We start from the raw sequence: 57,671 nt of genomic DNA on the forward strand, positions 1-57,671 counted from the left end.
GGTCGGCGCGCTTGCCTTCATCACCTCCTCGGGCATCCAGTACGGCCAGATTTCGGCGGCTATCGTGCTCTCGATCACGCCGACGCTGGCGCTCGCCCTCTACGCGCAGCGCTATCTCGTCGAAGGCCTGTCGCTTGGCGCGGTGAAAGGATAGACATGGCCAGCCTCGAACTCAAAAACATCGTCAAGCGCTACAAGAGCCAGACCGTCCTCGACAATCTGTCGCTGACGGTTGCCGACGGCGAGACCCTTGTCCTGTTCGGCCCGTCCGGCGCCGGCAAGACGGTGCTGCTGCGCCTCGTCGCCGGCGTCATCGATCCGGATGAGGGCAAAATCTTCATCGGCGGCGACGACATGACCGATGTGGACGCGGAATTCCGTGGCGTCGGGATGGCGTTCCAGAACTTCGCGCTGTTTCCGCATATGAATGCGTACGACAACATCGCAACGCCTTTGGAGGCCAAGCGGTCTTCGCCGGGGGCCATCAAGGCCGGCGTCGAAAGCGTCGCCAAGCTGTTGAAGATCGCCCATGTGCTCTCGCACAAGCCGCGCGCTCTCTCCAATGGCCAGAAGCAGCGCACGGCACTTGCCCGCGCTTTGGTCGGTTCGCCGCCGCTGCTGTTGCTCGACGACCCCTTGCGCAATGTCGATGCCAAGCTGCGTTTCGAGATGCGGCTCGAACTGCCGCGCCTGCTTGCCGACCGCGGCGCCACCGTCGTCTACGTCACCCAGGATTACAAGGAAGCCATGGCGCTCGGTGATCGCATCGCCGTCATGTCGCAAGGCGTCATCCGGCAGCTCGGCACGCCCGAGCAGATCTATCGCGAGCCGGCCAATATCGAGATCGCGCGGCTGTTTGGCGACCCCACCATCAACCTGCTCGACGTCAAGCCCGCGCGCGATACCAGGGGGATTTATGTCGGCCTGTCCAACGTCCAGGTCCATCTGGCCGGCGCTTACGACGCGGCGGTCGGCCGCGATTGCGTCATCGGTCTGCGGCCGGAAGCGCTGAGTTTTGTCGAAGAGGGTAGCCCGGGCGCCATCCCGGTGACGGTCGAGGCCGAGACGCCGCTCAACGAAAAGATCGTCACGCTGGTGCGTACCGTACGCGGCCGCGAGATCCTGGTCTCGCGCCCGGCCGGAACGCCGGGCCGCGGCGAGGGCAAGGCCCATATCGCCGTCGACGGCAAGAGCGCCTTGCTGTTCGACCACGCCAGCGGCGACCGCATCGGTTCGAAGAACGTCGTCGCCTTGCGCAACGGAGAAGCGGCATGAGCCAGAGCGCGCTCACCATAACCAGTGTCGACAAATTTTACGGTCCGATCGATCGCGGTGTGCACGCGGTCAAGAACCTGACGATGGAAATCGGCAAGGGCGAGATCGTCGCCCTGCTTGGCTCGTCCGGCTGCGGCAAGACGTCGACGCTGCGCATGATTGCCGGTTTCGAGGAGGTCTCGCGCGGCGCCATCTCTGTCGGTGGCCGACGGGTGCACACCTTGCCGCCGGTCAAGCGCAATGTGGCGATGGCCTTCGAAGGCTATTCGCTCTATCCGCCTCTGACCGTGCGCGAGAATATGGCCTTCGCGCTCAAGGCTGCCAGGCTGCCGAAGAACGAGGTCGACGCCAAGGTCGCCAGCATCGCCAAATTGCTCGAGATCGAGGACATATTGGAACGCTATCCAAGTTCGATTTCCGGCGGCCAGCAGCAACGCGCCAGCCTAGGCCGGGCACTGATCCGCGAGGCCGACCTGCATCTGCTGGATGAGCCGATGGGGCAGCTCGAACCGCAGCTTCGCGCCGTGCTGCGCGGCCGCATCAAGCACTTCATCAAGGAGCGCGGCCTGACCGCGATCCTGGTCACTCACGACCAGACCGAGGCCAATGCGCTTGCCGACCGCATCGCGGTGATGGAAGGCGGCGTGCTGCAGCAGTTCGACACGCCGGACCGGATCAAGGAACGGCCGGCGAACCTGTTCACCGGCACCTTTGTCGGCGAGCCGCCGATGAACGTCTTCGAGGCCTATGTCGCAACCGCCGCCGGCCGCATCAATCTCAAGCTGCCCGACGGCCTGTCGCTGGACTACGACAAGGAGGCCTTCAGCGCTCCCGTCCGCGATCAATTGCTCAGCCGCGAGCGGGTGGTGATCGGCATCAGGCCTTACGCGGTCCGACGCTCGAAGGAGGGCGTTCCCGCCAGGGTTTCGGCCAACCAATGGCTCGGCGACCAGACCCACATCGCCGCCGACTTCGCCGGTGGTTCGCTGGTCCTGGTCGAACATGACCGCACCCGCCTCGATCTGGGTGCGCCGATCAATGTCAGCATCGATCCGAAAAACCTGCATGTCTTCGACCAGGCGAGCGGCAAGGCGATCTCGCACGGCATGGAGCTTGCGTGATGCGCGACATCCTGATCGGCATCGATGCCGGAACCTCCGTCATCAAGTCCATCGCCTTCGACACGTCAGGCCGGCAGATTGCCGCCGCCGCGTTGCCCAACCTCTATGAGACGTTGCCGGGCGGCGGCGCCGAACAGGATCTGGCGCGCACATGGAGCGATGCCGCCACGACCTTACGCCAGCTCGCCGACAAGGTACCCAATCTCGCCAGCCGGACGGTGGCGATCGCGGTGACCGGGCAAGGCGACGGCACGTGGCTGATCGACGACAAGGGCGAGCCGGTCGCCAGGGGCTGGCTCTGGCTCGATGCGCGCGCCGCGGCCGTCGTCGAGGAGATCCGCGCCCGGCCCGAGGATCGGCTCCGCTTCGAGAAGACCGGCAGCGGGCTCGCCGCCTGCCAGCAGGGTTCGCAATTCGTCTTCATGAAGCGCACCATGCCCGAAATGCTCGGCAAGGCGGCAACCGCGTTCCATTGCAAGGACTGGCTCTATTTCAAGCTGACCGGTGAGCGCGCCACGGATCCGTCCGAGGGCACCTTCACCTTCGGCGATTTCCACACCCGCGACTACAGCGACGATGTGCTCGACGTGCTCGGCGTCACCGATCTCAGACATCTGCTGCCGCCGATCGTCGATGGCACCAGGCACAGCACCGCACTGTCGCAGGCAGCAGCCGACGCGACCGGCATGCTGGCAGGCACGCCGGTCGTGCTCGGCTATGTCGACGTCGTCTGCACCGCGCTCGGTGCTGGCCTGCTCGACCGTGAGCGCAAGCCCGGCTGCTCGATCATCGGCTCCACCGGCATGCATATGCGGCTGGCCGAAACCCCTGACGACGTGCAACTGAACGAAGCGGCGACCGGTTATACGATGGCGATGCCTGCGCCCGGCGTGTTCGCGCAGATGCAGTCCAACATGGCGGCGACGCTCAACATCGACTGGGTGCTCGGGCTTGCCTCGGGCATTCTCGCCTCGCAAGGCATTTCGCGCAGCAATGGCGAGATGATCGCGCTGGTCGATGCCTGGATCGCGGCCGCGCAGCCGGCGGCGCTGCTTTATCAGCCCTATGTATCGGAAGCCGGTGAGCGGGGGCCGTTCGTCGATGCCAATGCCAGGGCCGGCTTCGTCGGCATTTCCTCGCGGCACGGCTATGCCGACCTTGTCCGCGCCGTCTTCGAGGGCTTGGCGTTCGCGGCACGTGACTGCTACGCCGCCATGGGGCCGCTGCCGCGCGAAGTGCGCCTGACCGGCGGTGCGGCCAGAAGCCCGGCGCTGCGCAAGATCCTGGGTGCGGCGGTGGGGGCCGATATTCGCATCAGCGCGCGCGAGGAGGCGGGCGCCGCGGGCGCGGCAATGATAGCTGCTGTCTGCGTGGGTCTCTACCCGTCCATGGACGCGTGCGTCGGCGAATGGGTGACGCCGCTGCTTGGCGAGGCCGAGCCGAGCGACCGCAACCTCGCCGCGATCTACGACAAGATGACCCCGTCCTACATGTTGGCGCACCAGGCGTTGCGGCCTGTCTGGCGCGCGATGGCTTCAGTGCAGGCAAATTGAGAAGTCGAGTATGCGTAAGAAAATAGCGATTATTGGCGACAACTTCATGCTTCCGCAGGTGTTCCGCGCCGAAATCGAGAAAGTCTCGCGTGGCGACCTCGATATCAGAACATTGCAGACGGCCTGGCCCGATGAACCGATGGAATTCGGCGATCCAGCGATCGGCCTCGACAAGGTCAAGGAGTACTTCGGCCATCCCGACGAGGTCGTTGATTTCATCGGCGATGCCGAGATCCTCGTCACCCAGCTGGCGCCCCTGTCGGAGGCCATGATGCGGCGCTTGCCGACGCTTAGACTGGTCGCGGTTTCGCGCGGCGGCCCGATCAACATCGACATGGCGGCGGCTAGGGCGCACGGCATCATCGTGGTCAACGTCCCCGGCCGCAACGCGAGTGCCGTGGCCGAGTTCACCCTGGGCGCCATCCTGGCCGAGACGCGGCTGATCCGGGTCGGCCACGAGGCCTTGCGCAAGGGCGAATGGCGCGGCGACCTCTACCGCGCCGACCGCACCGGCCGCGAGCTCAGCGAAATGACCGTCGGCGTCATCGGCTATGGCAACATCGGCACGAAAGTGGTGCGCCTGCTGCGCGCCTTCGGCTGCCACGTCCTGGTTTGCGACCCCTATGTGCAGTTGAGCGCCGACGACCGCAATGCCGGTGTCGAACTCGTCTCGCTGGACAATCTCCTCGTCCGCTCCGACGTGGTCACGCTGCATCCCCGGGTGACCGACGAGACGCGCGGCCTGATCGGCAAGGACACCATCGGGCTGATGAAACCGGGCGTGATTCTCATCAACACCGCGCGCGGGCCGCTGGTCGATTATGACGCGCTCTACGAGGCGCTGGTTTCAGGGCAGATCGCCAGCGCCATGTTGGAGACGTTCGCGGTCGAGCCGGTGCCGTCGGACTGGCCCTTGCTGCTGCTTCCCAATGTGACGCTGACACCGCACATCGCCGGCGCTTCGGTGCGCACCGTCACCTATGCCGCCGAACAGGCCGCCGAAGAGGTGCGCCGCTACCTCGCCGGCCTGCCTCCGGTCAATCCGTGCTGAGGCAGTGGCCATGACGCATCAAACTGGCATCGAGGCCAAGGCGACATGAACGGTGGCCCTGAAATCGTCGACCTCTTCGTCATCGGCGGCGGCGTCAATGGCGCCGGCATCGCCCGCGACGCAGCGGGCCGCGGCCTTTCCGTCATCCTGTGCGAAAAGGACGATCTCGCCGAAGGCACCAGTTCGCGCTCGGGCAAGCTCGTCCATGGCGGCCTGCGCTATCTCGAATATTACGAGTTCCGCCTGGTGCGGGAGGCGCTGATCGAGCGCGAGGTGCTGCTGGAATCGGCGCCGCACATCATCTGGCCGATGCGCTTCGTGCTGCCGCACAGCCCGGACGACCGGCCAGCCTGGCTGGTGCGGCTCGGCCTGTTCCTCTACGACCATCTCGGCGGCCGCAAGCGGCTGCCGGCGACTCGAACGCTCAACCTGCGCACCGCGCCCGAGGGCGCGCCGATCAAGGATGCGTTCCGGCGCGGCTTCGAATATTCCGACTGCTGGGTCGACGATGCCCGCCTCGTCGTCATCAATGCGCTTGACGCCGCCGAGCGCGGCGCCAGGGTTTTCACCCGCACCGCCTGCACCGCCGCCCGCCGCGAGAACGGCCTGTGGGTTGTCGAGATGCAGGACGGCAGGACGGGTATCAGGACGGCGGTTCGGGCGCGCGCGCTGATCAATGCCGCCGGTCCTTGGGTCAACGACATCGTCAACCGCGTTGCCGGCCAGAACTCCACGCGCAACGTACGCCTGGTCAAAGGCAGCCACATCGTCGTGCCGAAATTCTGGGAGGGGCGGCAAGCCTATCTCATCCAGAACAGCGACAAGCGCGTGATCTTCATCAACCCCTATCAGAATGATCTCGCTCTGATCGGCACGACCGACATCCCCTATGAGGGCCGGCCCGAGGACGTGGCGGCGGATGAGAGCGAGATCGACTATCTGATCAAGGTGGTCAATCGCTATTTCAAGCGCGGCCTTGCGCGTGGCGACGTCGTCTATTCGTTCTCCGGCGTCAGGCCGCTTTATGACGACAATGCCGACAACCCAAGTGCCGTGACCCGCGACTATATTTTCGAGCTCGACGCGCCGGACGCTCAGGCGCCGCTGCTCTCCGTCTTCGGCGGCAAGATAACCACCTTCCGCAAGCTGGCCGAGCATGCGCTGGACAGGATCGCGCCGTTCTTTCCGCACATGGGCAAGCCCTGGACGGCGAAGGCGCATCTACCCGGCGGCGATATCGCAGATGCCGATTTCGAACAGTTCCTCGGCGATCTCGGAGGCGAATATCCCTGGATGCCGGCATCTCTGCTGAAGCATTACGGCCGGCTCTACGGCACCAGGACACGGGCCTTGGTTGGCGCGGCGCGTTCGCTCGATGAGCTCGGGTGCTGCTTCGGCAAGGATTTCTTCGAGCGCGAGGCCGCCTATCTCTTCGACCAGGAATGGGCCGTGACATCAGCCGATATTCTCGAGCGGCGGACCAAGCATGGCCTGCATCTGTCCGCCGAGGAAAGGGTGGCCTTCGAGCATTGGTGCGCGAACCGGCTGGCGAGGGCAGGCTGATGGTCCATTCCGTCGACACTGGCAGCACGGAATTCCGCATGCTGCGCTCCTTGTCCGCCAGCATCGGCGCCGACCCGTTGCTGGTTCAGGGTGCCGGCGGCAACACCTCCATCAAGCAGGCCGGCGTGCTGTGGATAAAGGCGTCGGGCACCTGGCTGAAGAACGCGCGCGACGACGAGATCATGGTGCCGGTCGCGCTGGCGCCGTTGCGCGATGCTGTGTCGCATCGCAGCCCGGCGGCGGAGGCCGCGGGACAGTTCACGCTGGCAGATCTCAACCCTCGCCAGCTGCGGCCCTCCATCGAGACGACGGTGCACGCGCTGCTCCCGCAGAAGATCGTAGTCCACGTCCATTGCGTCGAGACGATCTCGATCGCCGTGCAGGCCAATGCCGAAGCCTTGCTGGAAGGGCGCCTGCGCGGCCTCGACTGGGCCTTCGTGCCCTATCGCCGACCCGGCCTGCCGCTGGCACAGGCGATCGCCGAGCGGCTGAAGCCCGCGACCAACGTGCTCGTGCTTGGCAATCACGGCCTGGTGGTCGCCGCCGACACGGTCGCTGAGGCAGCCTTGCTGCTGCAACGCGTGACCGGACTGCTCGCACGGCAGCCGCGGCCGGCTCCACCGCCCGATCTCGATGCGTTGCTGCGGCTCGCCGCCGGCAGCGACTACCGGCTGCCGGCCTCGGCCGCCGCGCACGCCGTTGCGACCGACCTCGCCAGTTGCCGCATCGCCGCCTCCGGAAGCCTCTACCCGGATCATGTGATCTTCCTCGGTGTCGGCTCGCTGATCGCCGGCCCCGGTGAGGACGCGGCGGCGGCCGTCGCCCGCACTGCAGCCGCGCCGACATCCATCCTCTTTCCCGGCAAGGGCGTGCTGATGCGCCGCGATGCCAACGCCGGCGCCGAGGCGATGGCGCGCTGCCTGGCCGACGTCGTCGCGCGCGTCGATGGCGCCGCCCGCGTCAACTATCTCAGTCGGGAGGAGAATGCCGAACTGCTGAACTGGGACGCCGAGAAATATCGCCAGCAACTCAACAGCGAAGGAGCCACGCTGCAATGACGGCATTCCGCTCCAATGTCTTGCGTTGCGTCGGGGAGGGATAGCGACCTTGCCCTTCACGCTCTCGCTCAACACCAATCCGCTGGTCAATCGCTTCGCCGATCCGGACGATCTGATCGACACCATCGCATATGACATCGGCATAAGGGACGTGCAGCTCACGCATGAGTTCGTCAATCCCGGCTGGCCGGCGGCGACGATCGTCAAATTCGTCCGCCTGTTTCGCGACGCGCTCGGCCGCACCGGCGTGCGTGTTACGTCCGGCATGACCGGGCCTTACGGCAGGCTGAACCATTTCGGTCACCCCGACGCCGATGTGCGCCGCTACTATGTAGACTGGTTCAAGACCTTCGCCGACATCTCGGCCGAGCTTGGGGCTGGTGGCATGGGCACGCAGTTTGCCATCTTCACCCATCGCGACTTTGACGACCCCGAGCGCCGCGCCCGGTTGTTCGACATCGCGCTGGATTGCTGGCGCGAGGTCGCCGAGCATGCGAGGGCGGCCGGCCTGACCTATCTGTTCTGGGAACCGATGTCGGTTGGCCGCGAGTTCGGCCACACCATCGAGAATTGCCGGATGCTGCAGCGCACGATCGACGCCGCCGGCCTCGCCATTCCGCTGGAGATGATGGTCGACATCGACCATGGCGACGTCACCTCAAGCAATCCGGCTGACATCGATCCGTACGCCTGGGCCGAAGCCTTTCCCAGGAAATCGCCGATCATCCACATCAAGCAGTCGTCGATGAACAAGGGCGGCCATTGGCCGTTCACATCAGCCTACAACAGGGACGGCCGCATCACGCCTGAAAAACTGCTGCAGACGGTGCGACGCGGCGGCGGCACCGACAACGAGATCTGCCTCGAACTATCGTTCCGCGAGCGCGAGCCGGTCGACCATCAGGTGGTCGCCATGATCCGCGAATCCGTCGACTACTGGGCGCCGTTCATCGAGACAGGCAGGTCCGATCTTCTGCCGAAGGCCGGCTAGAAGACGGGCAGGGGCCGATGCGGCGGCTCCTGCCCGTTGAATTCAGCAAATCAAATGGACCGGAACTCAGCCGAATTTCGGATCGAGGCTGCCCGATTTATAGCGCTTGGCCATTTCCGAGACCGGCAGCGGCTTGATCTTCGGTGCGTTGCCGGCGGTGCCGAACTGCTCGAAGCGCTCCTTGCAGAGCTTGCGCATCGCGGCCATTGCCGGCGTCAGATATTTGCGCGGATCGAACTCGCTCGGGTTTTCGGTCAGTACCTTGCGGATCGCGCCGGTCAGCGCCATGCGGTTGTCGGTGTCGATGTTGATCTTGCGCACGCCATGCTTGATGCCGCGCTGGATCTCCTCCACCGGCACGCCCCAGGTTGGCTTCATCTGGCCGCCATATTTGTTGATGATCTCCTGCAGGTCCTCCGGCACCGAGGACGAACCGTGCATGACCAGATGCATGTTCGGCAGCCGGCGATGGATCTCCTCGATGACGTTCATCGCCAGCACCGCGCCGTCCGGCTTGCGCGAGAATTTGTAGGCGCCGTGGCTGGTGCCCATCGCCACCGCCAGCGCATCGACATGGGTGTCGCGCACGAATTGTTCGGCCTGCACCGGATCGGTGAGCAATTGGTCGTGGCTGATCGCGCCTTCGACGCCGTGGCCGTCTTCCTGCTCGCCGCCACCGCTCTCCAGCGATCCCAGCACGCCGATCTCGCCTTCGACCGACACGCCGCCCCAATGCGCCATGTCGACGACGCGCTTGGTGATGCCGGAATTATAGGCGTAGTCGGCCGGCGACTTGCCGTCTTCCTTGAGCGAACCGTCCATCATCACCGAGGTGAAGCCGTACTGGATCGCGGTGACGCAGGTGGCTTCGTTGTTGCCGTGGTCGAGATGCATGCAGACCGGGATGTCGGGATGGATCTCGACCAGCGCGTCGATCAGCTTGGCCAACACCACGTCATTGGCATAGGCACGCGCCCCGCGGCTTGCCTGCAGGATGACAGGCGATTTGGTCTCTTCCGCCGCCTCCATGATAGCGAGGCCCTGTTCCATGTTGTTCATGTTGAAGGCCGGCACGCCATAGCCGTATTCGGCTGCGTGATCGAGCAATTGTCTCAGTGTGATGCGAGCCAACGAATAGTCTCCCGTATCTGGTTTCAAACCTGGTGGTTGCGGACTGTCCGCGCATCGTCCAGCCCACGATGCTTCTGGCCGGATTTCCCCGCCACCGCAACCGTCACCGGCCGTCCCGCCAGCAATTCTTGTTACAGCGACGCGATCGGGGCAAGAGGAATATCCCAGTAAATTATCCCATTATCACAAATTGTTTGATACTTTTGCGACGATAGCTGTTATATCTTCGGCTCCATCAAAGAGCCACGCTTCGGCGTTTTCGGTCAGCGGTGATGAAGAGCGACATCCGGCGGCAAGGCATCATGGAGTTTCTGATGGACGCCGGTCAGGCCGGCGTCGACGATCTCGCCTTGCGCTTCGGCGTCTCGAAGATGACCGTGCATCGCGACCTCGACGAGCTCGAGGAAAGCGGTTTCCTGCGCAAGGTGCGCGGCGGCGCCTCGATCCAGCCGAGCAGCCTGTTCGAAAGCGATTTCCGCTACCGGCAGAAGCAGGCGACCGAGGAAAAGCAGCGTCTTGCCGCGGCCGCCGTGGCCATGATCGAACCTGGCCAGACGGTGATCATCGATGACGGCTCGACGGCGGGCGGCATAGCGCGCCATCTTGCCGATCTGCGGCCGCTGACGGTGATCTCCAACAATCTGGCCGTCATCCAGGAACTGGCCGGCGCCGGGGGGATCAACCTGATCGCGCTCGGCGGCCAGTACAGCAAGAAGTTCCACGGCTTCTTCGGCCTGCTGGCCGAGGCTTCGCTCAAGTCGCTGCGCGCCGACGTCGCTTTCCTGTCGTCTTCGGCCATCCATGGGGCTTCGGCCTTCCACCAAGATCAGGAGGTGGTGCAGGCCAAGCGGCTGATGATGGTGGCGGCGACCCACAAATATCTGCTGGTCGATCACGGCAAGTTCGGCCGCACGGCGTTGCATTTCCTGACTGATCTCAGCGCATTCGACGCGGTGTTAACCGGCCGCGCGCCTGAGCCGGGCGTACGCGCGGTGCTGGATGCCGCCGGCGTTTCGCTGATGGTGATCGAAAAGGGATCATGAGCCCGAAAATCGGCGGATCGTGATCAGCAAAGTTAAGGAGCAGTACGCGTGGTCTACTGGGTCGGTACAAGCTGGAAGATGAACAAAACGCTCGCCGAGGCACTGGATTTCGCGGAGCGCCTGGCCGGCTTCATCCCCCGTTTCGATGACCGCATCCAGCCCTTCGTCATACCGCCCTTCACGGCGGTGCGCGAGGTGAAACAGGCGCTGTCGTCGACACACATCAAGGTCGGTGCCCAGAATATGCATTGGGCCGACGCCGGCGCCTGGACCGGCGAGATCTCGCCGCTGATGCTGAGGGATTGCGGGCTCGATCTGGTCGAACTCGGCCATAGCGAACGGCGCGAGCATTTTGGCGAGACCGATCGCACCGTTGGCCTGAAAACGGCGGCCGCCGTGACGCACGGGCTGATTCCACTGATCTGTGTCGGCGAGACGCTGGTCGAGCGCGAAAGCGGGCAGGCCCATGCCGTGCTGAGCGCTCAGGTCGAGGGCGCGCTGCAATTCCTTGAAGGCGAGGCGAAGGGCGCGAAAATCCTCTTCGCCTACGAGCCGGTCTGGGCGATCGGCGACAGGGGCATTCCGGCCAGCGCCGACTATGCCGACAAGCAGCAGGCCTTGATCAAGACAGTGGCCGGCGCCCTGCTGCCGTCGGTGCCGCCGGTGCTTTATGGCGGCAGCGTCAATCCCGGCAATGCCGCCGAGCTTGTTGGCCGGCCCAATATAGACGGCCTCTTCATCGGCCGCTCCGCCTGGCATGCGGACGGCTACATCGACATTCTCCGTCGCGCCTCGGCGGCGACCTGAAACCATCCGACTGAAAAGGGAAAAACATGAAAATAGCCATTGGAGCCGACAGCGCCGGCAAACCGCTGCTCGACGTCATCGCTGCACACCTTGCCACCAAATCCGGCCTGACGGTCAGCGATCTCAGCCAGGCCGGCTACTATGCCGACCTGTCGCAAAAACTCGCCCAGACCATCATCGACGGCGAGAACGATCGCGGTATCCTGTTCTGCGGCACCGGCATCGGCGTCTCGATCTCGGCCAACAAGGTGCCGGGCATCCGCGCCGCGCTCACCCACGACACCTATTCGGCCGAGCGCGCGGCGAAATCCAACAACGCGCAGATCATCACCATGGGCGCCCGCGTCATCGGCCCCGAACTGGCCAAGGCGATCGTCGACACATGGCTTGCCTCCGAGTTCGACGAACAAGGGCCTTCGGCCGGCAACGTCCAGGCGATCAACAGGCTCGACGCGGCGGCGAAACGCTAGCTCAGGCTCTTGCGTATCGCGCCGATCACGGTGACGGCCGATGCCGCGCCCGGGTCAACATGCCCGAGCGATCGCTCGCCGAGCCGCGAGGAGCGGCCCTTGGCGGCGATCATGTCCCTGGTCGCTTCCGCCCCACGCTCGGCGGCGGCATGGGCCGCCTCGAGACACTGAGCCAAGGTCTTGCTGGCTACACTGGCCGCGGCGGCCGCTTCGGCCGCCGGTTGCCAGGCATCGACCATCGTCTTCTCGCCCGGTTCGGCCTTGCCGCGATCCTTGATGCCTTGTGACATGGCCTGGAACAGGGCGGTGAAGTCCGCGTCCGCCAGCGTCGCCTTGCCCTTGACGGCGGCGCCGCCGCGCATGAAGGCCGTCGCATAGAGCGGGCCTGAGGACGCGCCGACGGCGTTGAGGAACGATTTCGCCGCCGTGTTGAGCAACGCCGTCGGCTCGGTCGCCGCAAGGTCCAGCGAGGCCAGCGCATCGCGCACGGCATTGAAGCCGAGCGCCATGGCAATGCCGTGGTCGGCGTCGCCAATGACGCCGTCGAGCTGGCAGAGCCGGTTCTTGTCGGCCTCGATCGCCACCGCGATCGTATCGAACATTCTTTTCAGGTCGGCGGTGTTGATGGTCACGGGAACGCTCTTTCGTCAGCCGGCACGGAACATGGCGCAGTCGCAGGGATGGTCGAGCATGGTCTGCAATTCCTCGTCGAGATGAAAAAGCGTCACCGAGGCACCGGCCATTTCCAGTGACGTGCAGTAATTGCCGACCCAGCTTGCGTGGATGAAAACGCCGATCTCGTCGAGCCGCTGCTTGACCCGCCGGTTCATGATGTAGAGCTCCATCAGCGGCGTCGAGCCGAGCGAGTTGACCAGCACCGCAACCTTGTCGCCACGCTTCGGCGCCATCTCGGCGAAAATCTTGTCCAGCATCTCGTCGGTGATCGCGTCGGCGGTCCCGAGCTTGCCGCGGGCGATGCCAGGTTCGCCATGGATGCCCATGCCGATCTCCATTTCGTCCGCGCCGATCTCGAAATTCGGTCGCCTTGTCTGCGGCAGCGAGCAAGGCGACAGCGCCACGCCCATGGTGAAGGTGTGGTCGTTGGCCTTCCGGGCGATGCGCTCCACCGCGTCCAGGGAGAGCATCCGATCGCAGGCCGCACCGGCCGCCTTGAAGATGAAGAAATTGCCGGCGACGCCACGCCGCTTCTGCCGCTGGTCGCGCGGCGCCGACGCGACGTCGTCGGTGGTCAGCACCGTGCGCACCTCGATGTCGTCCATCGCAGCCATCTCGGCCGCCATGTCGAAATTCATCACGTCGCCGGCGTAGTTGCCATACATGAACAAGACACCGGCGCCGCAGCTGACCGCCTTGGCGCATTCGAGGATCGGATCGGGGGGCGGCGAGGCAAAGACGTTGCCGATGGCCGCCGCATCCGCCAGTCCCTTGCCGACAAAGCCGAGAAAGGTCGGCTCATGGCCTGAACCGCCACCGATCACCAGCCCGACCTTGCCGGGCCGTGGCCCGTCGCGGGCGATGATCGAGCGCGGGCTGCCGTCCGCGCTCCTGAGGTGGCGAGGATGCGCGGCGAGGATCCCTTCGAGCATTTCGTCGACGGCGCGGTTGCCGTCATTGATGATCTTCTTGGTCTGCACCGGCATCCTCCCAAACTCCGTATTTTCGCAAATACTACCGGGTGTTACCGCGATTTCCACCCGGCCGGGAAGATTTCATGCCGCGATCTTTTCCCGCGCGGCGAGAATTTCCACGCAGGCCTTGGCCGCTTCCTTGCCCTTGACGCTGAAGTGCTCGAAGAAGAAGCGGTGGTGCTCGGCGCTGTCGTGATAGTTGTGCGGCGTCAGCACCGCCGAAAGCACCGGAATACCGGTCGACAGCTGCACGTTCATCATGCCGTCGATGACGGCGCTGGCGACGAACTCATGCCTGTAGATGCCGCCATTGACGACGAAAGCCGTGCCGAGGATCGCGCCATAGCGGCCGGTCTCAACCAAGGTCTTGGCGTGTAGCGGGATTTCGTAGGCGCCGGGTACATCGAAGACATCGACAGCGAAGCGGTCGCGTCCGACGTCGGCCAGTTCCGCCACGAAGGCGTTGACGCACTGATCGACGATATCCGCATGCCAGCGCGCGCGGATGACGGCGATGCGAACAGTTTCATAGTCTTTGTGGGAATGCTGATTCATGGGTCCATCCTTCCGTTTCGAACCAGAATCAGGACGCACGATACGCAATCCGGCCCGCCGGAGCGGTCCGTTTTCCGTTTCGTTCTCTTTCATCCGGACTGTAACCGTCGGCTCCGGAATCACACCGGATCTGCTGACCTTTCCAATTGTCTTGGAAAGCGCTCGCGGGCTTGAGTCGAAACTCTTACCGCCGGTGGGGACTTTCACCCCGCCCTGAGAACATTAACGGCCTTGTATGGAGGGACGGGAGCGCTGATGTCAATCGCGCGACGACCAGTGGCTAGTTACGTTCTGTCAACTGGAACAATTTGCGTGAGCGAGCCGCTCTATCGCGTGCGCCACGCCGCCGCCGCTGCGGCAACCAGCATCAGCAACGCCGCAACGATCGCGCAGACGGCAAAGCCGAAGCTCGAATAGATCGGCCCGAAGCCGGTGGTGCCGATAAAGACCGCGAGATAGGTCACCGCGCTGTTAAGGCCCATGATCGTGCCGCGCCGTGAGGGATCGAGCGCCGACAGGCGCATCACCAGGACATTCAATCCGAAATGATTGGCAAGCCCCCAGATAGCTACCATGGCGAGCGTCAGGCCGAAACTGTTGCTCGTCGCGGCAATGGCGACATAGACGGCGGCGACAAGAAGATAGGCGAACGGCATGACGCGGCGGGCTCCCAGGCGATCGATCACGCCGTCGAGGAAGGCCGCCGTGCCGAAACCGATGCCGTAGGCGAGCGCGGCCCAGCCATTGGCGCTCACCGGCTTGCCCAGTCCGCTGTGCAGGTGGTCGCCGAGATAGCCGTAGACACCGTAGAAGGCGGTCATGAAGGCCGCGCAGGCGACGAGAAGCGGCACAATGCCGGGAATGCCGAGCGCCGCCAGCGGTGTCGGCGCCGGGCCGTTCTTCCTGATGTCGCTCAGCGACGTCATGGTGAGGCTGGCCAGCGCCAGCATTGCCAGCACCGCGACGGCGGCGAAGACGGCGCGCCAATGCACGAGGTCGGCGAGCACGGCCGAGAGCGAAACGCCGGCCACCATGCTGAGCGTCCATCCGGTCAGCACGACGCCGATGGTTCCGCTTTCGCGGCCGGGCGGCGCGATCGCCGCCGAGCTCGCATAGATCGCCGGCATGGCGACGCCGGCGGCTATACCGGCGACGAGCTGGGCTGCGATCAGCATGATCAGTGTCGGTGCGGCCGCGCTCGCGACGAGAGCTATGGCCAGCAACAGCAATGCCGCTTGCAGCATCCGGCGAGCGCCGAGCCGGTCTATATAACGGGCCAGGAACAGGGCGCTCGCCGAGGTCCCGAGGCCAAAAGCGGCCGCCGCGACCATGACGGTCGGGACGCTCCTTGAGAAGGACGATGCCACGGCCGGGGCTATGGGCCCCAGGACCAGCGAATTCGAGCCGATCACGGCGATGCAGCCGGTCAACAGATAGGCGAGGGCCGGGATCGGCGGCCTGGCATCGGCTGGCAGGGCGGTGGCTTGATTGCTGTTCGACATATCACCATAATGGCCGAATTGAATTCCGTGGCAATCAGGATTGTCGACATGGATGAAGAAACAGATGGCATTCTGCGGAACACGCCAGCATCTCGCGCCGTCGATGCAATTGACCGAAAAATATTAGGCGTTCTCGTCGACGATGCCACGGTCAGCTACGCCGAACTTGGCGAGCGGGTCGGGCTTTCGCCGCCAGCCGCGCATGAACGGGTCAAACGTCTTCGGCGCAGCGGCGCTATTCGCGGCACGGCAGCGATCATCGACCCCAAGGCGGTGAAGAAGCCGCTGCTCGCCTTCGTGCATATCGACACCAGGGGCTGGGGCAAGACCCCTGAGCTGATGGCGGTTTCGCAGTATCCGGAGGTCGAGGAGATCCACACCGTCGCCGGCGACACCTGCATGTTGCTGAAGGTCCGCACCGAAGACACGAGGGCGCTGGAAGGCCTGCTTGCTCGCCTCTACGAAACGCCAGGCGTCACCTCGACGCGCAGCTATGTGGTGCTGTCGACCTATCTCGAGCGGCCGGTGCAGCCCGGCATCACCGACCAGTGGCCGACGCCGGGGCACATGAGCAAGCCGTTGTACTAGCGGGCATGGGCGCTATGCCCGCTCGGGGAACATTGCCTTCAGGCCCTCGCGCGAGGCCTTGGCGACGCCGCGTTCGGTGATCAGCCCGGTCACCAGCCGCGCAGGGGTCACGTCGAAGGCCGGATTTGCGGCCGGCGTCGCTACGGGCGAGATGCGCACCTGGGCGATCTCGCCGCTGGCGGTCTTGCCCCAGACAAGCGAGACCTCGTCGGCCGAGCGCTGCTCGATCGGAATCTCCTCGAGTCCGTCGTGCACCGTCCAGTCGATTGTCGGCGAGGGCAGCGCGACATAGAACGGCACGTCATTATCGGCGGCCGCGAGCGCCTTCAGATAGGTGCCGATCTTGTTGCAGACATCGCCGTCGGCGGTGGTCCGGTCGGTGCCGACGATGACCATGTCGATCGCGCCGCGCTGCATCAGATGGCCGCCGGCATTGTCGACGATCAGCGTGTGCGGCACGCCGTGGCCGGCCATCTCCCAGGCGGTGAGCTGGGCGCCCTGGTTGCGCGGCCGCGTTTCGTCGACATAGACATGGACAGGGATGCCGGCTTCGGTTGCCAGATAGATCGGCGCGGTGGCGGTACCGTAGTCGACGGTCGCCAGCCAGCCGGCATTGCAATGGGTGAGGATATTGACCGTCTCGCCCAGCTGCTTGCGTGCCCCGATCGCCTTGATGATCGCAAGTCCGTTCTCGCCAATGGCGCGGTTCAGCCCGACATCCTCGTCGGCGATCTCGGCGGCGCGCCGATAGGCGGCCGCGGCGCGTCGTTCCGTCGGCAGCGGCTTGAGGAAGCGCCGCATCTCGTCCAGCGCCCAGCGCAGATTGATCGCCGTCGGGCGCGTCTCGTGCAGCGTCTCCCACACGGCGTCGAGCGCTGCGTCGGACGGATCATCGGCCATCTGCATGGCGACGCCGTAGGCCGCGGTGACGCCGATCAGCGGCGCGCCGCGCACCCACATGTCGCGGATGGCGGTGGCAATTCCGGCAACCGTGCCGATCGTTTCGATGCGGAAATCATGCGGCAGCCAGCGCTGGTCGATGATCTCGACCGAACGCCCGTCATTGCTCAGCCAGATAGTGCGGTAGTGGCGGTCGCCGACGTTCAAATGCTGCTCTCCTGTTCGATCAGCGCGGCCAGCGTGTTGACCTCGTCGATGCTGTGTATCTGGCGCCGGTTGACGGCGATGTGACGGCCGAACTTCAACGCCCTTGCCTCACAACTGGCGCGAAGCTCTTCATCGGCAATGGTCTCGAAATCGGCATTGTGGGCGAGGCCGAGGATGCGCCTGTGCACCTCGATGCCGGCAAAGCCGAGCAGGTCGGTCCAGATCTGGTGCAACACATGGTCGAGCGCCTGTTCGGCACCCAGCCTGTCGCCCTGATCCTCGAATAGACTTTTCTGGTAGAGCATGCCGGTGCGCTCGGTGCGCCACAGATGCGAGAATTCGGCGCGGAACACCGCCCATGTCTCTGCGGTAACCCCGAGCAGGTAGGCGCGCATGGCATCGCGCTTGCCCTTCTCCTCATGTCCGCGCTGCGAGAAGAAGGACATCCAGAAATTGGCGAGCAGCATGCCGACATCGAAGGCCATCGGGCCGTAGAAGGCGAACTCCGGGTCGATCATTCGGGTCTCCTGGTCGGTGACCATGATCGAGCCGGAATGCAGATCGCCATGCAGCAATGTCTCGGCATTGGCGGCGAAAATGTGCTTCAGCCGCTGCGCCTCGACCTTGAGGTCGCGATCGGCGCGCAGTTCGGCAACAACGCCGTCGAGCTGCGGCGTATGCCGGTTCATCTTGGCGTCGAAATAGGGATCGGAGAACACCAGGTTCTCGGTGATGTCGCAGAGCTCGATATTGTCGGCGAACAGCGCCAGATCGGCCTTTCGATCCTTGGGCACCATCGACAGGTCGGAGCCACGAAACAGCGTGCGGGCCATGAACAGGCCGATATCCCTGGCAATGTTCGCAAGCTGGCGTCCGTCGATAAGGGCATGCCTGAGAATGACGTGTGGCGGCGCCAGATACTCCATGATGATCAGCGCCTGGCCTTCGTCGAAATGATAGATCGCCGGCACCGAGCCCGGCGCGCGCGCCTCTTGCCTTGTCAGCGCGTGATACTCGAAGAAGGAACGTTTCAGCGGCAGCGGCCAGCTGTCGCCGACCAGGCGGACATAGGGCAGGGCCTGCTTGACCACGGCCGCGCCACCGGCGCCCTCCACGATGAAGACGAGGTTGAGATTGCCGTCGCCGACCTCGCGAACTTTCCACTGTGTCGTGTCCCTGCCGATCTTGGCGCACAGCGCCGCGTTCGTGCCGAGGCGCCTTGCAAGCGTCTCCACCGACAGTGCTTCGAACGGCAATTTCCCGGTCATTCGTATCCCTCCCGCCTGTGCGCTCCGATCATAAGGGAGCCTTGACGGCGGGGCCAAGCTAGGAAGCGATCTGGCAATTGTCAATCGTGTTGACAATTGCCGATGTTGCCCATAGCGTCGTGGTCAGGGAGGAACGCATGGTCGGCAATGCCGTGTTCCGCGTAGAGGGACTGAGGAAATCCTTTGGCCGAAACGAGGTGCTTGGCGGCATCTCGATCGAGCTGCATTCCGGCGAAGTCACCGTGCTGATGGGCGCCAACGGCGCCGGCAAATCCACCCTCGTCAAGATCATAAGCGGCGTCTACGAGCGCGGCGGCGGCACGATGACCCTCGCGGAGCAGGATTTTGCGCCGAACACGCCGGCGGAGGCGATCCGCGCCGGCGTTGTCACCGTGCACCAGAACATCAATGACGGCGTGGTCGCCGATCTCGACGTCGCCACAAACCTCACACTCGACAGGTTGAGCGGCAGGGGCGTGCCGACGCTGTTCAATCCGGCCCGCGTTCGCCGCGAGGCCAAGGCCGTCGCCGACCGCATGGGGTTGGCCATCGATCTCAAGGCCCGCGTCAACGACCTTTCGCTGGCCGATCGCCAGATGGTGGCGATCGCGCGCGCCTTGGCACATCAGCCGAAAGTGCTGATCCTGGACGAGCCGACGTCCTCGCTCTCCAGCGCCGAGGCCGACCGTCTGTTCGCGCTGGTCGACAGGCTGCGCGAACAAGGCGTGGCCATCCTCTATATCTCGCACCGCATGTCCGACATCAGGCGACTTGCCGATCGCATCGTCTCGATGCGTGACGGTATTGTTTCGGGCGTCTTTGACACCAAGCCGCTCGACTATGAAGGCGCGGTCAATGCCATGCTCGGCCGCAAGATCCATCTCGACCAGATCGTTGCCAGGAGTTCCGCCAGACCGGTCCTGACGGTCGAAGGCCTGCGCATCGGGCACGGGGCCAGGCCGATTTCGCTGACGCTTGGCGATGGCGAGGTCGTTGCCATCACCGGCCTCGTCGGCGTCGGCAAGACCGCGCTTGCCGAGACGCTGTTCGGCGTGCGCAAGCCGCTGACCGGCGCCATGACGATGAACGGCAAGCCCTATGCGCCGCGATCGGCCGGCGATGCTATCGCCGCCGGCGTGTTCCTCGTCGCCAAGGACCGCGCCACCAGCGGCATCGTCGGCGACTTCAACATCGAGCGCAATGTCAGCCTGCCGTTCCTCAAGCGCATGTCGAGCCTTGGTGTGCTCAAGCGCCGTCTCGAACGCGCCACCGCGCGTCGGCAGATCGAGGAACTCAGCATCGTCTGCCGCTCCGAGAAAGACGAGATGTCGGCATTGTCCGGCGGCAATCAGCAGAAGGTCATGGTTGCCCGCTGGATGGCCCAGAATGCCGCGCTGTTCATCCTCGACGAGCCGTTTCAGGGTGTCGATATCTCGGCCAGGCGTGACATCGCCGCCAAACTGAGGGCAAGCGCCAATGGCCGCGCGACGCTGTTGTTCGTCACCGAACTCGACGAGGCGCTGGAGACGGCCGACCGCATCCTGGTGATGTCGGAACACACAATCGTGGGCGAACACCGCAACGCCGAAGTGGATCTCGATCGCCTGCTGGCCGAGGTCGCGGGCGGGCCGCTGCACAGCAGCGCCTGAACATGGCGGCGGCTAGAATTGGAACGGAGAGACTATGGGTCCGTGTTGGATAAGAATAGCTGCGTCGCGTGGGTGCGCTGAATGACGCTGCGCGACCACGCCATCCGCTACGGCTTCATTGTCCTTTTGTTCGGGCTGATCGCCTATTTCGCGATCGCCGCCGACGGGTTCGTCTCGCCGCAAAGTGCGGTCTTCATCTTCCAGTCGGTCGCCATCACCGGCGTGCTGGCGCTCGGCGTCACCGCCACGCTGGTCGTCGGCGGCTTCGACCTGTCGATCGGCTCGGTCGCCACATCGGCCATGATGGCGGCTGCCTATGTGATGGTGGTGCTCGAGCAGAATGCCGTCGTCGCTGTCGTGGTCTGCCTGCTCATCGGCGCCATTGTCGGCCTGATCAATGGCTGGCTGATCGTCTATATGCGCGTGCCCGATCTGTTGGCGACGCTCGGCATGATGTTCCTGCTGGTCGGCCTGCAGCGCATCCCGACCGAAGGCCGCTCGATCGCCACGGGCATGACCATGCCAGACGGTTCGGTCGCCAATGGCAAGTTCGGCGACGCCTTCCTGGCGCTCGGCCGCCACCGTTTCGATTTCTTCATCCCGAACCTCATTCCGGTGTCGGTGGTGGTGCTGCTGGTGCTGGCGGTGCTGATCTGGTTCTTCCTCGAATACACCCGCTTCGGCCGCATGATGTATGCGGTCGGCTCCAATGAGCGGGCCGCCGAACTCGCCGGTGCGCCTGTCAAGGCATACAAGATCTGGGCCTATGTTATTTCAGGAGTTTTTGCCTCGATCGGCGGCATTTTGCTTGCCGCCCGGCTTGGACGCGGCGACATCGCCTCGGGTAATAATCTGCTGCTCGATGCGGTGGCCGCGGCGCTGATCGGCTACGCGGTGCTCGGTGCCGCCAAGTCGAACGCCTTCGGTACCGCTGTCGGTGCGCTGTTCGTCGGCATCTTGCTGCAAGGCCTGACGATGATGAACGCGCCTTACTACACGCAGGATTTCGTCAAGGGCGTGGTTCTGGTCGTCGCCCTTGTCTTCACCTTTGCCCTTTCGGGCAGGGGCAGGGGGTAGCCTCGACCGGACAGGATTTGGGTTCAACAAGAGTGGAGGAAAACAAGGTGAACATCACGAGAAGACTTCTGGGGAAGGTGGCGCTCGGGCTGGCCGGCGCAACCATGCTGATGCAGTTCCCGGCTTTTGCCGCGGACAAGCCGGCCCCGTTCGACAAGCCCGGCGTCAAGATCGCGCTGGTGCGCTATCTCTCGACCGGTGACTTCTTCCAGGCCTATCTCTCGGGCGTCGAGGCGCAAGCCAAGGCGCTTGGCATCGACCTGCGCGTGCTCGACAGCCGCCAGGATGCCGCCCTTCAGTCCGACATGGTCGACCAGGCCATCGCGCTCGGCGTGCAGGGCATCATCATCCAGCACGGCCTGACGGAATCGATGAAGGATGCGGCGCAGCGCGCGGTCGACGCCGGCATCAAGGTCGTGGCCTTCGACGTCAATGTCGAAAACCCGAAGATCCCGCAGATCGAGCAGTCGGACAAAGACCTTGCCCGCCTCGCGCTCGAGCAGGCGGTGAAGGACAATGGTGAGAGCTGGAATGCCGGCTATGTCTACGTCGCCGGTATCGCGCCGCTCGACCGCCGCAACGAGACCTGGGTCGACGTCAAGAAGAAATATGCCGGCATCAAGGAAGTCGCGATGTTCGGCACGCTCGACAACCCGATCGCCAACTCGGTCGCCAACCAGGCGCGTTCGGTGCTGTCGGCCCATCCCGACATCAAGGTGATGTTCGCCCCCTATGACGAATTCGCCAAGGGCGTGAAGATCGCCGTCGACGAAGCCGGCCTGAACAAGGGCATCAAAATCTATTCGGCCGACATCTCGACATCGGACATATCAGCGATGCGCGAGCCCGACAGCGCCTGGGCGGCGACCGCCGCCACCAACCCCGCCGTCGTTGGCCAGGTCTCGGTGCGCGCTCTGGCGCAGCTGCTCGCCGGTGAAGACCCTGGCCACAACGTCATCGTGCCGCCGACGTTGATCACCCAGAAAGAGCTGATCGACAAGGACATCAAGAACATGGAAGACCTGTCGGCCAAGCTGCCCCAGTTCGCCCATGCCGATGTCGCCATGCCTACCTGGATGCCGAACCCGAACGCGAAGTAAGGGTCGGCGCACAAAGAAAAGAGCGGCTTGCGAGCCGCTCTTTTTTGCTGGCATGGGGACCGCCACCACCGTTGGGTGTTTCTCAGAACAGGTTGCGATCGTCGCTCCTCGGATCGCTGTCTACCTGATGAGGCACATAGAGATCAGAGCGAGCCTTTCGTCTCCAGGGTCGCGCAAGATTCTCGGGATCAGTCCTGATGTCCGCAACTGATATAGCAGGGTTTCCATTCGCCGGGCATCGCGCAGCCCATTGACCATTGGGTGCAGCTATTCCTGAAGGCGTTGTCGCGCTCTGGGCGGCGTGAGCGGAATAGCTGACCCAGTATGTATTGCTTGCGGCATGTCCCAGCACCTCTGCTGCGAAAGCCGGCGCTGCGGAAGGCGTCTCACCTGTGGTTGAGAACAGGACACAATCAACGTCGAGCTTTTCGTACTCGGCAAAGACTTCGGGATAGTGCGCCTCCATACCGAGCGTGCATCCAAAGCGGGCGCCGTCAATCTCAAAAGTCGCCGGGCCTTTTCCCGGCGCGTACATGAATGAAATTTTTGTGTTCGATAGCAGGCGCTCATCATAGCGCGTCACGAGCTCTCCAAGATCGGAGATGACATACAGGCTGTTATGCGGGCGGTGCGGCGGGGTGAGTTGGTGGACTGAGCCGAATACCGTCCACAGCCTAAGGTCTCTCGCAACTACGCGGATTGCTTCCAATTCTTCTCGCAAAACCACCCATTCGAAACGGGTCCAGTCAGCATCGCCGATTTCCTTAGGGGCGGTTTCGGACATGATGCGCTTGTTAGGGGAGCACGTTGCTCCTTCCGGGAAATGTACAAGGCGCGCTCCGGCTTTATGGGCATCACGCATCAAGCGACGCATTTCCATTCCACTGGCCCGCAGTCCGGAAACGTCGCGAGGGTCATTGAAAAGCGAAGTCTGGGCTACGGCCAACCGCACTGATTTGGCTTCAGAACGATCCGGCAATGTCGGGCGAACATGTCTGAGGGCTGCGGTGTAAGACTCGCCCGTTTTGGCTGCGCGAGCACGCACACGGCGTTTGAGATTTCCATTTTGCGTCATTGTCAGGCCTTTCACGTCTCGGACGCAAGTTCCCCAGCAACCACGCCCGAAACGGTTGGACCAAGACAGCAACCCGAGACGAAAGTCCCTTTGCCTCCGGCTAAGACCATGCTGGGGAAGGTCGTTGGAGGTTGTGCGCAGGCAACGCGAACACAAAGATGTCGGCCCAACATCGATTCGTCAACCTGTTGCAAAAACTTCGAAGCGACCGGTCCACGTTTGATCTTCTGTCGCAGTTGCTCGCCGGTGAAGACCCTGGCCACAACGTCATCGTGCCGCCGACGTTGATCACCCAGAAAGAGCTGATCGACAAGGACATCAAGAACATGGAAGACCTGTCGGCCAAGCTGCCGCAGTTCGCCCATGCAGATGTCGCGATGCCGGCATGGATGCCGAACCCGAACGCGAAGTAGGTGTCGTCATAGCACATACAAAAACGGCGGCCCGCGGGCCGCCTTTTTGTATGTATGCGGGAAAGCCTACCGCAGCGCCGCCGCGATGTTGCCGCCGTCGACCGTCGTCACATCGGCCGTCGTCCGTTCGGCCAGCGCGTGATGCAGGAACGCCTGCGCCACATCCTGCGCCGTCACTTCCTGGCCGAGCAGGTTGCCGGACATGTATTCCTTCTCGGACACGCCTCGCGCACCCGATCGGCTGGCGATCATCGCGTCGGTCAAAAGGCCCGAACGGATGCGGTCGGCGTTGACGGCGTTCGAGCGGATGCCATGGGCGCCGTAGTCGAGTGCGTATTGCCTGGACAGGAACAAAGTCGCCGCCTTCGGCACGCCATAGGCGCCGAATTTCGGACCCGGATTGACCGCCTGCTTGGAGGTGTTGAACAACAGCACGCCGCCGGTGCCCTGTTCGAGCATGATGCGCACGGCGTTCTGCGCCACCGACTGATGGGCGAAGAAATTGAGCTCGAAGCTTTTGCGCAGCAGCGCATCATCCAACTCGCCGATCCGGCCTTCCCAGGCCGCACCCGCATTGGAGACCAGGATGTCGACGCCGCCGAAGACGGCGACCGCTTTGTCGAAAGCGGCCCGCACCTGGGCTGGGTCTGTGATGTCGGCGGCCACGCCGATGGAATTGTTGCCGGCCTTCTTGGCCGAATCGGCGGCCTTTTCGGCGTCGAGATCGACGACGACCGCATGAGCGCCATTGTCGGCGAACAGCTTTGCCGTTGCAGCGCCGATCGCTCCGGCGCCGCCGGTGATCAGCACCACCTGGCCGGTCAGCGGTTTCGGCTTGTTCGAGGCAAGCTTGGCCTGCTCGAGCGACCAGTATTCGAGCGGGAACAAATCGGCCTTGGACAGCGGATGGAAACGGCCAATGGCTTCGGCGCCGCGCACCGCCTCGATCCACATCTCGCCGACATCGGAAGCGATCCTGGCATCTTTCAGCGTGCGGCCGTGGCCGAACATGCCGAGCCCTGGCACCAGCGTCAGCCGCGGCATCGGGTCGAGCATGGTGCGCTTGACGTCGTCGAGTGCGTCATTGCTCTCGAAATAGGCGCGGTACTCCTTGGCGAAAGCGTCGACATGGCTCTTGATGACAGCCTTGTAGTCGCCAATCTTGTCGGCGTCGGGCGCCGGCACCGCCATCGGGCCGGTCTTGATGCGGATCGACAGGTCCGGTGTCGACACGCCGCGTCCGGCATAGTCGGCGATCGCGGCCGAATTGATGAAATCGACGATCGCCTCGGAGGTGCGGAAGTCCGAGATCATGCGGTCGAAGCGGCCTTCGCCGCGCGCCACCGCAACGGCGCCGCGCAGCATCGGCGCGATGGACGCCGGCGTCGCGAGCTTTGCCGGCAACGCCGACTTTGCCGCTTTCGGCTTGGCGTTCCTGGCGACGTACTCCTCGGCGACGTTCACATAGTGGATCATCCGGTCATAGGCCTGCCTGGCATCGTCGCCGAAGGTGAAGATGCCGTGCTTGTCGAGGATCAGTCCTTCGACCGTCGGGTCGGCATCGAAGACGTCGGCCGCCGCCTTGGCGAGGTCGAAGCCCGGCATGATGTAGGGAACGTAACCCATCTTGCTGCCGAAAACCGTCTTGACCAGCGGCTTCGAGTCTTCCTGGTCGACGATGGCCAGGATGGCGGTCGAATGGGTGTGGTCGACGAATTTATGCGGCAGGAAGGCATGCAACAGCGTCTCGACCGAGGGGTTGGGGGAGGACGGGTCGATGAGGTTTGCCCGCTGCAGCGCCACCATGTCCTCGTCCGCGAGCGTGTCCAGCGCGCGCGCCTTGAGCAGGGCGCCCATCTTGACCGCCGGCAGTCCCTGCGGCTCGATGACGGCCATGTCCCAGCCGCTGCCCTTGACGCACAGCACATCCCATTCATCGCCGACGAGATCGGTCGCCTTGATCTTGCAGGACGTGTTGCCGCCGCCATGCAGGACCAGCTGTGGCACGCCACCCAGCAGCCGCGTCGTGTAGACGCGCAGCGCGAGGTCGCGGCCGACGCCTTTCTTCGCATAGTCGGCGACGAGTTTCTCAGCCGTGTCGTCGTTCCACAAATTCTTCATGTTCGCTTCGTCCAGTTGCTGTCTTTGGTGGTGAAACAGGAATGCCGCGACGCCTTGATGACAATGCGCCGGCGAAGGGTTGCTTATCAGGATGCTTTTTGTGGCATCGCTCCGGCATGATCGAGCAGCCGTTGCGCCATATTGGCGCCGACCACAAGATGCGTGCAAAGTCCGCCCGCGAGCGCCGCGAGCAACGGCTCGAACTTGCTGTCCTCCTGCACCACCATCAAGCGTTTTTCGATGGCACGCAGCGAGCCGAGTTCAGCCGAAATGACCCGGCGGTTGTAGCTGCAATCGAGCGCCTCGCCCCTGGCGTTGATGATCTGTCCGGCAATCACCCCGGCTGCGCCGATGCCGCGCAGCGCGGCCATTTCGTCCGGGTTCAGCGCGCCGCATTTGACGACATGGCTGTCTGCATCGACGGTGCCGACGGAGAAAAGCGCGAGATTGCAATCGGCGATGCCGGCCAGCTGTTCGCGGATCACGGGCTCGGCGCGCAATGCACGCGCGAGATCTTCCGTCGACAGCACCAGCGGCGCATAGAAATTAAGCCCCTTGGCGTTGAGCCGGCGCGCAATTTCCATGGTGCACTGATCGGGCCGATAGGAGTAAGGCGCGCCGAGATTGCCGCAGAGCTGCACGACCGTGACATCCTGCAGGTCGGCATAGGACATGATGTCGGCGATCGTATAGACGGTGCGGCCCCAGGCCACGCCGATGCGGTCGCCCTTCTTGACCAGTTCGAGAAAGACGCTCGCCGCCAACACGGCGATATCGGTCGACGGGTCGGGTATATGGCCGTTCTCCGGCGCGATCCAGACCGCGTCGAGCTTCAAGGCGTCCTCGAGCCGGCGCGCCATCACGTCGTCGGTAAACAGCTGCGTCGAGGTCGAGATGTTGACGATGCCGGTCTCGCGCGCCTTGCGCAGATACATGGCCACCGAGGCACGCGAAATGTTAAGCTGGCTTGCAACCTGGTCCTGCCGCAGGCCATGCGCATAGTAGAGCCAGGCGGCTTTGTGAATGAGTTGTTCTGCCGGTCGGATCGCCATGCCGTCTCCTCGGCTGACATTAGTCACGGCTCTCGACAAAAGTCAACTTGGGATGCACGAGTGCGATCGCCTCTAGACAAGACATATCCGGGACAGTCGTTCCACGAAGCCCGGACAGCATTGCATTTTTGGCCGTTCAGGGGGATGGCCTGACGGAAGTCCTAGGGTTAGAAAACTCGAAGGACTTTGGGGAGGACGGGATGGGCAATCCTTACGAACAGGATCTCGACAGGAACGCGGCCAACCATCAGCCACTGACGCCGCTCACCTATCTGGAGCGCGCGTCAAAGACTTATCCCGACCACATCGCCATCATCCACGGCAGCCAGCGCATCAGCTACCGCGACTTCTGGCGCCGCTCGCTGAAGCTCGCATCGGCACTGCAAAAGCGCGGCATCGGCAAGGGCGACACGGTCACCGTGATGCTGTCCAACACGCCGCCGATGCTGGAGGCGCATTTCGGTGTGCCGATGACCAAGGCGGTGCTGCATTCGCTCAACACCCGCCTTGACGCCGCGGTCATCGCATTCCAGCTCGACCATGCCGAGACCAAGGTGCTCATCGTCGACCGCGAATTCTCCGGCGTCGTCCGGCAGGCGCTCGATCTGGCCAAGGTCAATCCGCTGGTCATCGACTATGACGATCCCGACTACGCGGCCGACGCCCCGTATCCGAAGGGAGAGCGGATTGGTGCGCTCGACTACGAGGATTTTGTCGCCGGCGGCGACGAGGATTTCGCCTGGTCGATGCCCGACGATGAATGGGACGCCATCTCGCTCAACTACACCTCGGGCACGACGGGCAATCCGAAGGGCGTCGTCTATCACCACCGCGGTGCCGCCCTGATGGCCTACACCAACACCATCCACGCAGGCATGGCCAAGCACGCCGTCTATCTCTGGACGCTGCCGATGTTCCACTGCAATGGCTGGTGCTTTCCGTGGACGCTGGCCGTCCAGGCCGGCACCCATGTCTGCCTGCGCTGGGTACGGCCGAAGCCGATCTACGACGCCATCGCCGATCACGGCGTCACCCATCTCTGCGGCGCGCCGATCGTCATGTCGGTGCTGATCAACGCCCGGGATGAGGACAAGCGCACGTTCGCGCAGACGGTGACCTTCAACACCGCGGCCGCGCCGCCGCCGGAAGCCGTGCTGTCGGGGATGGCCGATGCCGGCTTTGCCGTCACCCATCTCTATGGCCTGACCGAGACCTATGGCCCGGCCGTGGTCAACGAATGGCACGGCGAATGGGACGATCTCGCAAAGGGCGAGCGCAGCGCCAAGAAGGCAAGGCAGGGCGTGCGCTATGCCGCGCTCGAAGGCCTGACCGTCATGGACCCTGAGACGATGCAGGCGACACCGGCCGACGGCGAAACCATCGGCGAGGTCATGTTCCGCGGCAATATCGTCATGAAGGGCTATCTCAAGAACCGCAAGGCCAGCAACGAAGCCTTCGCCGGCGGCTGGTTCCATTCCGGTGATCTCGGCGTCATGCATCCCGATGGCTACATCCAGCTCAAGGACCGTTCCAAGGACATCATCATTTCGGGCGGCGAGAACATTTCCTCGATCGAGGTCGAGGATGCGCTCTACAAGCATCCGTCCGTCGCCTCCTGCGGCGTTGTGGCGCGCCATGACGAAAAATGGGGAGAGGTGCCGGTTGCCTATGTCGAGCTTAAGCCCGGCAAGACGGCGAGCGAGGCCGAGATCATCGAGCACTGCCGTGCGCTGCTTGCCCGCTTCAAAGTGCCGAAAGCGGTGATTTTCGCCGAGATTCCAAAGACCTCGACCGGCAAGATCCAGAAATTCCGCCTGCGGGAAATGGCCAGACCCGCCTGAAGCGCCGACGGCCTCGTCAAAAAAATTTCGAGTTGCCCGCATCCTTGGACCGCTTGGTGACGTCTGTTGGATGTCACCATCTGTCACTATCTTGTACGCGTACGTCGATTTCGCGTTGACATCCCGCCTTCTTCGATTTACGACTGACGAAAATTAAAATTCGTCACTTATCAAACGAAAGAGCTATGTCCGAAGCCTTCAACATCATGGTCGATGTCGCCAGACAGGAGAATGTGACGCGCATTCTCGACTGCGCCGAGCGCCTGTTCCGGCACTATGGTTACGGCAAGACCAATGTCGCCGACATTGCCCGCGAGCTCGGCATGTCGCCGGCCAACATCTACCGTTTCTTTGCCTCCAAGGTCGAAATCCATCAGGCCGTCTGCGGCCGGATGCTCGGTGCCAGCTACAAGATGGCTTACGAGATCATGCACCTGCCGATCAGCGCGGAGGAGCGGCTGCGGCGCTACATTCACGCCCAGTACAAGATGACGCTGGAGACCATGCTGGACGAGCAGAAGGTCCATGAGATGGTCATCGTCGCGCTCGAGCGCGACTGGGCCGTCATCGACAAGCACGTCAACAGCATCCATGACTTGTTCGCGGAGGTGATCCGCGAGGGCGTCGAGAGCGGCGAGTTCAGGGACCAGGATCCCGAAACCTCGTCGCGCTGCTTTGGCGCAGCGACTATCATTCTTTGCCACCCGCAGATGGTAGCGCAGTGCCTTGCCAAGACCAACCGGGCAATGCCCGACGAACTTATCGACTACGCCATCAGAGCCTTGAAATAGCCGCCGGTCGCCGGTGTCGGCAGTCCGTCTCCAGTCGGGAGTATTACTATGTCTTTGTCCAATTCGATCATCCGCGGGTTGCCGGTCGCGGGTCTGGTTGTCGCGGCGCTCGCGCTTGCCGGCTGCAGCCAGGAGAAGGCCGAGGTCAAGGAAATCATCCGTCCGGTCAAGGTCGTCGAGATCGCCCAGGCGCATGACACCCGCATGCTCTCCTATTCGGGTTCCGTGCGGGCCCGCACGGAAAGCGCCCTGGCTTTCCGCGTCAACGGAAAGATCACCGAGCGTCTGGTCGACATCGGCCAGCACGTGGCGCCGGGCGATGTGCTCGCCCGTATCGATCCCACTGACTACGACCTTTCGGTCAAGAGCGCGCAGGCAGCGCTTGATGCCGCCGAAAGGCAGGTCGAGACGACGGAACTTGCGCGCAAGCGCGCCGAGCAGCTTTTCGCCAAAAACTTCGCGCCGAAATCGCAGCTCGAACAGGCGACGCTGACCCATGACCAGGCGGTCGCCACCCGCGACTCCGCCCGTTCGTCACTTGACCAGGCCAAGAACCAGGTCGGCTATACCGACCTCAAGGCCGACAGGGACGGCATCGTCACGGCTGTCAACGCCGATGTCGGCCAGGTGGTCGGCTCGGGCACGCCTGTGGTCACTGTCGCGGTCGACGGCGAAAAGGAAGTGCTGATCGCGGTGCCGGAAATGGAGATCGCCGAGTTCAAGCCGGGCAAGTTAGTCAAGGCCGGGTTCTGGTCCGACAGCGCGCTGGCGCTCGACGGCAAGGTCCGCGAGGTTGCCGGCAGCGCCGATCCACAGTCGCGCACCTTCGCCGTCCGTGTCAGCCTGCCCGATGATCCACGTGTGCTTCTTGGCATGACCGCCAATATCGAGGCCTCGGCCGCCAACGAAAAGCAGCTGGTTTCGATCCCCTTGAGCGCCTTGGCAGAGAAAGACAGTCAGTCGATCGTCTGGACCGTCGATCGCGACGCCGACACCGTTCATGCCCGTCCGGTGAAAGTTGCCAAGTTCGCCGCCGATGGCGTGCGTGTGGCCGAAGGATTGAAACCCGGCGATGTCGTGGTCGCCGCCGGCACCCAGTTCATGACCGAGAATCTGAAGGTCAAGCTCGCCGGCGGCGTGGCGCAGCAATCCGCGTCCGCCGAGGGCGACGACGCCAGCCGGCTGCGCTGAGGACAAATAGTCGGCCGCGCGTTCCGGCGGCCGCAGGTTTCCGGGCGGCGTGTGCCCGAAGGTTGAGACGTCACGGCCGATGTACCCCCGCACCGACCTAGCGTCCCACCGCGATGAGTGTCTCTCCGCTCGGAAAGCCTCGCCGCCCGGAAGCCAGATCGAACGCAGATGATTTCGTTTCGAGCGCCGTGCTTCGTCGAAGCGCCAGGCGCCGGCAACAAGCAAAGTGGACCAGCAACGATGACGACCTCCACTGAAGAAAAGCGGCCCTTCAACCTGTCGCGCTGGGCCATCGGCCATCCTTCCATCGCGCGGTTCCTGTTTGGCCTCATCATCATCGCCGGAGCGCTCGGCCTGATGCGCATGGGCCAGAAGGAAGACCCCGATTTCACCTTCCGGGTGATGGTCGTGCAGGCGATCTGGCCGGGCTCCTCTATCCAGGAGATGGAGGACCAGGTCGTCAACAAGATCGAGCGCAAGCTGCAGGAAACACCGCATCTCGACTTCGTGCGCTCCTTCACACGCGCCGGCAGCGCCATCATCACCGTGCAGATCAAGGGCGACACCAACGCCGCCGAAGTGGCGGACGCCTTCTATCAGGTGCGCAAGAAGGTCGGCGACATTTCGGGCGACCTGCCGCAAGGCCTCCTCGGTCCCTATTTCAACGACGAGTTCGGCGACACCTTCATCACCCTGCATTCGATCAGCGGTGACGGCTTCTCCTATCCAGAGCTGAAGAAGTTCGCCATCCAGGCGCGCGACATGCTGTTGACGACCCCCGGCGTCGAGAAGGCCGTCATCATCGGCGACCAGCCGGAAAAGCTCTATATCGACGTCTCGTCCAAGGCGCTGGCCGAGCGTGGCCTGACGCTGACCGACCTGCAGAACGCGATCAAGGGCCAGAATAATGTCGATCCGGCCGGTGCCGTCGACACCGGCGTCAATTCGGTGCGCATCTCCGTCGAAGGCGACGTCACCAAGGCCGCCGACATCAGGGAATTGCGGCTGCGTGCCGGCGGCCAGGTCACCCGGCTCGGCGACATCGCCACCGTGACCTCCGGGCTCGAGGATCCCTTCCAGCGCAAATACCGCTTCAACGGTCATGACAGCGTGCAGCTTGGCGTCGTCATGGCCAAGGGGTTCAAGGTCACCGATGTCGGCAAGGACGTCGAGGCGACCTACAAGCGCTTTGAAGAAGCGCTGCCTTATGGCGTGTCGGTCGACCAGATTTCCGACCAGCCGGGCGTCGTCACCGATGCTGTGGCCGAATTCATGCATGCACTCGGCGAGGCGCTGTTGATCGTGCTTGTCGTCTCGTTCCTGTCGATCGGCTGGCGTTCAGGGCTGGTCATCGCCATTGCCATCCCGCTGGTTCTGGCCGCCACCTTCGCCATCATGTACGAGCTCGGCATCGACCTGCAGCGCATTTCGCTGGGCGCCCTGATCATCGCGCTAGGCCTGCTCGTCGACGACGCCATGATCGTCGTCGAGATGATGGAGCGCAAGCTGGAGGAGGGGCTGGTCAAGATCGAGGCCGCGAGCTTCGCTTATACGTCGACCGCTTTCCCGATGCTGACCGGCACGCTCATCACCACCGCCGGCTTCATCCCGGTCGGTTTCGCCGCCTCCACGGCCGGCGAGTATGTGCGCACGCTGTTTTACGTCGTCGGCATCGCGCTGATCGTCTCCTGGTTCGTCGCGGTCTATTTCACGCCGTGGCTAGGCAACATGATCCTCAAGCAGCGCAAGCATGCCGGCAGCCATCACGATGTCTTCGACACGCGCTTCTACCGCCGGCTGCGCTCGACCGTCGGCTGGGCCGTACGCCACCGCATCATCGTGCTTGTCATGACGCTGGTGACTTTCGGGACCAGCCTGTGGGCGTTCCAGTTCATCCCGCAGAACTTCTTCCCGCAATCGTCTCGGCCGGAAATCCTGGTCGACCTCTGGCTGCCGGAAGGCACCAGCATCAAGGAGGTCGAGACGCAGGCCAAGGCGTTGGAAGCCAGGATGATGGACGACAAGGACAAGCGCTTCATCGCCACCTATATCGGCGAGGGCGCGCCACGCTTCTTCCTGCCGCTCGACCAGCAACTGCGCAACCCGAATTTCGCCCAGATGCTTGTCATGGCCAATGACGAACCGGCGCGCGAGCGGCTGATCGTCAAGCTGCGCACGATTCTGGCCGAGGATTTCCCCTCGATCCGTGCCAAGGTCGATCGCCTGTTCCTCGGACCGCCGACCGGCTGGCCGGTGCAGATGCGCGTCATGGGTCCCGATCGCCAGGAGGTGCGCCGCATCGCCGATCAGGTGAAGGCGAAATTCCGCGAGGATCCGCTGCTGGGCGCCGTGCATGACGATTGGCTCGAGCCGGTGCCGGCGATGAAGCTGGTCATCGACCAGGATCGCGCCCGGGCGCTCGGCGTTACCTCGCAGCGCATCCGCCAGATGCTGCAGGCGACCATGGCCGGTGCCCCGCTCGACGACTTCCGCGATGGCGAGGAGACGGTCTCCATCGTTGCCCGCGAGCCGGATGCCAGCCGCAGCCTGCTGTCCTCGGTCGACTCGGTCTACATCCCGACCGATTTCGGCGGTTTCGTGCCGTTGTCGCAGGTGGCCAAGGTGGTGCCGGTGCTGGAGCAGGGCATCGAATGGCGCCGCGACCGCCTGCCGACCATCAGCGTGCGGGCAACGCTGCCCGATGGCGTGCAGTCCAACGACGTCGTCACCAAGATGTACAAGGACATGCAGGGCCTGCGCGACGGCCTGGCGCCCGGGTACAAGATCGAGATCCAGGGCGGTGCCGAGGACTCGGCCGAAAGCCAGGCGTCGATCGCCGCCAAGGCGCCGATCATGCTGGCCATCATCGTCGTGCTGTTGATGATCCAGCTGCAGAACTTCGGCAAGGCGATGCTGGTGCTGGCGACCGGCCCGCTCGGCATCATCGGGGCGGCCGCGGCACTTCTCATCAGCGGCGCGCCGTTCGGCTTCGTCGCGATCCTCGGCGTCATCGCGCTGCTCGGCATCATCATGCGCAACTCGATCATCCTGGTCGACCAGATCGACCAGGACATCGCCAGAGGCATGGAACGTTCGGAGGCCATCATCGGCTCGGCCGTGCGCCGTTTCCGGCCGATCGTGCTGACGGCGATGACGGCGGTGCTGGCGCTTATCCCGATCTCGCGCGCCGTGTTCTGGGGTCCGCTCGCTTACGCCATGATGGGCGGCATCGTGGTGGCCACCGTGCTGACCATTCTCGTCCTGCCTGCCGGTTACGCCCTGTTCTTCGGCCGCGAGCCGAAGAAGGTGGTGAACAACGAGCAGGCGCCCGAGCCAGAGCTGGCGACCGAGCGGCCGCAACTGGCCCTGGCCGCGGAATAAAGCCGTTTCATCGCATCATCCGCCATCACCTATGGCGGACGATGCGGTGTGACGGCTGGTCCGTCGCACCAATGAAATGCTCCCCGCTGCCGATTTCGCAAAACAGAATTCCTTCCCAGGGCCGCAAAGCGGTTCCATGATGAGCGCCACCGGATCGGCCACGCTCGTCCTCATCAGGGTATCTTTCCATGACTGAAAAACGGCAATTGCGGCTTGGCGCCTTCATGCGCCCGGTCAGCCTGCACACCGGAGCCTGGCGCTTTCCCGGCGCCTATCCGGACGCCAACTTCAACTTCGCGCATCTGAAGCGCTTCGCCCAGACGCTGGAGGCGGCGAAATTCGATGCCTTCTTCATGGCCGACCATCTGGCCGTGCTCAACATGCCGATCGAGGCGCTGCGGCGCAGCCATACGGTGACCTCGTTCGAGCCGTTCACGCTCTTGTCGGCGCTTGCCGCCGTTACCGATCACATCGGGCTGGTCGCCACCGCGTCGACGACCTACGACGCGCCCTATCATATTGCGCGGCGCTTTGCGTCGCTCGACCATATCAGCGGCGGACGCGCCGGCTGGAACATCGTCACCACGTCCAACCCCGATGCCGCGCTCAATTTCGGGCTGGACGAACATGTCGAGCATGACGAGCGCTATCACCGGGCGCGGGAATTCTACGATGTCGTGACCGGCCTGTGGGACAGTTTTGCCGACGACGCCTTCATCCGCGACGCCGAAAGCGGGCTCTATTTCGATCCCGCCAGATTGCATGTGCTGGACCACAAGGGCGAGCACCTCTCCGTGCGCGGCCCGCTCAACATTGCGCGGCCGGTGCAGGGCTGGCCGGTCATCGTCCAGGCCGGCGCCTCGGAAGCCGGGCGACAACTGGCAGCCGAAACGGCGGAGGTGATTTTCGCCGCCCATGGGGATCTTGCCGCCGGGCAGCGTTTCTTTGCCGACGTCAAGGGCAGGGCACAGAAATTCGGCCGCTCCCGCGACGACATCAAGATCCTGCCTGGCGCCTTCGTCATTGTCGGCGACAACGTCGAGGAGGCGCGGGCCAAGCGGGCGAAGCTCGACAGCCTCGTGTATTACGAAAGCGGCATCGCCTCGCTGTCGATCGCTCTTGGACATGATGCGTCGGCCTTTGACCCCGATGCCGCGCTGCCTGAGATACCGGCGACCAATGCCTCGAAGAGCAGCCGCGAGCGCGTCATCGAGCTCGCCCGGAACGAAAACCTGACGGTGCGCCAGCTTGCCCAGCGGCTGGGCGGCTATTCCGGCCTTGCCTTCGTCGGCACGCCGCAAACCATTGCCGACGAAATGGAGGAATGGTTGGACGCCGAGGGATCGGACGGCTTCAACATCATGTTTCCCTATCTGCCCGCCGGGCTCGACGATTTCGTCGAGAAGGTGGTGCCCGAGCTGCAGCGGCGCGGCATCTTCAGGCGGCAGTATGAGGGATCGACGCTGCGCGAGAATCTCGGTCTAAAGCGGCCGCCCAACCGGTTCTTCGGAGACGCGAAAGCGGCGGTTCGTAAGGCTGGTTGACGCGAGGCTCCCTGCCGGTGGTCAAAATGGATCGGGCGCGCCGAAGCGCGCCCGATCTTTCATGAGTCGGCCTGTCAGATGACGAATATCCAGTTGGCGATCAGCATCACCGCCACACCGGCGATCAGCGTCAGATAGGGCAGCATGCCCGCTTTCTTCACCGCGAGGTCAGCTCCCGTCATGCCGAGATCGGCCAGCATGTGGTCGGGGAATTTGCCCTTGTCCTGGATGTAGTGGCGGAAGCAGAACACCGGGATGATCAGTGCCGCGGTGATCAGCCCGGCCCACAGCGCCATCGGGTTCCATACCTTGGCGCCGGCGCCCATGAAGATCGCGTTGACATAGGCGAAGATCGCCCCGATCCCGAGAAGCCAGGTCGGCGCTTTCCACGGCCGCGCGATATGGCCGTTGTCGATGCGATGGATCCAGCCGGCATTGAGGTTGAGGAAGTTGAAGATGATGTAGCCGCAATTCGACACGGCGAGGATGAAGAAGAAGCTCGTCGCGTCGGCCGAGGCGATGGCCAGCACGATCAGGTTGAAGCAGAGGTCGGTCCACATGGCCCGCGTCGGCGCGCCATGTTCGTTGACGTGGCTGAGATAGCGCGGCAGCCAGCCGTCGACCGAACCCTGGTAGAGCGTGCGCGAGGAGCCGGCCATCGCCGTCATGATGCACAGCACCAGCGCCAGGATCATCAGCATCACTAAGAGGCTGTGGATGATCTTGCCGCCGCCGACCATGCCGGCCAGTGCATCCGCCACGCCGGAGCCGTCGACGATCGGCGTCGCCAGCATGCCGTTCAAGCCAAGCACACCCTGGAAGGTGAAGGGCACCAGGATGAACAGAAGCATGCAGAGCAGGCCGGAATAGAAGATGGCCTTGAACGTGTCGGTGCCCGGGTTCTTGAACTCGGAGGTGTAGCAGACGGCGGTTTCGAAGCCGTAGGTCGACCAGGCGGCGATGAACATGCCGCCGAGCACCAGCGTCCAGCCGGCGATGTTCCAGGCGCCCGGGTCCGGCGCATAGGCGGCCGCCAGCGGTACCAGCGGCGAGAAGTTGGCCCAGTTGATCTGTCCGGTGAAGATCGGCACGACGCCGACGATCAGCATCGGGATGATGACCAGCAGGCCGATATATTTCTGCACATTGGCCGTGCCGAGGATGCCGCGATGCTGGATCGAGAAGATGATCAGCATCAGCACCGCGCCGATGAAGAAGGTGGCGTTGAGCGTAAAGGAGACCGGACCCAGCGTGTGGCTGTAAAGTGTCCAGTTGCGGATCACCGGTGTCGCGGCCGCAGTCACCGCGGTGATGGCGTCGGCGGGCGCCGTTCCAGCATGCGCCGCTATATACGCGACGACATCAGGCGAGGTCTCGGTGAACAGCGGCACCGGCGCCAGCGCGTTGAGGATATAGGCGGCGGCGATCGAGCAGCCGAGCGACAGCACCGGCGACCAGGCGAACCAGTTGCACCACACCGACAGCGGCGCGATGAACTTGGAATAGCGCAGCCAGGCGGTGGCGCCGTAGATAGAGGCGCCGCCCGACTTGTTCGGGAACAGGCCGGCGATCTCGGCATAGGTGAAGGATTGCAGGAAGCCCATGATCATGGACACTGTCCAGATCAGGAAGGCCAGCGTCCCGGTCGTGCCGGCGATGCCGCCGATCGAAAACAGGACCAGTGCCGGAACCCCGCTCGCCACCCAGAAGGCCCCGCGCCAGTCGATATGCCTGAGCAGCTTGCTTTCGGCAGGCTGCTCGAGGGCCGTGCTTATAGTGCTCATGTCAGTGACTTCCCCTTTTTCTCGTGTTCCCCGCCAGCGATGCCTCGGCTTTGCGAAGCTTGCTCCCGGCACATGACCTTACGACTCCGGTGTTTCCACTCAGTCGTATTTTTTTCTTAGGAGTGAAGATTGATCCGGCGCGCTTTCACGTCAAGCGTTTTGTGACGCCGTGCACATCACGCTTGCGCGCGCAGGCGGCAATACGTCTCGCGGCACCGCTGACGCGCGGTTTTGCCTGTTCGGAAGGCAGCAGTCAGGAGCGCGGCCGGGTCTTCTGCGGATCATAATGGGCGAAGGCGACGACACGCCCCGGCAGTCGTTTGGCGTAGCCGTCGAGCTTGCCGATCTCGACCTCCGTGCCGATGGCCGCATGGGTGACGTCGAGCCTTGCCAGCGCGATGTTCTTGCCAAGCACCGGCGAACGCATGCCCGAGGTGACAACGCCGATCTGGGCGCGGCCGACATGGACGCAGTCGCCATGGCCGACGGCGACATTGCTGTCGATGTCGAGCCCGACCAGTTTGTTCCGCGGGTTCTCCTTGCGGCGGATCAGCGCCTCGCGGCCGATGAAGTCGTCGGTCTTGCTTTTCAGCGGCACGGTGAAGCCGATACCGGCCTCGAACGGATCGGTCTGGTCGGAGAATTCGTAACCCGCGAAGATCAGCCCGGCCTCGATGCGCACCATGTCGAGCGCCTCCAGTCCCATCGGCTTCAGCCCATGCGGCTGGCCGGCTTCCCAGATGGCGTCGAACACTTTTTCGGCGTCGCGCGGATGGCACCAGATCTCATAGCCGAGTTCGCCGGTATAGCCGGTGCGCGAGACGACGACCGGAATGCCGTTGCCGCCGCCGATGCGGGCGACCGCGAAGCGGAACCATTCGAGCTCATCGATCGACGGCTGCAGTGGCGAAGTCCAGATCACTTCCCTGAGGATAGCGCGGCTTTTTGGGCCCTGTACGGCGACATTGTGCATCTGGTCCGTGGAGGAGCGCACCAGGACGTTGAGCCCAAGCTTCCTGGCGGTCTCTCGCAGCCATTCGCCGGACAGATCGTCGCCGCCGATCCAGCGGAAATTATCCTTGCCGAGTCGCAGCAGCGTGCCGTCGTCGATCATGCCGCCATGCTCGTAGCACATGGCCGAGTAGACGACCTGGCCGACGCCGAGTTTTTTCACGTCGCGGGTCAGCGTGTATTGCAGCAGCGCTTCCGAATCCGGGCCGGTGACCTCGAATTTTCTGAGCGGCGACAGGTCCATGATCACGGCGTCCTGCCGGCATGCCCAGTACTCGGTGATGGGTCCTTCCTTGGCGAAGGAGTTGGCCAGCCAGTAGCCCCTGTATTCCGAGAAATTGCGGGTGTGCTTGGCAAAGCTCGAATGAAAGGATGTCTCGCGGGTCATTTTCGGTTCCGAATCGGGCGTCATGCGTCTGGCGATCGCTCGCGAGAATTTGTGCCGACCGGAATAGGTCCGCACATGGATGTCGGTCAGGTTCCAGCCATTGGCGGGCGTCGTGTCGTCGGGGCAGGCGGAGGAGACGCAGACGATGTCGGTCAGCGCCCTGAGCAGCACATAGTCGCCCGGCCGCGACCATGGTTCGTCGGACACCATCACGCCATGCGCGTCGATGGCGGTGTTGAAGAAGAAGTTGATCGCCATCCAGCCGGCGCGCGGATTGACGCCCTTGCCGGCGAGCGCGCCGTTGAAATTCTCCGAGCAGTTGGTGTGGTCGGGATAGCCGATGTCGTCGTAATATTTCGCCGCGCAAGCCAGCGCGAAGGCATCATGCCGGCCGCACGTGTCCTGCACCACCTCGACCAGCGGCTCCATGTCCTGGTCGTAATATTTGGAATGCAGGCCAGGCATAGGATAGCTCGACCCCATCAGCGTGCGCGTCGTCGTCACGTCGAGCGGATGGTCGAGCCCCTTGTCCAGCTTGCGCGCCGAAAAGCACTGGAAGTCGGTGCATTGGCGACCGTCGACATCGATGATCTGCAGATAGTCCCCGGCCTTGACGAAGTAGGATTCCGCTGTTGCCGAATGGACGCGCAGGTCGAGCACAGGATCGGCGAGGGGATCGGCCAACTGCGACTTTGTTTTCAGGCGGATCGTGGCGCGGCGCACGATGACGGTAAGCGGCGTCGCCGTATCATGGCCGTCGACCAGCATCGGCCCGCCGGGGGCGGCGATGATCATCGAGCCGTCGCGCGTGACGGTGAAAGCCTGTTCGGTCCCTGCGGGCGTTGTGCTGCCGAACACGCGCAGCGCCTTTGCCTGATCGAGTTGCACCTGTCGACGCGCCAGCCCACGCCGCAGGGAAGCGAGACTGTCATCGCCCTCGGCGAGCAACGCCTTGATGCCGGCGGCATTGCCATTGGATTTTTCGCCGAAGATGCCAGGGTCGGTGGCGCCGGTGCTGTCCCAGGCCAGCAACTCGCAGGCCTGGCCGCCTTCGACATTGCGCACGGTGATGATATCGCCGGCCTCGACCTCGATCAGCACTGCGCCATTGCCCTGGATCGTGTAGCGCTCCATGCCCGGCGGCAGGGCGATCTGGCCGGGCCTCAGGATGACGCTCGGGCGCGGCGGTCCGGCTGTGACCGTAGGGTAGGGAGACTGGCTCATCTCAGCCTTGCGGTTCGAGAAACAAGTTTGCCTGTGTGTGAAATTATTTTAGCAGCAAGAATAGCAGCGCGGTTGCGTTTGGCAAGGCGAAGGTGGCGGACCGGACGTGAACATGGGTAGGAATTCGCTGTTCAGCCTCATCTTCCGAACGTCGGCGCTTCCCCTCATCTGGCTACCCCCGTCCTCTCCCCGTTACGGGGAGAAATGCCCGGCAGGGCAATGAGGGGGCGGTGCCGAGTTCTACAATTGGCGAGCTAGAATTCTTCGGAATGGCCGATAGCCACGCCATACTCAGCAGCCGAATCCTGCATAGTGTGCCAAAGGCTCTCCGCGAACGTCGCAAATACCAGGACGTTGAACACCGCCTGCCCATCAGCACGATCGTTCCCGCGCCACAGCGTGACACTGGTGTGGTCCATCGACGTGGCCGCCGCAGCACCGACAGCGAAGACACCGGGATGCAGATCGATCGACGACAGTTTGGCCAACATCGTGCGCGCCTTGGCGCCGGAGACGCTGACCAGCACCCGCGCATGCGATTGGTCGGACAGTGAAGCCGATCCGGCAAGGAGGGGAGCGAGCGCCGCCATCCCGTGCTTGTCACCCTTCGACCGGACAAGAAATTGATCCGGTCCCGACCAGATCAGTGTGGCATCCGCGGTCTGCACCACCTTCGGCGTTTCCGGAGCAGCAACGCCGAACCGGCCCTCCGCCGCCTTGGCCATCTCCGCCGCCTTGCCGCGCCGCGCCATCACCTGGATGAGGTCGAAATTGCGAATCTCGGTCAGCGCCACGCCGGCATCGCCATGCCCACCATACCTCCCCACCGCGAGCGCGCGGTCGAGGGGGCTGCGGACGTCCCAGGAAAACTCAGCCACGCTGGCGCCCTCCATCCGGATCATAGAAGACGGGATTGCAGAGCTCGACCTCATAGTCCTCGCCGCGTATCGGGTCATGCGCATGGACGATCTCGCCAATGCGCTCGCGCCCGCGCTCGACAAGCGCCAGCCCGATCCACTGGTCTGATGTCGGCGAGAAGCAGACCGATGTGACATAGCCCTGGTCGTTGCCTGGCCCGGGCGTCTGCCCCTTCGGGATGATGTGCGCGCCCGAGCGCAGCCGGCGCGCTCTGTCCGTCGGCTTGACGCCGACGACGACCTGGCGGTCCGGCGCGACAAGCGCCTCCCGACCGGCCATGACGCGGCCGATGAAATCTTTCTTGGTCGACATCATCTTGCCGAGGCCAAGATCGGCCGCCGTCGTCGTGCCGTTCAGTTCCGGTCCGGCTACGTGGCCCTTTTCGATGCGCATCACGCCGAGCGCCTCGGTGCCGTAAGGCGTGACGCCGAGCGGCTCGCCCGCCCGCATCAGATTGCGCGCCATCGCCTCGCCGTAGCGTGCCGGCACCGAAATCTCGAACGCCATCTCACCGGAGAAGGAGATGCGGAACAACCTTGCCTTGATGCCGCCGCGCAAGGCGACTTCCCGCGCGCCCATGAAGGGAAAGCCTTCATTGGAAAGGTCCTCCGCCGGATCGACGATCTCCTTCAGCAGCTCGCGGGTCTTGGGGCCGGCGATCGAGAATTGCGCCCACTGGTCGGAGACGGAGGTCAGCTGCACGTCAAGGTCTGGAAACAGCACCTGCCGGCAGAATTCGAGATGCTGCATCACCAAACCGGCCTTGGCGGTGGTGGTGGTCAGGAAATAGTGGCCCTCGGCCAATCGCGACGTCGTGCCGTCATCATAGACGATGCCATCCTCGCGCAGCATCAACCCGTAGCGCGCCTTGCCGACAGCGAGGTTGGTGAAGGTGTTGATGTAGACGCGGTCGAGGAAGGCGCCGGCATCAGGGCCGTGCACGTCGATCTTGCCGAGCGTCGAGACATCGCAGAAGCCGACCCCGCTTCGCACGGCCTTGACCTCGCGGGTCACCGATTGCAGCCAGTCCTTCTCGCCAGCGCGCGGATACCATTGCGCGCGTTTCCATAGGCCGGTGTCGACGAAGACAGCACCCTGTTCGGCGGCCCAGTGATGCGACGGCGTCAGCCGCGTCGCATGGAATGTCTCGTCGCGATGATGGCCGGCAAAAGCGCCGATGGCGACCGGCACGTAAGGAGGCCGGTAGATCGTCGTGCCGGTGTCGGGGATGGATTTTCCGGTCACCGCAGCCATGATGGCCAGGCCGGCGACATTGGACGTCTTGCCCTGGTCGGTCGCCATGCCGAGCGTGGTGTAGCGCTTCAGATGCTCGACCGATTCAAAACCCTCGCGCTGCGCCAGTTCGATGTCGGAGGCAGTGACGTCATGCTGGTAGTCGACGAAGGCCTTGCCCTTGCCGGCGACGTGCCAGAGCGGCGTCAGCGAAAAGGTTTCGTCGTCGGCGACAGGCGCGGTGCCTGCCTTGCCGTTGTGTCCTGTATTATGTGCCGCCGCCGCGCCGGCAGCAAACCCTTGGGCCAGGCAGGCCCCAAGTCCGAAGTTGCCGTTGGCCGCACCGGCTGCGACCATGCCGGGAGGCGCGCCGTCAGGTACGAACGCCGCTATGTCGTCGCGCCATTTCGGCCGGCCGCGATGATAGGACGTGAGCCCGACAGCCGGGTTCCAGCCGCCGGAAACGGCGAGCCCGTCGGCCTCGACTTCGGCGCGCGCGCCGCCGGTGAGTGATACCGCGATTTTCCGAACACCGTCTTTGCCGCCGTCGACGCCGCTGACGGAGCCGTGCAGCACCGTGAAACCATTCCGGGAGGCCAGCGATCGATGTGACGGCGAAATGTCCGGCCGCGCGTCGATCACCGCCGCGATCTGCAGTCCCGCGCCAAGCGCGGTCTCGACCGTGCGCCAGCCATCCTCATTGTTGGTGAACAGCGCGATGCGCTTCGCGGGAAGAGCAGCGTAGCGTCCGACATAGGTTCGCATCGCCGAAGCCATCATCACGCCGGGCGTGTCGTTGCCGGCAAAGACGATCGGCCGCTCAAGGGCGCCGGCGGCGACCACACAGCGCTTGGCCACGATGCGCCACAACCGTTGGCGCACCTGATGCTCGGGCGGCGAGGGCACGTGATCATTGACCCGCTCCAGCGCACCATAGGTCCCGCCGTCATAGACGCCGAACAGCGTCGTGCGGGCCATGATGCGGACATCGGGCATTGCCGCCAGCTCAGCCAGCGTCCGCGACAACCATTCGGCGGCCGGCAGGCCATCGATCATGCCGCCATCCGACAGCAGGCGGCCGCCGAACGCAAAATCCTCTTCGCACAGGATGACGCGGGCGCCGCTGCGGCCGGCCGCCAATGCTGCCGCCAGACCGGCCGGACCGGAGCCGGCGATCAGCACATCGCAATGCGCCCAGACCTTGTCGTAGTGGTCCGGGTCGGCAACACCGGCAGCACGACCAAGACCGGCGGCGCGGCGGATCGCCGGCTCGTAGACGGCTTCCCAGAACTTCGCCGGCCACATGAAGGTCTTGTAGTAGAAGCCGGCGACGAAGATCGGCGCGAACAACTGGTTCACCGACATCACATCGAAGCTCAGCGATGGCCAACGGTTCTGGCTGGCGGCCTCGAGGCCTTCATAGAGCTCCGCCGTCGTTGCCTTGGTGTTCGGCTCGCGCCGGGCGCCGGTGCGCAATTCGACAAGGGCGTTGGGTTCTTCCGAGCCCGCGGTCAGGATGCCGCGCGGGCGATGATACTTGAACGAGCGCCCGACCAGTTTGACGCCATTGGCAACCAGCGCCGACGCCAGCGTGTCGCCCTGGAAGCCGGAAAGGCTCTTGCCGTCGAAGCGGAATTTCAGTGGCGCGGTACGATCGATCAGACCGCCATTGTCCAGCCGATTTGTCTGCGCGCCGGCCATCACGCGCCAACCTTTGCCGCGCCGGCGCCGGCAGCCGGTTCGACCGCCGCGATCTCATGCGTCAGCGTGTTGCGGGTGACCTTCAGCCACGCCCGGCAACCGCCGCCGTGGTACCAGTTCTCGCTCATCACGCCGGCGACATTGTCGCGCAGATAAACATAGTCGTGGACGGCGTCCTCACCGGCATCCGCCGTCGGTCGCACCGGCTTGGCGTCGCCAAGATAGGTGAACTCGCCAAGTTCGCGTTCGCCACAGAAGGGACAGACAATGCGCATGATTTTCCGGCCGTCCTCAGTGCAGGTTCGGTTGGGCGCCCTGGCCCTTTTCATCTATCATGGCGCCGGTCCGGAAGCGGTCGAGGCGGAACCGTGCAGCCTCCTCATGCGGCGTGTCGCGGGCCAGCAGATGGGCGAAGACGAAGCCTGAACCGGGCGTCGCCTTGAAGCCGCCATAGCACCAGCCGGCGTTGAGATAGAGGCCCTCCACCGGCGTCTTGTCGATGATCGGCGAGCCGTCCATCGACATGTCCATGATGCCGCCCCACTGGCGCAAAAGCCGCACGCGGCCGATCATCGGCATCAGCGCCATGCCGCCCTCGCAGACATCCTCCATAACAGGCAGGTTGCCGCGCTGGGCGTAAGAATTGTAGCCGTCAATGTCGCCGCCGAAGACAAGGCCGCCCTTGTCCGACTGGCTGACATAGAAGTGGCCGGCGCCGAAGGTCATGACATTGGGGATCAATGGCTTGATCGCCTCGGAGACGAAGGCCTGCAGCACGTGACTTTCGATCGGCAGGCGCAGGCCCGCCATATTAGCGACGCGTGACGAGGAGCCGGCGACCGCCATGCCGACCTTGCCGGCGCCGATCCTGCCGCGCGAGGTCTCGACACCGCTCACCTTGCCGTTGGCGTCCCTGACAAAGCCGGTCACCTCGCAATTCTGGATGATGTCGACGCCGAGCCCGCTCGCCGCATGGGCATAGCCCCAGACCACGGCATCGTGCCGAGCCGTGCCGCCGCGCCGTTGCAAGAGCCCGCCTTGCACCGGAAAGCGCGCATTGTCGTAATTCAGGAACGGCATCATCTTCTTGACGGCCGCGAGGTCGAGCAGTTCGGCATCGATGCCGTTGATGCGCATGGTGTTGCCGCGCCGAGCATAGGCGTCGCGCTGCGCGTCGGAATGGTAGAGGTTAATGACGCCGCGCTGGCTGACCATCGCATTGTAGTTGAGATCCTGCTCCATCCGCTCCCATAGCTTCATCGACAATTCGTAGAAGCCGGTATTGCCGGGCAGGCCGTAATTGGAGCGGATGATGGTGGTGTTGCGGCCGGCATTGCCGGAGCCGATCCAGCCTTTTTCCAGCACGGCGACGTTCTTGATGCCGTATTCGCTGGCGAGGAACCAGGCGGTGGCCAGGCCATGGCCACCACCGCCGATGATCACCACGTCGTAGCGATCCTTCGGCGTGGCGTCGCGCCAGGTGCGCTGCCAGTTCTTGTGGCTGGACAAGGCGGCACGGGCGAGCGAGAAGATCGAGTATTTCATCAGTTCATTCCGAGGCCGCTCGCACCCGCAGGACGGTTATATGTCCAGCGTGTGGTCGCGCTCCCATTGCGTGAAGTGCGAAGCATAGGAATTCCATTCCTGGTGCTTCAGCTTTAGGTATGCCGACGAGAATTCCTCACCCAGCGCCGCCTTGAGTGATTTGTCCTTGTCGAACTCGCGCAGTGCGTCGAGCAGGTTCAGCGGAAGTTTCGGAGCGCCCTTCACCGTGTGGCCGTGCTGGTACATGTCGATGTCGTAGCGCTTGCCGGGATCGGCCTTCGAGCGGATGCCGTCGAGGCCGGCGGCAATGATCACAGCCTGCAAGAGATAGGGGTTCGCAGCGCCGTCGGGCAGGCGCAGTTCGAAGCGGCCGGGGCCGGGCACGCGCACCATGTGGGTGCGGTTGTTGCCGGTCCAGGTCACCGTGTTCGGCGCCCAGGTCGCGCCCGAAATCGTGCGCGGAGCGTTGATGCGCTTGTAGGAATTGACCGTCGGGTTGGTGATCGCGGCAAGCGCGGAGGCATGCTTCATGATGCCGCCGAGGAAGTTCTTGCCCTTGGCCGACAGGCCAAGCTCCATCGAATTGTCGGCGAAGACATTGGTCTTGCCCGCCTTGTCCCAAACCGAGATGTGGGCATGGCAGCCATTGCCGGTCAGGCCCTGGAAGGGTTTTGGCATGAAGGTGGCCCGCAGGCCGTGCTTCTCGGCCACCGACTTGACCATGAACTTGAAGAAGGAGTGCTTGTCGGCGGTGGCGAGCACGTCGTCAAAGGCCCAGTTCATCTCGAACTGGCCGTTGGCGTCTTCATGATCGTTCTGGTAGGGCCCCCAGCCGAGCGCCAGCATGTGGTCGCAGATCTCGGCGATGACGTCGTATCGGCGCATCACCGCCTGCTGGTCGTAGCAAGGCTTCGAGGCCGTGTCGTATTGGTCAGAGATGACGCCGCCGTCCGGCGAGATCAGGAAGAACTCGGCCTCGACGCCGGTCTTGACATGCATGCCGTCGCTTGCGGCTTCTGCGATCAGCCGCCTCAACGTGTTGCGCGGCGTCTGGTCGACCTCCTTGTCGTCCATGATGCAGTTGGCGGCGACCCAGGCCACCTCCTTTTTCCATGGTAGCTGGATAACCGAGTCTGGATCCGGGACCGCCAGCATGTCGGGATGCGCCGGCGTCAGGTCCAGCCAGGTGGCGAATCCGGCAAAGCCGGCGCCATCCTTCTGCATGTCTGATATCGCCTGCGCCGGCACCAGCTTGGCGCGCTGGCCACCGAACAGGTCGGTGTAGGAAATCATGAAATACTTGACGCCGTTCTTTTTGGCGAAAGCGGCGAGATCGTTCCCCATTATAGTTCCTCGCTTATGGTATTTTGAATGCTGTCCTAGAAGCCGTTTTTCCCCGGTATCCAGTTGGTGCCGGCGAGCGGCACGCCCGCCATGGCGGCGGCTTCGATCGTCAGGGCGACGAGATCCTCGGGTTCGAGATTGTGCAGGCTGTTCTTGCCGCAGGCGCGTGCGATCGTCTGCGCCTCGAGCGTCATCACCTTCAGATAGTTGGCCAGCCGCCGTCCAGCAGCCACGGGATCGACCCGCTTCATCAGTTCCGGGTCCTGCGTGGTGATGCCGGCAGGGTCGCGGCCTTCATGCCAGTCATCATAGGCGCCGGCCGTGGTGCCGAGCTCGTTGTACTCCGCCTCCCAGCGGGGATCGTTGTCGCCGAGCGCGACGAGCGCCGCCGTGCCGATGGAGACCGCGTCGACGCCGAGCGCCAGTGCCTTGGCGACATCGGCGCCATTGCGGATGCCGCCCGAGACGATCAACTGCACCTTGCGGTGCATGCCGAGATCCTGCAATGCCTGCACCGCCGGCCGGATACAGGCAAGCGTCGGCTGGCCGACATTCTCGATGAACACTTCCTGGGTCGCGGCCGTGCCGCCCTGCATGCCGTCGACCACCACGACATCGGCGCCGGCCTTCACCGCGAGCGCGGTGTCATAGTACGGACGCGCCCCTCCGACCTTGACGTAGATCGGCTTTTCCCAGTCGGTGATCTCGCGCAGCTCGAGGATCTTGATCTCGAGATCGTCCGGCCCGGTCCAGTCGGGATGGCGTGAGGCCGAGCGCTGGTCGATGCCCTTGGGCAGCGTGCGCATCTCGGCGACGCGGTCGGAAATCTTCTGGCCAAGCAGCATGCCGCCGCCGCCGGGCTTGGCGCCCTGGCCAACCACGACTTCGATCGCGTCGGCGCGGCGCAGGTCGCGCGGATTCATGCCGTAGCGCGACGGCAGATACTGGTAGACCAGTTGCTTGGAATGGCCGCGCTCTTCCTCGGTCATGCCGCCGTCGCCTGTGGTGGTCGAGGTGCCCGACAGGGTCGCGCCACGGCCGAGCGCTTCCTTGGCCGGACCGGAGAGCGAACCAAAGCTCATGCCGGCAATGGTGATCGGGATCTTCAGCTCTATCGGCTTCTTGGCATGGCGCGAGCCGAGCACGACGCTGGTGTCGCAGCGCTCGCGATAGCCTTCGAGCGGATAGCGCGAGATCGAGGCGCCGAGGAACAGCAGATCGTCGAAATGCGGCAGCTTGCGCTTGGCGCCGGCACCCCTGATGTCATAGATCCCGGTGGCCGCGGCGCGGCGGATTTCGGAAAGTGTGTAGTCGTCGAAGGTCGCGGATTTGCGCGGCGTCGTCGGCGGGTTGCGATAGGTCATGCTGCCTCAATACGCGTCGGCGTTGTCGATATTGAAATTGTAGAGGGTGCGCGCCGAGCCGTAGCGCTTGAACTCCGTTGGCTTGACGCCGGTGACGCCGGCGCGGTCGAGCAGCCCCTGAAGCAGTTGCAGATGCTCGGGCCGCATCTCCTTGGCGATGCAGTCTGCGCCGAGGCTGTCGACCTTGCCGCGCACGAACAGCCGCGCCTCGTAGATGGAATCACCCAGCGCATCGCCGGCATCGCCCAGCACCACCAGATTGCCGGACTGCGCCATGAAGGCCGACATGTGGCCGATATTGCCGTGCACGACGATGTCGATGCCCTTCATCGAGATGCCGCAGCGCGACGAGGCGTTGCCCTCGATGACCAGGAGGCCGCCGCGGCCGGTGGCGCCGGCATACTGGCTGGCGTCGCCTTTCACGATGATCGAGCCCGACATCATATTCTCGCCGACGCCGGGTCCGGCCGAGCCATGCACGGTGATGGTGCTGCCGGAATTCATGCCGCCGCAATAATAGCCGACGCTGCCGCGCACATCGATGGTCACGGGCTGGTCGACGCCGACGGCGACCGAGTGGCTGCCCTTCGGGTGCAGCACTTCCCACGCCGTTTCGTTCGAGCCGGGCGTCAGATTGTGCAGCGCCTGGTTGAGTTCGCGCAGCGACGACACATCGAGATCGAAGATCCGCGAGGCGTGGTCGTGGGTCGCCGCCTTTGAAAGTTTGGTTGCCGTCATGAATTTCAATGCTCCCAGAAATAGACGGTTGCGGGTTCCGGTTCCCAGACCCTCGCATTGTCTATGCCGGGCAGTTTGGTCAGCGCGCGATATTCCGAGCCGAAGGCGACATACTGGTCGGTTTCGGCCATGACGGCGGGCTTGCAGGCGATCGGGTCGCGCACCACGCCAAAACCGTTCTTGGTTCCGACGACGAAGGTGAAGAAGCCGTCGAGGTCCGAGAGTGTGCCTTCCAGCGCTTCGCCGAGGTTCTTGCCATGCGCCATCTGGGACGAAAGATAGGCGGCGGCGACCTCGGTATCGTTCTCGGTTTCGAACTTCATGCCCTCGCGGATCAGCTCGCGGCGGACATTGTTGTGGTTCGACAGCGAGCCATTGTGCACCAGGCATTGATCGGCACCGGTCGAGAAGGGATGAGCGCCCATTGTCGTCACCGCCGATTCCGTTGCCATGCGGGTGTGCCCGATGCCATGCGTGCCGGCCATCTTGCGGACGTCGAAGCGATCGACCACCGCTTCCGGCAGGCCGACTTCCTTATAGATCTCGACGACGTCGCCGGCGCCCATGATGCGGATGTCGGGGCGAAGTGCCTGGATCGCCTCGCGCGCTTCGTCGATCTTGGCCGGCGTCGTCCGGACGACGGCGTGCGTCGACTTGACCGCAATGCTCACCGGCGCACCGATAGCCTTGGCAAGCTCGGTATCGAGGTCGCGAAAATCGCGCGCGGGCTTCGCCGACTGGATGGTGATCTTGGCTTCGTTCCCGGAAGGCGCGCCATAGATGGCAATGCCTGCGCTGTCGGGTCCGCGATCGCTGAGCGATACCAGCATCTCCGAAAGCATCGCGCCGAGCTTCGGCTCCAGCGACTTGTCCTTTAAAAACAGTCCGACAATTCCGCACATGTCAGCCTCCCGGCGTTTGCAGCTAGAAGATGATGTATCGAATGAGTCCCGCAAATTCAATCATATGAAAAAAATTTTCCTCTAGTTACGTATGAGGCGTACTGCCGCCATGCGAATTGTCGCCGCCCTGCGCGGCATTGTGGGCCCACCGGGCATGGCGGATACGGGCGAGCTTGTAGGCGTCCAGGATGGATAGCGCATAGATCAGGAAGCCGCCCGCGTGGCGGCCGATGAAGCTGGCGTCGGGCGGCGCGATCTTGGCGGTCACCCATGCCAGGATCACCATGAAGAAAAGGAACTGCAGCCCGCGCACCGGCACGCCCAGAATGACATGGCCGCTCGCCGGCAGCACGATTGACGCGCCGAGGACGAGATAAGGGCTCACCGGCGCCGGGTGCGTGTTCGAGCTGGTCATGCGGCTTGCCGTTCGCTTTGGTTGATGGCGTCGCGCAGCGCCGAGAGCGAGGTGAGCAGCCGCTCGACCAGCGCCGGATCGATCTGTGCCTCACCGAACGCGGCCTGCCGGAAAACGCCGTAGCGCGCCCGTTCGGCTTCGGCCAGCAGCCACACGATGCGCACGCCGTTTGGCGTGATCAGCAGCTCCTTGGCGCGCCCTTCCGAAAAGGGTTGCAGATGATCGGCGATGATGCCTTGCGGGAACCGCGTGCCGCGTCGATCGGTCCGCAGCACAGCCTCGAGGGGGAATCCCGGAGCCTTCGGCAGCGTGTGCCGCAGCTGGTCGAAATTGGAGAAGGTCGTCGGCGAGCCCGGTCGCATCATCATGTCGAAGGTCGCTGGGACGGCGACCTTTTCGGTGATCGAAACGCTGAGCCAACGCGCGGGCAGTTTTCGTGTCGCCAGCGTGTCGACGATGGTGCGCAGCTGAACGCGTTGGCCGTTCCACGACCCTTCCCAGGTGACGACACCGGCGGTGCCGTCCGAAACATCAGCGGCGTCGGCGATGACGGTGCGGATACGGCTCTCGTCGCCGGCGAGCGCCACGAGTGCCCTGGTGCGGCTGCGGCGCGCCAGCCACGCGAGGTGAAGGGCCAGAGCCAGGACAATCACCCCGGCGAGCAGTGCTGATGTCACTTCGGACATTTTGTCATGTCCGGCCCGCCAAGGATCGGGGCGGGCCGTCTCCCATCAATAGCCCTGCGGTTTCGGCCACGGCATGGTGAACTGGTCGCCGCGCCGCACGAATTTGTAGCGGTAGAAATGGAACCACAGCGAGATCAGGAAATAGAAGATGGTCATCGCGATCAGCTGCGAGCCGAAACCGAGGAAGATAGCGAAGAAGGTCACCACGCACAGGCAGAACAGCACGATCGCCGGCAGCGGGTGGAACGGGTGCGTGTAGCCACGGCGGATCGTGCCGAGCGGCCACTTCTTGCGGAACATCATGATGTTGATGCTCATGAATGTGTATTGCAGCACGCCCGACAGGATCGAGAAAGTGATCGCCTGGTTGAGGTCGGCAATGAAGGCGAAGGCAAGCGCGATCGGCAGCAGGAACAGGATCGAGCGGTAGGGCGTGCGGTATTTCGGATGCACCGCCGAGAACCAGCTCGGCAGGTAACGGTCGCGGCCGAGCGAGAACCATGCGCGCGCCGCATCGTTGATGCAGCCATTGGCGGAGGCCAGCGCCGCCAGAAGTGTCGCGATGAACAAGAGGTTTTCGAGCAGCGGGCTGCCGGTCAGCTTGCCGGCGTCCCACAGGGGATAATAGGTGATGCCGAGATATTCCCAGGGCATCAGCGAGGCGCAGACATACCAGGTCATGGCGGCGGCAATCAAAAGCGTGATCATGCCGGCCATGGTGCCGTAGGGTAGCGAGCGGGCCGGCGAACGCACTTCCTCGGCCGCCTGCGTGGTGCCTTCGATGCCGAGATAATACCAGATGCCGAACTGGAACGCGGCAATGACGCCGATCCAGCCATAGGGCAGCGCATTGCCCGGCGTCACCAGCTCGTTGAGCTTCAGCACCGCGCCTTGCGTCCACGGGCTGACCGAGAAGAACAGGATGACGATCGAGATATAGGCAATTGCGGTGATGACGAAGTTGACGTTGAGTGTCATCAGCACGCCGCGATAGTTGAGCCAGGCCAGCACGACGATGGTGGCGGCGATGAAGGAATTGTGCGTGAGCCCTTCGACGCCGGCCTTGGCGACGATGGTGTCGCCGAGCAGGATGGCGTCCGAGACCTCCAGCATCGTGTAGGCGAAGACCAGGAACAACGCGACGTTGAAGGCCATCAGCGGCCCGACAATATGCTTGGCTTGCGCATATTGGCCGCCGGCAGCCGCCACCGTCGACGTCACTTCGGAATCGATCATGGCGACCGAGGTATAGAGCAGCCCGACGATCCAGCAGACGATCAGCGCCGCCAGCGCGCCGCCCTTGTCGGCCGAAAAATTCCAGCCGGTGAATTCACCGACCAGAACGATGCCGACGCCGAGTGCCCAGACATGGGCCGGGCCGAGCACTCGCAGCAGTGAAACCCGGTCGCCGTGAATTGCCGGTTCAAGTACGGTCGTCGTCATTGTTCGTCCCCACTCAAATCCGGTGTTTCTCGGAAACGGCTTCAAGCTCGCCTTCGCGTGACGAGGTCAGAACGTCTTCGGCATAGGTCGTGTCGACCTTGAACCAGTCGTAGAGCATCCACAGCGCGAGCACGATCGAGATGCCCCAGCATGCGTAAGAGAGTGAGATCCACATGGTGCGTCCCCGATTGCTTGTCTTTCGGAACTCTTACTTGTCGTCGAATTTTTCGTTGATGACGTCGCGATATTCGCGGTCGGATGCGCGGAACAGGAAGACGAAATAACCGATCAGCACCGCCGCCATGATGATCAGCGTCGGCCAGTCGATGACATAGTGGAAGCGGTTCTGGATGACGTCATGCGCCGTCTCGGGCGTGTAGCCGAGCTTCTCCCAGATGGCAGCCATGGTCGGGTTCTGCCCAAGCGCTTCCCAAGTCTTGGCATCGAGCGCGTCGATGGATTTGGCCGCTCCGGCAAGGCCGAGCTTCAGCGGCAGCCATAACGCCACGAAGATGGCGACAACCACCACGACGATATCGAAAACCTGGCCGGCCTTGCTTTGCTCCGGCGGCGTATAGCGGGACATTTCTTGTACCCCTCAGGACTGGCGGTTGCGGGATGCGTCGGCGTTCTTGATATCGAGGCCGTAGATGAAGTCCTTGTCTTCCTTGTAATGTTTGACCATCGCCAGGATCGCGGCCGTGTTGAAGATCAGCACGGCGGCGGCGGCAATCGCGACGACGGCCTTGATGCCGCCATGCGGGATGTACGGCCATGTCATGAACAGGACGAAGAGGATCGTCGCCCACAGGCAGATGATCAGCAACGCGGATCCGCGCAAATCGGAACGGTACAGCGCCTCGATGCGCTGCTGCAGGTCTGACATCGGTTTGTCCCCTTTTTTCGACGCCCGGCTCCGAATCCACCTTGCGTCGCCCTCTTTCAAGAGAGTGAAATTTTTTTCATAAATTCAGACCGTTTACCGCAATTGTCAAGACGAATTTACGCTGAGTTAACCGTTTGCTTGCGGCGGTCAATTTTGCCTGACAATGAAATTATTTGCTTTCAGGGGATTGCGGGCCTCTCGCGTTTGCGGTCAATATTCGCTCCAAAGCTCCGGCCACCGCGCCAAGGAGCGGGGAACAGTGATTTTTGAACGGAGGACGAGCGGATGACGGCATCCTGGAGATTTTCGACCCTGGCGGATCGCCATCGCGCGCTGGGTTCGAAGCTCGAAGACTGGAGCGGCATGGGCACCGCCTGGACCTACGACAAGGATGCCGACGAGGAGTACATAGCCATCCGCACCAAGGCCGGGCTGATGGACGTGTCGGGCCTGAAAAAGGTGCACATAACGGGGCCGCACGCCTCGCATCTCATCGATCTCGCTACCACCCGCGACGTGGAAAAGATCTATCCCGGCAAATCGGCCTATGCCTGCATGCTGAACGAGGCGGGAAAATTCACCGACGACTGCATCCTCTACCGCACCGGCCCGAACAGCTGGATGGTTGTGCATGGCTCGGGCACCGGCCATGAGGAATTGCAGCGCGCCGCGATGGGCCGCGATGTCTCGCTACGCTTCGACGACAATCTGCACGATCTGTCGCTGCAGGGGCCGACCGCGGTCGACTATCTGGCCAAGCATGTGCCGGGAATTCGCGATCTCAACTATTTCCATCACATGCAGACGCAGCTCTTCGGTTTCCCGGTCATGATCTCCCGCACCGGCTACACCGGCGAGCGCGGCTACGAGATCTTCTGCCGTGGCCAGGATGCCGGCACGATCTGGGACAGGATTCTCGACGAGGGCAAGAGCGCCGGCATCATTCCCTGCCGCTTCACCACGCTCGACATGCTGCGGGTCGAAAGCTACCTGCTGTTCTATCCCTACGACAATTCGCAAAAATATCCGTTCGAAAATGAAGGCCCCGGCGACACGTTGTGGGAACTCGGCCTCGACTTCACCGTCAGTCCCGGCAAGACCGGCTTCCGTGGGGCCGAGGAACACTACCGGCTGAAGGGTAAGGAGCGCTTCAAGATCTACGGCGTGCTGCTCGACGGCAAGGAGCCAGCCGACGAAGGCGCGCCGGTCTATCGTGACGGCAAGAAGGTCGGCGTGGTGACCTGCGCCATGTATTCGCCGCTGGTCAAGAAATCGATGGGCATCGCCCGTCTCGACGTCGACTGCGCCGTCAAGGACACCAAGCTTGAAATCCGCAACAAGAGCGGATCGATCAAGGCGACGGCGCAGCCATTGCCGTTTGACGATCCCAAGAAGACCAAGCGCACGGCAAAAGGTTGAGGCATAATCTACAGCGAGGGGTTCGAGGCACGAAGACTTAAATGGCAGCCAAAAGCATCATCAGCCGGCCGGTGTACGGAACGCTCTCTCCGCAGCCCGGCAAACACCATCTTTTCATCGCTGATGCGGAAGGTGCGCTCGCTATTTCAGACATGGCCGCACGAGCGCCGGCCGGATTTTTCGATGGCGCCGAAATAGACTTTATCCCGGGGCCGAACAACGAACACGTCGCCGCCCTCGAAGCGCTGAAGCCGGCGCGGTTTCATCTCGCGCCATCCTTTGCCAGCCTGCTGCCGAGGCTGAAGCAGACGCTGGGCAATGCCCATATGGGCCTGCGCCTCTACCTAGCCGGCACCGAAGGACTGATCGGCCAGGCCATGCAGGTGGCGCTCGAAGCCGGCATCGACCACACCTCCGTGCAGACGGAGCATCGCGGCTCGCTGGCCAGGCGCATGCAGTGCGTTCACTGCAAGGGTATCACCGAGAACGTCACGACACAGCCAGCGACCTGTTCGCATTGCGGCCTGCTGCTTCTGGTGCGCGATCACTATTCGCGGCGCCTCGCCGCTTTCCAAGGCGTCTGCATCAATGCCGAGGATCGCTCGGAGATTCCTCCAATGGAGGAGGCCTTCCCATGAGCACCGGCACCACAAAGCTCGATGTCGTCGTCAGTGACGTGGTTCCGGTCAACGAACTGGTCACCCGCTTCCATTTCCGCCGGCGCGATGGCGAGCTGCTGCCGACCTTTTCCGGCGGCGCCCATGTCGTCGTCGAGATGCGCGACGGCGACCGCACCCGGCTCAACCCCTATTCGCTCATGGGTTCGCCGCTCGACACGCGCGAATACACGATCTCGGTGCGCCGCGACGATGTCGGGCGTGGCGGCTCGCTGTTCATGCACCGGTCCGTCAAGCCGGGCCTGGAGATGGTGATCAGCTATCCCGTCAACTTGTTCTCGCTCGATCTCAGGGCGAAGAAGCACTTGATGCTGGCCGGCGGCATCGGCATCACGCCCTTCATGGCGCAGACCGCGCAACTGGCGGGCGAGGACGGCAATTTCGAACTGCATTACACCTGCCGGACCGCCTCTCTGGGCACCTATGCCGACGTGCTGCGGGAGCGCTACGACAGGCGCATCAGGCTCTACCATGATGACCGCGACGAGCGCATCGATCTCGACCGATTGCTCTCGACGCAGCCGCTCGGCACGCATCTCTACGTCTGCGGTCCAGCCGGCATGATCAACTGGGTGCGCGACCGCGCGGCTGCCTTGGGCTGGCCATCGGAGGCGGTGCATTTCGAGCATTTCGCCGCACCCCAGCCCGGCCTGCCTTTCGACGTGACGCTGGCCGTCAGCGGCAAGACGATCCGCGTCGACGAACAGCAGAGCCTGCTGGAAGCCATCGAGGCGGCCGGGGTCGACCCGCCCTATCTCTGCCGCGGCGGCGTCTGTGGCCAGTGCGAGACCAACGTCATCTCCTACGATGGCAAGTTCATCCACAACGACCACTGGCTGAGCGAGGACGACCATCGCTCCGGCTGCAAGATCATGCCGTGCGTGTCGCGCTTCGAGGGCCGTTCGCTGGTGCTGGAGCGGTAGGAGGAAATCATGGGCATCACCTTTCGCAAGGAAACCTTCCGCGACGATTTCACCTTCAGGAACAGCCCGGAGCACATCAGGCGGTTCCCGTTTCCGTTCCACGAAGACGCCTACATGTATGCGGTCAACATCGAGCCGCATGTCGTCGGGCCTAAGGGCAGCGTGCTGGAGAACCTGATCGACGTCGACGAGCACTATATCGCCGAGATGCAGGACCGCGCTTTGGTGCTGGCCGAGGACCCCCTGCGCTGCCAGTCGCTGCCGCATATGACGCTGGCCGGCTGGGATCTGCTCGAACTGCTGATGGAACAGCAGGCGCTGGGTTATCCCGAGCATTTCACGCTGACGCGGGACGGCGACCGCTGGCGCTGGATCAACCGGCCGCTCGGCATCGACGACACCTTCACGTTCGGTGACACCTCGACGCTGCCTTACGGTCCGATGGAATACATCACCCGCCAGAGCCAGGGGGATTTCTGCATCCTCGACCAGCGCGACGGCAATTTGTGGATGGATGCCGGCATGGTCACCACCCAGGCCGACTGGTCGCTCGATTTCGACATCGGCATGAATTTTTTCGAGTGGCACGCGCCGGTGCCGCTGGCGCATGAGAAGGGCATTTTCACGCGGGCGCTGAAGTTCCTCACCAACATCCAGCAGGGCAAGCCGGCGCGGCGCCTCAACTGGACGATGACCATCAATCCGCGCCTCGATACCAGCCCGGAAAATTACCACAAATGGGGTCCGGACCGGACGACGGTGACGCCTCAGAATGTCGGCGACAAGGTGCATCTGCGCGTCGAGTTGCAAAGCTTCTGGCGGTTGCCGCGCTCCAACGGCATCGTCTTCCCGATCCGCTGCTATCTGATCAAGATGGACGAGTTGGTGACGCAGCCGAAATGGGCGCGACGCCTGCACCGCGTCATCCGCGACCTGCCGGAGGAACTCGCTACCTATAAGGGACTCACGCGCTATCGGCCGACGCTGGTCGAATGGCTGTCGAAGCTGGATGACGGCAGTCCGACCAGTTCGGGTTTTGGGCCTGATTAACCCGCGCTGTTTTGCGGATAGCAGATAATCGACAAATAGCGCATCGGTAGTTT

The 57,671-nt window shown here is 63.6% G+C and carries 50 protein-coding genes, 2 pseudogenes and 1 riboswitch (1 of these 53 running past the window's edge); of the genes and pseudogenes, 25 read left to right on the top strand and 27 right to left on the bottom strand.

Translation table 11 applies throughout. The annotated features are described in order from the left end of the window. The 8 genes and pseudogenes from C1D09_RS00280 to C1D09_RS00315 all read left to right on the top strand — a co-directional run. A pseudogene (locus tag C1D09_RS00280) lies at window positions 1-154 on the top strand (carbohydrate ABC transporter permease); the annotation flags it as partial. Between the two features lie 2 nt (window positions 155-156). Continuing rightward, complete coding sequence (locus tag C1D09_RS00285; RefSeq protein WP_143972444.1) at window positions 157-1,275, top strand: ABC transporter ATP-binding protein; 1,119 nt, start codon at window positions 157-159, stop codon at window positions 1,273-1,275. Continuing rightward, on the top strand, window positions 1,272-2,396 hold the full coding sequence (locus tag C1D09_RS00290) for an ABC transporter ATP-binding protein (protein ID WP_143972445.1): 1,125 nt from the start codon (window positions 1,272-1,274) through the stop codon (window positions 2,394-2,396). The genes C1D09_RS00285 and C1D09_RS00290 overlap by 4 nt, the downstream gene beginning before the upstream one ends. Next, window positions 2,396-3,949, top strand: coding sequence for an FGGY-family carbohydrate kinase (locus C1D09_RS00295; RefSeq protein ID WP_143972446.1), 1,554 nt, complete (start codon window positions 2,396-2,398; stop codon window positions 3,947-3,949). The genes C1D09_RS00290 and C1D09_RS00295 overlap by 1 nt, the downstream gene beginning before the upstream one ends. 10 nt (window positions 3,950-3,959) lie before the next feature. Further along, window positions 3,960-5,000 carry a 2-hydroxyacid dehydrogenase gene (locus tag C1D09_RS00300; protein ID WP_143972447.1) on the top strand — a complete coding sequence of 347 codons (1,041 nt, stop codon included), beginning with the start codon at window positions 3,960-3,962 and terminating at the stop codon, window positions 4,998-5,000. A gap of 45 nt (window positions 5,001-5,045) precedes the next feature. Next, entirely contained in the window at window positions 5,046-6,563 is a 1,518-nt protein-coding gene (locus C1D09_RS00305; RefSeq protein WP_143972448.1) for a glycerol-3-phosphate dehydrogenase, read from the top strand. Then, window positions 6,563-7,621 (top strand): class II aldolase/adducin family protein, encoded by a 1,059-nt coding sequence (locus C1D09_RS00310; protein ID WP_167514436.1) that lies wholly within the window; start codon window positions 6,563-6,565, stop codon window positions 7,619-7,621. The genes C1D09_RS00305 and C1D09_RS00310 overlap by 1 nt, the downstream gene beginning before the upstream one ends. Window positions 7,622-7,670: 49 nt before the next feature. Further along, complete coding sequence (locus C1D09_RS00315; RefSeq protein WP_143972450.1) at window positions 7,671-8,612, top strand: sugar phosphate isomerase/epimerase family protein; 942 nt, start codon at window positions 7,671-7,673, stop codon at window positions 8,610-8,612. A gap of 66 nt (window positions 8,613-8,678) precedes the next feature. On the opposite strand, the gene fba is transcribed toward C1D09_RS00315, so the two are convergent. Next, the gene (gene fba, locus C1D09_RS00320) at window positions 8,679-9,743 is read right to left on the bottom strand and encodes a class II fructose-bisphosphate aldolase (RefSeq protein WP_095771163.1); all 1,065 of its coding nucleotides are present in this window, start codon (window positions 9,741-9,743) and stop codon (window positions 8,679-8,681) included. A gap of 272 nt (window positions 9,744-10,015) precedes the next feature. On the opposite strand from fba, the gene C1D09_RS00325 reads away from it, so the two are divergent. The 3 genes from C1D09_RS00325 to derI are packed head-to-tail and all read left to right on the top strand — an operon-like array spanning window position 10,016 to window position 12,063. Continuing rightward, entirely contained in the window at window positions 10,016-10,786 is a 771-nt protein-coding gene (locus C1D09_RS00325) for a DeoR/GlpR family DNA-binding transcription regulator (protein WP_143972451.1), read from the top strand. Between the two features lie 48 nt (window positions 10,787-10,834). Next, window positions 10,835-11,593 carry a triose-phosphate isomerase gene (locus C1D09_RS00330; RefSeq protein WP_143972452.1) on the top strand — a complete coding sequence of 253 codons (759 nt, stop codon included), beginning with the start codon at window positions 10,835-10,837 and terminating at the stop codon, window positions 11,591-11,593. 26 nt (window positions 11,594-11,619) lie between these two features. Then, a complete protein-coding gene (derI, locus tag C1D09_RS00335; RefSeq protein ID WP_019856833.1) occupies window positions 11,620-12,063 on the top strand; it encodes a D-erythrulose-4-phosphate isomerase in 444 nt (147 codons plus the stop codon). On the opposite strand, the gene dhaL is transcribed toward derI, so the two are convergent. From dhaL to C1D09_RS00355, 4 genes are all read right to left on the bottom strand, one after another. Then, complete coding sequence (gene dhaL / locus C1D09_RS00340) at window positions 12,060-12,695, bottom strand: dihydroxyacetone kinase subunit DhaL (protein ID WP_143972453.1); 636 nt, start codon at window positions 12,693-12,695, stop codon at window positions 12,060-12,062. The genes derI and dhaL overlap by 4 nt on opposite strands. A 15-nt stretch (window positions 12,696-12,710) precedes the next feature. Then, complete coding sequence (locus C1D09_RS00345; protein WP_143972492.1) at window positions 12,711-13,718, bottom strand: dihydroxyacetone kinase subunit DhaK; 1,008 nt, start codon at window positions 13,716-13,718, stop codon at window positions 12,711-12,713. Between the two features lie 75 nt (window positions 13,719-13,793). Next, entirely contained in the window at window positions 13,794-14,267 is a 474-nt protein-coding gene (locus C1D09_RS00350; protein ID WP_143972454.1) for a 6,7-dimethyl-8-ribityllumazine synthase, read from the bottom strand. A gap of 77 nt (window positions 14,268-14,344) precedes the next feature. Further along, window positions 14,345-14,492, bottom strand: a riboswitch (FMN riboswitch). Window positions 14,493-14,593: 101 nt separating this feature from the next. Next, entirely contained in the window at window positions 14,594-15,769 is a 1,176-nt protein-coding gene (locus C1D09_RS00355) for an MFS transporter (RefSeq protein WP_143972455.1), read from the bottom strand. Window positions 15,770-15,817: 48 nt separating this feature from the next. Between C1D09_RS00355 and C1D09_RS00360 the strand changes: the two genes are divergently transcribed. After that, entirely contained in the window at window positions 15,818-16,357 is a 540-nt protein-coding gene (locus C1D09_RS00360) for an Lrp/AsnC family transcriptional regulator (RefSeq protein ID WP_143972456.1), read from the top strand. A 12-nt stretch (window positions 16,358-16,369) separates the two neighbouring features. On the opposite strand, the gene mtnA is transcribed toward C1D09_RS00360, so the two are convergent. After that, entirely contained in the window at window positions 16,370-17,464 is a 1,095-nt protein-coding gene (gene mtnA / locus C1D09_RS00365) for an S-methyl-5-thioribose-1-phosphate isomerase (RefSeq protein WP_143972457.1), read from the bottom strand. Beyond that, a complete protein-coding gene (mtnK, locus tag C1D09_RS00370; RefSeq protein ID WP_143972458.1) occupies window positions 17,461-18,732 on the bottom strand; it encodes an S-methyl-5-thioribose kinase in 1,272 nt (423 codons plus the stop codon). Before mtnK ends, mtnA begins: the two co-directional genes overlap by 4 nt. Before the next feature lie 137 nt (window positions 18,733-18,869). On the opposite strand from mtnK, the gene C1D09_RS00375 reads away from it, so the two are divergent. The 3 genes from C1D09_RS00375 (at window position 18,870) to C1D09_RS00385 (ending at window position 22,558) form a co-directional block, all read left to right on the top strand. Beyond that, complete coding sequence (locus C1D09_RS00375; RefSeq protein ID WP_143972493.1) at window positions 18,870-20,381, top strand: sugar ABC transporter ATP-binding protein; 1,512 nt, start codon at window positions 18,870-18,872, stop codon at window positions 20,379-20,381. A gap of 81 nt (window positions 20,382-20,462) precedes the next feature. Further along, window positions 20,463-21,458 (top strand): ABC transporter permease, encoded by a 996-nt coding sequence (locus C1D09_RS00380; protein ID WP_143972459.1) that lies wholly within the window; start codon window positions 20,463-20,465, stop codon window positions 21,456-21,458. 47 nt (window positions 21,459-21,505) lie between these two features. Beyond that, entirely contained in the window at window positions 21,506-22,558 is a 1,053-nt protein-coding gene (locus C1D09_RS00385; RefSeq protein WP_143972460.1) for a substrate-binding domain-containing protein, read from the top strand. A gap of 82 nt (window positions 22,559-22,640) precedes the next feature. Here the strand turns inward: C1D09_RS00385 and C1D09_RS00390 are convergent, their stop codons facing one another. After that, entirely contained in the window at window positions 22,641-23,633 is a 993-nt protein-coding gene (locus tag C1D09_RS00390) for a carbon-nitrogen hydrolase family protein (RefSeq protein WP_143972494.1), read from the bottom strand. A gap of 227 nt (window positions 23,634-23,860) precedes the next feature. Between C1D09_RS00390 and C1D09_RS00395 the strand changes: the two are divergent. Continuing rightward, window positions 23,861-24,046 (top strand): annotated as a pseudogene (locus C1D09_RS00395) (LacI family transcriptional regulator); the annotation flags it as partial. 66 nt (window positions 24,047-24,112) lie between these two features. Here the strand turns inward: C1D09_RS00395 and C1D09_RS00400 are convergent. Beyond that, entirely contained in the window at window positions 24,113-26,167 is a 2,055-nt protein-coding gene (locus tag C1D09_RS00400) for a bifunctional aldolase/short-chain dehydrogenase (RefSeq protein WP_143972461.1), read from the bottom strand. An 86-nt stretch (window positions 26,168-26,253) separates the two neighbouring features. Continuing rightward, on the bottom strand, window positions 26,254-27,219 hold the full coding sequence (locus C1D09_RS00405) for a sugar-binding transcriptional regulator (RefSeq protein ID WP_143972462.1): 966 nt from the start codon (window positions 27,217-27,219) through the stop codon (window positions 26,254-26,256). Between the two features lie 200 nt (window positions 27,220-27,419). On the opposite strand from C1D09_RS00405, the gene C1D09_RS00410 reads away from it, so the two are divergent. From C1D09_RS00410 to C1D09_RS00430, 5 genes are all read left to right on the top strand, one after another. Beyond that, window positions 27,420-29,060: an acyl-CoA synthetase gene (locus tag C1D09_RS00410; protein ID WP_143972463.1), complete on the top strand. Its 1,641-nt coding sequence runs from the start codon at window positions 27,420-27,422 to the stop codon at window positions 29,058-29,060. Between the two features lie 185 nt (window positions 29,061-29,245). Next, a complete protein-coding gene (locus C1D09_RS00415) occupies window positions 29,246-29,851 on the top strand; it encodes a TetR/AcrR family transcriptional regulator (RefSeq protein WP_143972464.1) in 606 nt (201 codons plus the stop codon). Window positions 29,852-29,899: 48 nt separating this feature from the next. Then, window positions 29,900-31,042, top strand: coding sequence for an efflux RND transporter periplasmic adaptor subunit (locus C1D09_RS00420; protein ID WP_143972465.1), 1,143 nt, complete (start codon window positions 29,900-29,902; stop codon window positions 31,040-31,042). A 240-nt stretch (window positions 31,043-31,282) separates the two neighbouring features. Next, window positions 31,283-34,423 (top strand): efflux RND transporter permease subunit, encoded by a 3,141-nt coding sequence (locus tag C1D09_RS00425; protein WP_143972466.1) that lies wholly within the window; start codon window positions 31,283-31,285, stop codon window positions 34,421-34,423. A 188-nt stretch (window positions 34,424-34,611) separates the two neighbouring features. Further along, the gene (locus C1D09_RS00430) at window positions 34,612-35,967 is read left to right on the top strand and encodes an LLM class flavin-dependent oxidoreductase (RefSeq protein WP_143972467.1); all 1,356 of its coding nucleotides are present in this window, start codon (window positions 34,612-34,614) and stop codon (window positions 35,965-35,967) included. Between the two features lie 74 nt (window positions 35,968-36,041). Here the strand turns inward: C1D09_RS00430 and C1D09_RS00435 are convergent, their stop codons facing one another. The 16 genes from C1D09_RS00435 to C1D09_RS00510 form a co-directional block, all read right to left on the bottom strand. Continuing rightward, window positions 36,042-37,751, bottom strand: coding sequence for a trimethylamine N-oxide permease (locus tag C1D09_RS00435; RefSeq protein WP_143972468.1), 1,710 nt, complete (start codon window positions 37,749-37,751; stop codon window positions 36,042-36,044). Between the two features lie 253 nt (window positions 37,752-38,004). After that, complete coding sequence (locus tag C1D09_RS00440; RefSeq protein ID WP_143972469.1) at window positions 38,005-40,374, bottom strand: trimethylamine N-oxide demethylase; 2,370 nt, start codon at window positions 40,372-40,374, stop codon at window positions 38,005-38,007. 254 nt (window positions 40,375-40,628) lie between these two features. Next, the gene (locus C1D09_RS00445; protein ID WP_143972495.1) at window positions 40,629-41,252 is read right to left on the bottom strand and encodes a sarcosine oxidase subunit gamma; all 624 of its coding nucleotides are present in this window, start codon (window positions 41,250-41,252) and stop codon (window positions 40,629-40,631) included. Then, entirely contained in the window at window positions 41,245-44,226 is a 2,982-nt protein-coding gene (locus C1D09_RS00450; protein WP_143972470.1) for a sarcosine oxidase subunit alpha, read from the bottom strand. Before C1D09_RS00450 ends, C1D09_RS00445 begins: the two co-directional genes overlap by 8 nt. Beyond that, window positions 44,226-44,501 carry a sarcosine oxidase subunit delta family protein gene (locus C1D09_RS00455; protein ID WP_143972471.1) on the bottom strand — a complete coding sequence of 92 codons (276 nt, stop codon included), beginning with the start codon at window positions 44,499-44,501 and terminating at the stop codon, window positions 44,226-44,228. The genes C1D09_RS00450 and C1D09_RS00455 overlap by 1 nt, the downstream gene beginning before the upstream one ends. A 16-nt stretch (window positions 44,502-44,517) precedes the next feature. Beyond that, entirely contained in the window at window positions 44,518-45,771 is a 1,254-nt protein-coding gene (locus C1D09_RS00460) for a sarcosine oxidase subunit beta family protein (RefSeq protein WP_143972472.1), read from the bottom strand. 36 nt (window positions 45,772-45,807) lie between these two features. Next, window positions 45,808-47,115, bottom strand: coding sequence for a type III glutamate--ammonia ligase (glnT, locus tag C1D09_RS00465; RefSeq protein ID WP_143972473.1), 1,308 nt, complete (start codon window positions 47,113-47,115; stop codon window positions 45,808-45,810). 35 nt (window positions 47,116-47,150) lie between these two features. Then, on the bottom strand, window positions 47,151-48,479 hold the full coding sequence (locus C1D09_RS00470) for an FMN-binding glutamate synthase family protein (protein ID WP_143972474.1): 1,329 nt from the start codon (window positions 48,477-48,479) through the stop codon (window positions 47,151-47,153). 6 nt (window positions 48,480-48,485) lie between these two features. Next, window positions 48,486-49,217 carry a GltB/FmdC/FwdC-like GXGXG domain-containing protein gene (locus tag C1D09_RS00475; RefSeq protein WP_143972475.1) on the bottom strand — a complete coding sequence of 244 codons (732 nt, stop codon included), beginning with the start codon at window positions 49,215-49,217 and terminating at the stop codon, window positions 48,486-48,488. 5 nt (window positions 49,218-49,222) lie between these two features. Continuing rightward, complete coding sequence (locus C1D09_RS00480; protein WP_143972476.1) at window positions 49,223-50,119, bottom strand: class II glutamine amidotransferase; 897 nt, start codon at window positions 50,117-50,119, stop codon at window positions 49,223-49,225. 85 nt (window positions 50,120-50,204) lie between these two features. Then, window positions 50,205-50,534: a hypothetical protein gene (locus C1D09_RS00485; RefSeq protein ID WP_143972477.1), complete on the bottom strand. Its 330-nt coding sequence runs from the start codon at window positions 50,532-50,534 to the stop codon at window positions 50,205-50,207. Next, the gene (locus tag C1D09_RS00490) at window positions 50,531-51,220 is read right to left on the bottom strand and encodes a hypothetical protein (RefSeq protein WP_167514438.1); all 690 of its coding nucleotides are present in this window, start codon (window positions 51,218-51,220) and stop codon (window positions 50,531-50,533) included. The genes C1D09_RS00485 and C1D09_RS00490 overlap by 4 nt, the downstream gene beginning before the upstream one ends. Window positions 51,221-51,265: 45 nt before the next feature. Continuing rightward, a complete protein-coding gene (locus tag C1D09_RS00495; RefSeq protein WP_095771136.1) occupies window positions 51,266-52,663 on the bottom strand; it encodes an APC family permease in 1,398 nt (465 codons plus the stop codon). A gap of 13 nt (window positions 52,664-52,676) precedes the next feature. Beyond that, window positions 52,677-52,838 carry a hypothetical protein gene (locus C1D09_RS00500; RefSeq protein ID WP_143972478.1) on the bottom strand — a complete coding sequence of 54 codons (162 nt, stop codon included), beginning with the start codon at window positions 52,836-52,838 and terminating at the stop codon, window positions 52,677-52,679. A 33-nt stretch (window positions 52,839-52,871) separates the two neighbouring features. Further along, window positions 52,872-53,249, bottom strand: coding sequence for a hypothetical protein (locus tag C1D09_RS00505; RefSeq protein WP_019856864.1), 378 nt, complete (start codon window positions 53,247-53,249; stop codon window positions 52,872-52,874). 12 nt (window positions 53,250-53,261) lie between these two features. Further along, window positions 53,262-53,549 carry a hypothetical protein gene (locus C1D09_RS00510; protein WP_143972479.1) on the bottom strand — a complete coding sequence of 96 codons (288 nt, stop codon included), beginning with the start codon at window positions 53,547-53,549 and terminating at the stop codon, window positions 53,262-53,264. A 285-nt stretch (window positions 53,550-53,834) separates the two neighbouring features. Here C1D09_RS00510 and C1D09_RS00515 point away from each other — a divergent pair, with 285 nt between their 5' ends. From C1D09_RS00515 to C1D09_RS00530, 4 genes are read left to right on the top strand one after another with little or no spacing between them, the layout of a single operon-like run. Next, entirely contained in the window at window positions 53,835-54,968 is a 1,134-nt protein-coding gene (locus C1D09_RS00515; protein ID WP_143972480.1) for an aminomethyl transferase family protein, read from the top strand. Between the two features lie 41 nt (window positions 54,969-55,009). Next, window positions 55,010-55,606 carry a dimethylamine monooxygenase subunit DmmA family protein gene (locus C1D09_RS00520; RefSeq protein WP_143972481.1) on the top strand — a complete coding sequence of 199 codons (597 nt, stop codon included), beginning with the start codon at window positions 55,010-55,012 and terminating at the stop codon, window positions 55,604-55,606. Continuing rightward, window positions 55,603-56,568, top strand: coding sequence for a PDR/VanB family oxidoreductase (locus tag C1D09_RS00525; protein WP_143972482.1), 966 nt, complete (start codon window positions 55,603-55,605; stop codon window positions 56,566-56,568). Before C1D09_RS00520 ends, C1D09_RS00525 begins: the two co-directional genes overlap by 4 nt. 9 nt (window positions 56,569-56,577) lie before the next feature. Further along, the gene (locus tag C1D09_RS00530) at window positions 56,578-57,618 is read left to right on the top strand and encodes a heme-dependent oxidative N-demethylase family protein (protein WP_143972483.1); all 1,041 of its coding nucleotides are present in this window, start codon (window positions 56,578-56,580) and stop codon (window positions 57,616-57,618) included. Here C1D09_RS00530 and C1D09_RS00535 read toward each other — a convergent pair. After that, window positions 57,615-57,671: the 3' end of a helix-turn-helix domain-containing protein gene (locus tag C1D09_RS00535; protein WP_143972484.1), read on the bottom strand. It continues 657 nt past the right edge of the window; only the last 57 of its 714 coding nucleotides appear in the window; the start codon falls outside the window, past its right edge — the gene reads right to left on this strand; the stop codon is at window positions 57,615-57,617. The two genes, C1D09_RS00530 and C1D09_RS00535, sit on opposite strands and share 4 nt — an antisense overlap.

The organism is Mesorhizobium intechi (genome assembly GCF_002879535.1).
Taxonomy (GTDB): Bacteria; Pseudomonadota; Alphaproteobacteria; order Rhizobiales; family Rhizobiaceae; genus Mesorhizobium; species Mesorhizobium intechi.

Coding starts and splice junctions, on each gene's coding strand:
- C1D09_RS00285 (WP_143972444.1), top strand. CDS start 157: ATGGCCAGCCTCGAACTCAAAAACATCGTCAAGCGCTACAAGAGCCAG.
- C1D09_RS00290 (WP_143972445.1), top strand. CDS start 1,272: ATGAGCCAGAGCGCGCTCACCATAACCAGTGTCGACAAATTTTACGGT.
- C1D09_RS00295 (WP_143972446.1), top strand. CDS start 2,396: ATGCGCGACATCCTGATCGGCATCGATGCCGGAACCTCCGTCATCAAG.
- C1D09_RS00300 (WP_143972447.1), top strand. CDS start 3,960: ATGCGTAAGAAAATAGCGATTATTGGCGACAACTTCATGCTTCCGCAG.
- C1D09_RS00305 (WP_143972448.1), top strand. CDS start 5,046: ATGAACGGTGGCCCTGAAATCGTCGACCTCTTCGTCATCGGCGGCGGC.
- C1D09_RS00310 (WP_167514436.1), top strand. CDS start 6,563: ATGGTCCATTCCGTCGACACTGGCAGCACGGAATTCCGCATGCTGCGC.
- C1D09_RS00325 (WP_143972451.1), top strand. CDS start 10,016: ATGAAGAGCGACATCCGGCGGCAAGGCATCATGGAGTTTCTGATGGAC.
- derI (WP_019856833.1), top strand. CDS start 11,620: ATGAAAATAGCCATTGGAGCCGACAGCGCCGGCAAACCGCTGCTCGAC.
- C1D09_RS00350 (WP_143972454.1), bottom strand. CDS start 14,267: ATGAATCAGCATTCCCACAAAGACTATGAAACTGTTCGCATCGCCGTC.
- C1D09_RS00355 (WP_143972455.1), bottom strand. CDS start 15,769: ATGTCGAACAGCAATCAAGCCACCGCCCTGCCAGCCGATGCCAGGCCG.
- C1D09_RS00360 (WP_143972456.1), top strand. CDS start 15,818: ATGGATGAAGAAACAGATGGCATTCTGCGGAACACGCCAGCATCTCGC.
- mtnK (WP_143972458.1), bottom strand. CDS start 18,732: ATGACCGGGAAATTGCCGTTCGAAGCACTGTCGGTGGAGACGCTTGCA.
- C1D09_RS00375 (WP_143972493.1), top strand. CDS start 18,870: ATGGTCGGCAATGCCGTGTTCCGCGTAGAGGGACTGAGGAAATCCTTT.
- C1D09_RS00380 (WP_143972459.1), top strand. CDS start 20,463: ATGACGCTGCGCGACCACGCCATCCGCTACGGCTTCATTGTCCTTTTG.
- C1D09_RS00390 (WP_143972494.1), bottom strand. CDS start 23,633: ATGACGCAAAATGGAAATCTCAAACGCCGTGTGCGTGCTCGCGCAGCC.
- C1D09_RS00400 (WP_143972461.1), bottom strand. CDS start 26,167: ATGAAGAATTTGTGGAACGACGACACGGCTGAGAAACTCGTCGCCGAC.
- C1D09_RS00405 (WP_143972462.1), bottom strand. CDS start 27,219: ATGGCGATCCGACCGGCAGAACAACTCATTCACAAAGCCGCCTGGCTC.
- C1D09_RS00410 (WP_143972463.1), top strand. CDS start 27,420: ATGGGCAATCCTTACGAACAGGATCTCGACAGGAACGCGGCCAACCAT.
- C1D09_RS00415 (WP_143972464.1), top strand. CDS start 29,246: ATGTCCGAAGCCTTCAACATCATGGTCGATGTCGCCAGACAGGAGAAT.
- C1D09_RS00420 (WP_143972465.1), top strand. CDS start 29,900: ATGTCTTTGTCCAATTCGATCATCCGCGGGTTGCCGGTCGCGGGTCTG.
- C1D09_RS00425 (WP_143972466.1), top strand. CDS start 31,283: ATGACGACCTCCACTGAAGAAAAGCGGCCCTTCAACCTGTCGCGCTGG.
- C1D09_RS00430 (WP_143972467.1), top strand. CDS start 34,612: ATGACTGAAAAACGGCAATTGCGGCTTGGCGCCTTCATGCGCCCGGTC.
- C1D09_RS00435 (WP_143972468.1), bottom strand. CDS start 37,751: ATGAGCACTATAAGCACGGCCCTCGAGCAGCCTGCCGAAAGCAAGCTG.
- C1D09_RS00440 (WP_143972469.1), bottom strand. CDS start 40,374: ATGAGCCAGTCTCCCTACCCTACGGTCACAGCCGGACCGCCGCGCCCG.
- C1D09_RS00450 (WP_143972470.1), bottom strand. CDS start 44,226: ATGGCCGGCGCGCAGACAAATCGGCTGGACAATGGCGGTCTGATCGAT.
- C1D09_RS00455 (WP_143972471.1), bottom strand. CDS start 44,501: ATGCGCATTGTCTGTCCCTTCTGTGGCGAACGCGAACTTGGCGAGTTC.
- C1D09_RS00460 (WP_143972472.1), bottom strand. CDS start 45,771: ATGAAATACTCGATCTTCTCGCTCGCCCGTGCCGCCTTGTCCAGCCAC.
- glnT (WP_143972473.1), bottom strand. CDS start 47,115: ATGGGGAACGATCTCGCCGCTTTCGCCAAAAAGAACGGCGTCAAGTAT.
- C1D09_RS00470 (WP_143972474.1), bottom strand. CDS start 48,479: ATGACCTATCGCAACCCGCCGACGACGCCGCGCAAATCCGCGACCTTC.
- C1D09_RS00475 (WP_143972475.1), bottom strand. CDS start 49,217: ATGACGGCAACCAAACTTTCAAAGGCGGCGACCCACGACCACGCCTCG.
- C1D09_RS00480 (WP_143972476.1), bottom strand. CDS start 50,119: ATGTGCGGAATTGTCGGACTGTTTTTAAAGGACAAGTCGCTGGAGCCG.
- C1D09_RS00485 (WP_143972477.1), bottom strand. CDS start 50,534: ATGACCAGCTCGAACACGCACCCGGCGCCGGTGAGCCCTTATCTCGTC.
- C1D09_RS00490 (WP_167514438.1), bottom strand. CDS start 51,220: ATGTCCGAAGTGACATCAGCACTGCTCGCCGGGGTGATTGTCCTGGCT.
- C1D09_RS00495 (WP_095771136.1), bottom strand. CDS start 52,663: ATGACGACGACCGTACTTGAACCGGCAATTCACGGCGACCGGGTTTCA.
- C1D09_RS00500 (WP_143972478.1), bottom strand. CDS start 52,838: ATGTGGATCTCACTCTCTTACGCATGCTGGGGCATCTCGATCGTGCTC.
- C1D09_RS00505 (WP_019856864.1), bottom strand. CDS start 53,249: ATGTCCCGCTATACGCCGCCGGAGCAAAGCAAGGCCGGCCAGGTTTTC.
- C1D09_RS00510 (WP_143972479.1), bottom strand. CDS start 53,549: ATGTCAGACCTGCAGCAGCGCATCGAGGCGCTGTACCGTTCCGATTTG.
- C1D09_RS00515 (WP_143972480.1), top strand. CDS start 53,835: ATGACGGCATCCTGGAGATTTTCGACCCTGGCGGATCGCCATCGCGCG.
- C1D09_RS00520 (WP_143972481.1), top strand. CDS start 55,010: ATGGCAGCCAAAAGCATCATCAGCCGGCCGGTGTACGGAACGCTCTCT.
- C1D09_RS00525 (WP_143972482.1), top strand. CDS start 55,603: ATGAGCACCGGCACCACAAAGCTCGATGTCGTCGTCAGTGACGTGGTT.
- C1D09_RS00530 (WP_143972483.1), top strand. CDS start 56,578: ATGGGCATCACCTTTCGCAAGGAAACCTTCCGCGACGATTTCACCTTC.